Below are 47419 nucleotides of genomic sequence, written 5' to 3'. Positions count from 1 at the left end.
TGGCATGGGCCTGCTGACCATCGGAGCGTTCGCGAAGGCGTCCCGGCTGTCGCCGAAGGCACTGCGGCTCTACGACGAGCTCGGCCTGCTGACCCCCGCTCGCGTCGACCCGGTGACCGGCTACCGCCACTACGCGCCCGAGCAACTGGACCGGGCCCGGCTCGTCGCCTGGCTCCGGCGGCTGGGGATGCCCCTGGCCCGCATCCAGCGGGTCTGCGCACTGGACGCCGGCTCCGCGGCCCGGGAGGTCCGCGCCTTCTGGGCGCAGGTCGAAGCCGACACCGCGGCACGGCGCGATCTGGCCACCTTCCTCATCGACAGCCTCGCCAGGAAGGACCCCGCCATGACTCCGACCACCCGCCCCCTGGAAATCCGCTACGCCGCACTCTCCGATCCGGGACTGGTCCGCGAGGGCAACCAGGACACCGCCTATGCCGGATCCCGGCTGCTGGCCGTCGCCGACGGCTTCGGCGCAGCGGGAGCCCCCGCGAGCTCCGCCGCCGTCGACGCGCTGAAGTACCTGGAGACCGACAGCATCCCGGCCGGGGACCTCCTCAACGCCCTGGAGGACGCCGTCGACCGTGCCCGGCAGGCCGTGTGCGGCACGGCCGGCGCCGGCGCCCGGCCCGACGAGGAGGCGGGCACGACACTCACCGCGATGCTGTGGACCGGCTCGCAACTGGGGCTCGTGCACATCGGCGACTCCCGCGTCCACCTCCTGCGCGGCGGGGAGCTGTTCCAGATCACGCACGACCACACCGTGGTGCAGTCGATGGTCGACGAGGGACGGCTCAGTCCGGAGGAGGCAGCCTCCCACCCGCAACGGTCGCTGCTGCTGCGAGCGCTGGGCCGAGGAGCCGACGACGTCCTTCCCGACCTGCGGCTGCACGACGTCCGGGCGGGAGACCGGTATCTGCTCTGTTCGGACGGGCTGTCAGCCGTCGTTCCGGAAGCGGACGTCGGCCGAGTGCTCGCCCGGAGCCCGCGGCCCGAGGAGGCGGTCCGGGAACTCGTCGCTCTCGCCAACGAGGCCGGCGGCCCCGACAACGTGAGCTGCGTGGTCGCCGACGTCCTGGCACAGCGGCAGCAGTCGTGAGCGGCATGCACGTCGAAGGGCAGCACCGGATCCGCCGGCATGAGCTGCGGCGGGAGGCGGACGCGTACCGACTCGCCCGGCAGGCCCGCCGAACGGCAGCCCCTTCCGCCGTCGCGGGCGAGGCGTTTCGGGTCACGGCTCCGCGGCCCTGCCGCGCCCCGCCTCCGGCCGAACGCGCGGACGGGCACGGCGGCGGCTGGATACGGCTCCTCCGCCCGCTCGGGAGGAACCTTCGAAGTCCCGGCAGAAGCCGCGGGCTGCTGCGCGACTGAGCCTTTGCCCCTCCGGGTGGCGGCACCCTAGAGTCTCTGGGATGCAGCGCGGGACGGGACTGACCCTGGCCGGGACCGCCGTCGCCCTGGCCTGGGGCGAGTGGTTGAACCGGCGCTGGTCCCGCGCTCTCGTGCCCGACGGAGGGGCCGCTGCCGCGACTGTGGTCGTGCTGGGCTACCGGAACCCGCGGGCCGGGGCCAACGTCGTCAACCGCTGGCGGGTGCGTGCGGGGATCCGCTCCCTCGGCGCCGGTCCCGAGAGCGGGACCGGCCTGATCTTCAGCGGGGGTCCGGTCGGCAGCGGCGTGCCGGAGGCCCGGCTGATGGCCGCCTACGCGCGGTCGGTGCTCGGCTTCGAAGGCAGGGTGCTCCTTGAGGAACGGAGCGCCACCACGTGGGAGAACATCGCCAACGTGCTCCCGCTGCTGGAGAACGCCGACCGCATCAGGATCGTCTCCCAGCCCGCACACGCGCTCAAGGCCCGCGCGTATCTGCGGCGGCAGCGCCCCGACCTCGCCGAGCGGCTCGTGCGCGCCGACGATTACCGCCCCGGCGAGTGGCTGGTCGTCAAACCACTGCTCGCGCTGTACGGATTGTGGACCCTCCGCGGGCTCACGGCCGACGAGCGGCGGCAACCGCGTCGGGCCGCTGCCTGACCGGCACTTCCGCCGCGGCGCCGGCCGCGCCCCATTCCGGCCGGCGGGGAGAGGGCCGCGCGGCGGATCCCGACAGCGGCTGCGGCGCACGGGGAGGTGCTGTCGGCCGCCCCTGGCGTCGGCACCCGTGGCGATACCATGCGGGACCGTGGCTATAGGTAACCCTGGAGGAGCAGCGTACGGCGGCCCCCCGCCGCGGAACATCCCGGCGAAGGAGCTGCGGCCCCGCCGCCTCTGGTACGTGGTCGCCGCGGTGCTGGCGCTCGTGCTGGCCGCCAGCGGTACCGCCGTCGTCGTGCTGACGGTGCGGGACACGGTGAACTCGATCGACACCGACCACAGTTTCCCCAGCGGCGGTTCGCGGACCTTCCGGTTCACCGCGGGCGAGACCAAGGCGATCTACGCCTCCGTTTCCGGGCGGGGCCGGGTCGACTGCCGGATTCCGCAGCTGCGGTCCGGGTCCATGGAACAGCCGGACAGCACGTTCCGGATCACCCGCGGGTCCCGCACCTGGGAGCGCGTCTTCGAGGTGAAGCCGGGCAGCAGCGGCGACTACACCCTCACGTGCACCTCGGATCGGCAGACCGAGTTCGCTCTGGGGGACGAGCCCCGCGTGGGAACCGCGGTGGGCTCCGTCCTCGCCGCGATCGGGCTGTTCCTCGCCGCGGTCGCCTCGGCCGTGACCATCAGCGTCGTCACCGCGGTCCGCCGGGGACGCCACCGCCGCCGGCTCACCATGCCGGGCCCGCAGCCGTACCCGGGCCACCCGGGTCCGCCTCCGTTCGACCCGCACCCGGGCCCGCCTCCCCCGCCCGGCCCGCAGTCCTGAGCGGATTCACCCCGCGTCCCGGAGACGTCCGAGGCCCACCAACTCGTCGCCGTACTCGATCCGTTCCGTCCAGGCGTCCGGCCAGGCGTCCGGCCAGGCATCCGCGCCCGGATACGCGCCGGCGAAGGCGCCGGTCAAGCAGGCGAGTGAGTCGGAGTCACCGGAGGTGCAGGCGGCCCGTCGCACGGCGGTGAGCGGTTCCCCGGGGAAGAGCAGGAAGCACAGCGGCCCTGCCCCGCCCTGTCGGCCCGCCCGGCGGACCTCTCAGCCCACCCGGCGGGCGAGCACCGCTCCCGGCCAGTCCCCGTGCAGGAATCGCTCGGCCAAGGTGAATCCGTTGCGTTCGTAGAAGGCGACGAGTTCGCCGCCCCCGCCCGCCCAGCAGTCGACCCGCAGCAACCGCACTCCGGCCCGCAGGGTCTCTCCGGCGGCATGGTCCAGCAGCGCGGCGCCGATGCCCCGGCCGGCGTGCCGTCGGTCGGAGACCAGCAGCCGGACGTACCGCTCTGGTTCTCCGGCCGGTCCGACGGGCAGTTGCGGGCTGGGGCCGGAGTCGAGTACCAGCGCCCCGGCGGGTGCGCCGTCCAACTCGGCGATCCAGGGGCTGTTCCCGCTCAGGTACCCCTCCACCCGCGCCACTCCGCCGGGCTTGCGGGAGTACGGAGTCGTGCCCCACTGCTGGGTGTTGCCGCGGGCGTTCATCCAGGCCACCGCGGCGTCGAGCAGGTCCAGGACAGCCGGGGCGTCGGCCGGGTCTCCGGGCCTGATGCGTATGCCGGGGGCGATGTCGTCCACGGCGGGAGCATAGCCGCTCCGGCCGCAGGGTCCGCCGGGCGCGCTCAGCGCCGGGTCCGTTCCGCGGACCCGCGGGTGATGCCGGCGGAGACGCGGAGGACGGCCGCGCGGGAGTCGCGGGGTGCCCGTTCGTGCAGCGCCGCCCAGCACCGGGCGGCGACGTCCCTGGCCCGGGCGCCGGGCCCGGGCCGCAGTTCGGGCGGCGGCAGAGGGCCGGGCCCCAAGCTCGTGCTCACCGCGCTCCTCGCCCCTCGCCGGCTGTTCGCGGAAGGGGTCCTGGCCGACCAGCGGCGGTTCCCGGCGGCTTCCGGCCCGGCGCGGTCCGGCAGCCCGCGCGGCAGCAGAGGGGCTGAGTCTGCGGTGACGGCCGGGCCCCTGCCGACTCGGCCGATCTCACCCTTCCCCAGACTAAACAGATCTGTATAGTGAGGCGAGTAAACCGATCTGTTTAGTCGAACAGTGGGGTGAGGTGTGAACTTCCTGCTAGCCGTCGCCTTCGTGGTCTGCTGGAGCTCCGGGTTCATCGGGGCGAAGCTGGGGGCGGGCAGCGCGCCCGCGGTGACGATCCTGATGTGGCGGTTCCTGCCGCTCGCGCTCGCCCTTCTGGCCGCCACCGCAGCACGGGCCTCCTGGCGGGGTGTCCCGCCGCGGGTCCTCCTCCGCCAGGCACTGATCGGCACGCTCTCCCAGAGCGGCTATCTGCTCACCGTCTTCTGGGCGATCCAACTGGGCGTCTCCAGTGGCACCACCGCCCTGATCGACGGTGTGCAGCCCCTGGTCGCCGGAGCACTGGCGGGGCCGCTGCTGCGCCAGTACGTCTCCCGCCGGCAGTGGCTGGGGCTGGGGCTGGGACTCGCCGGGGTCGTGATCGTCACCACCGCCGACGCCGCCACGGCCGCCGAGGTGGCCTGGTGGGCCTATCTCATACCGTTCCTCGGCATGCTGTCGCTGGTGGCGGCCACCTTCCTGGAGGGCCGCTCCCGTACGGACATCTCCCCCGAGGTGCCGCTGGCCGTGCACTGCGCCACCAGCGCGGTCATCTTCACCGCCCTGGCCCTGGCAGCGGGCTCGGCGACGCCACCTGCCGAACCCGCCTTCTGGAAGGCGGTCGCCTGGCTGGTCGTGCTCTCCACCTTCGGCGGCTACGGCCTGTACTGGCTCATCCTGCGCCGCTCCGGCGTCACGAAGGTCAACACGCTGATGTTCCTCATGGCCCCGGTCACCGCGGTCTGGGGCGCGATCATGTTCGGCGAGCACTTCGGTGTGCGGACCGCCCTCGGTCTGGCCGTCTGCCTCGCGGCCGTCGTCGTCGTCCACCGCGGCCGACGGGCCGCGCCCCCGGCACCGGTCCGCGCCCGGAGCGACGCTCCGGCGCCGACACCGAACGGGCAACCCACGGCTTCCCTCTGAGACCTCCCCTCCGACGGCAAGGAGAACCCCATGCGCACGGCACTGCACCGACTCCTGCTCCTCGCACGCGACATCGCCACCGGGATCGACACCGGCCACGCGATCCGGCACGGACTGCCGCTTCCCGACCGGGCCGGCCGCGGCGGCCCGGGCCGCACCGGGGACGCCGCCGCGCCGCTCGCCCCACAGCCGGCCCGGCGGACTCCGCCGCACCGGCACGGCGTCCGCTGACCTGCCGTCGGGGACAGCGCACCCCTCCCCCTCGGGGGCGCATGCGGAGCGAGTGCCCCCGAGGACCCGCACTCCTCGGCGGTCCGGACCGCCGACGCACGGCGAGCGGCGAGCGGCGAGCGGCGCCCCGATGTGTCAGGCCGTCGAGGTGACCGCGTCGATGACGGCCGCGACCCCGGGCGAGGGCCTGCCGGGCAGCCGCGCCAGGAGGATCCGGCGGACCTCGGCGGGCGCTCCCTCCACCCGCAGCGGACTCACGCCCTGCGGCAGCAGCGGCGACATGCGGGAGGGCACCGTCGTCACGCCGAAACCGCCGCCGACCAGCTGCAGTTTCGTCAGCCAGTCGCCCGTGGTGTGGACGATACGCGGCCGCCCGGGCAACCCGGGCCAGACGCCGAGCAGGGGCTCCTCGCCCGACGACGGGGTGGCGATCCAGGGAGCGTCGAGCAGCTCGTCCACGTGCACCGCGGTGCGGCCGGCGAACGAGCCGGTCCCCGGCACACCCACGAGCAGTTCGGTCTCCTCGACCGGTTCGATGTGCAGCCTGGGGGACTCGCCGTCCGAGGGCCGGTGCGGCGGGCGCGAGGTCAGCAGGGCGACATCGACCGAGCCCGCCCGCAGAGCCCGGATCAGCCCGGGCGTGGTGCCCTCGCGGGTCGTCACCGCCAGGTGGGATCCGGTCGCCGCGAGCCGCGAGAGCACTTCCGGCAGGATCACCGCCCCGGCCGCGGGGAAGACCCCCAGCCGCACCAGTTCGGTCCGTGCGGCGGGCCCGGCCAGTTCGTGCTCGGCCGCCGCGACGGAATCGAGGATCGTGCGCGCGTGCCGCAGCAGGGTCAACCCGGCGGGTGTGAGCCGCACCCCGTCGGGGCGGCGCTCGAACAACGTGGCGCCCGCGCTCCGTTCGAGGGCGGCGGCCTGCCGGGACACCGCCGACTGGGTGTAGCCGAGCAGGGAGGCAGCCGCGGTGAAGCTCCCGGACTCGGCGACCTGCCGCAGCACCCGGAGGGCCGTACTGGAGATGTCCATGCGTACAACGCATATCACACATGCGACATCGTCGCTTTGCGCATACCTCCTGGCCACCTAGCCTCGGACATCCGATCACCAGACACGTTCCAGGAGGCGGACAGATGCGAGCGGCAACCCTGACGGCGTTCGGTGCCCCGCTCACCGTGCAGGAGGTACCCGACCCCCGGGCGGGCGGCGGCGAGGTGCTGGTCGAGGTGTGCGCAGCCGGTGTCCCGCCCTACGCCGCCGAGGTGTTCAGCGGCGGGCGGAAGTACCCGCTCGAACCCCCGGTCGTCCCGGGCACGGGCGGTGTGGGCCGGGTCGTCACCCTCGGTCCGGACGCGACCCGGCTGCGCGTCGGGGACCTGGTGTGGTGCGACTGCACGGTCCGCTCCCGCGACGACGCGCTGACGCCCGACATCGCGCTGCAGGGGTGGAGTTCCCGCGGCGAGGGCGGCGCCGGACTCGCCCGGTACCTGCACGACGGGGCGTTCGCCGAACGCATGCGGCTCCCCACGGAGAACGTCTTCCCGCTGCCGCCGGAGGCGGAGGAGGATCCGGCACGCTGGGCCTCCCTCGGCATCTACGCCATCCCCTACGGAGGGCTGCGGGCAGGCGGGCTCGAAGCCGGCGAGACCCTGCTCGTCAGCGGAGCCACCGGCAACCTCGGCAGCGCGGCCGCGGCCGCGGCACTCGCCATGGGCGCCGGCCGCGTGATCGCCCCGGGCCGCGACCGGGCAGTGCTCGGCCTGCTCGCCGAGCGGTTCGGTGCGCGGGTCCGCCCGGTCGAGCTGACCGGGGACCGGGCCGCCGACACCGCTGCGCCGTCGGCGGCGGCCGCGGGCCCGATCGACATGGCGATCGACCTGCTCCCGCCCGCCGCACCGGCGGCGGCGACCCGGGCCGCGGCCATGACCGTCCGCGAGTACGGGCGCATCGTCCTCATGGGCGGCGTCGGCATGCTCGGCGGCGCGGATCTCGCCCTCCCCTACCCGTGGCTCATGCGCAACTCGGTCACCGTGCGCGGGCAGTGGATGTACCCGCGCTCGACGCTTCCCGGCCTGATCCGCATCCTCGCCTCCGGCACGCTCGGCCTCGGCGCCGAACGCCTCCGCACCTTCCCCCTCGACGCCGTCAACGAGGCCGTCTCGTACGCCGCCGCGCACGGCGGACCGTTCGACCGCACCGTCCTCACCCCGGCGGCCGGTTGAGCAGCGTGCACCCGTCGGGCCGGCGCCGGCCGACCGCGACGGTGCCCGGCGCACGGCCGGCCGAGGCCGCCGAACGGTCCGCGCGGGACGCGGAAATACATCGGACGGGTGCGCGTCCCATGTATTGCGCAACCTTGACAGCGGCTGATATTTCTCAGGGTGCGCACGGGAAAGGCACGAAACCTTCACGCGATTTCGGCTCGTGAACCGGGGGAACGTTCCATGGCGCACCACGGCAGAGGCTGCTTACTCCACCCTCCCGCACCTTCCGCATCTCCCTCGCCGGATCGGCGCACGCCCACGGCGCGTTGAGCCCGGACACCGCCCGCCCCGGATGGCGGGCGACTGCTCCGGGCGCCGCGGCGGACGGGGACTTCCGCCGCTTCTGGTGGGCCAACACCGCGGACGCGCTCGGCACCCAGACCTCCGGTCTGGCTCTTCCGCTGCTGCTGCTGGCCCTCGGCACCTCACCCGCCGTCGTCGGCACGGTGGCCGGTGTGTCCGCCGGCTGCGGCATCCTCGCGGCGCCGTTCGCCGCCGTCCTCGCCGACCACGGCGCGCGCAAGAGGGTGCTGGTCTCCGCCGCCCTGGTCTCGGCCGGGGCGATGACCTGGGTCGCCGTCGGCGCCCTGGCCGGCGATCCACCGCTGTGGCAGCTCTGCGCCGCGGTGGTCGTGGAGCGGACCGCGACCTCCTGCCAGGAGGCGGCGTCGGCCGGCACGGTGGCGGTTCTCGTGCCGCCCGACCGCTACCCCCGGGCCGTCTCCCGGCTGCAGGCCGGTGAGCAGGCCGGGCTCGTGGTGGGACCGGCCCTCGGCGGCGCCCTCTTCCAGCTCGGCCGCTGGCTGCCGTTCCTCGCCGACGCCCTCTCCTATCTGGCCTCCGCGCTCTGCGTGGCGGCGATGCGCGCCGACCTGCGCCCGCGCCGGGACGGCCCGGCCGAGTCCGGCTCCCCCACCGTGTCCGGGGCCGGGCTCGCCGCGGCCGGCCGGAGCTTCCTGCGGGAACTCGGAGCGGGAGCGGGGTTCGTGCGCCGGGAGCCGTTCCTGCGCTTCGTCGTGCTCTGGTCGACCGCGATGAGCCTGCTGCTGGCAGCCCTCTCCTACGGCACGATCTTCACCCTGCGGGACTCGGGTGCGGGCGGCGGGCCGGTCGGTGCGGTGCTCGCGGTGGCCGGCGCCGCCGGGCTGGCCGGCGCGCTGCTCGCGCCCCGGCTGGCCCGCGCGCTGCCGGGTGCCCGTCTGGTGATCATCGTGTCCTGGCTGATGGTGGCTCCCACCCTCGGACTCGCGCTGACCACCCGGATCTGGGCGTACGCGCTGCTGTTCGGCGCGATCTCGCTGCTGCTCCCGGCCGCGGCCGTCGTCCTGCAGTCCCGCGCGCTCGAGGTGACCCCGCAGCAGCTGCAGTCCCGCACCGGGACGGTGCTCGCGACCGCCACCGGACTGGCGGCCGCCGCGGGGCCACTGGCCGCGGGCGGACTCGCCGGAACCGGGGGCACCGGCCGCACCGCGCTGTGCTGCTGCGCGGCCCTGGTCCTGCTCTCCCTGTGGTGCACGGCGCGTGCCCCCGCGGTACTGCGGAAGGAGACCGTATGACGCGCGGCGGAACGGAAGCCGACGTACCCGGACCCGGCACCCGGTCCGGCGGCACGCGTGCGGCCGGCACCGGGTCCGGCGCGGCGGAGAAGGAACGCGGCTACCGCGTCTACCGCCCCGTCATCCCGGAGGTCTGCCCGGCGGACCCGGACCGGATGGTCCTGACCGCCGACGCCGGGGGACGCTGCGAGGTGTTCGCGCACGACGCCGCCACCGGACGCACCCGCCAGGTCACCGACCGGCCGCACGGGACCCTGCACGGCGCCCTGGACCGGGACGGGGCCGTGTGGTGGTTCGACGAGGACCTGGAGGGACGCGGCGTCTGGCAGGTCCAGGACTTCGACGGTGGCCCGGACACGGCGGGCCTGCCGCCGGCGCCCGCGGGCACCCCGCGCGGGCTGGCGATGAACGCCGCAGGGCAGGTCGCCGCGGGCGTCGGCAGCCCCGCCGGGCTGACCGTGTGGCTCGGACGCCGGGGCGGCCCGGCCCGCGAGGTCCACCGGGCCGCGGGCCCGTGGCGGCTGGCCGGGCTCTCCCCCGACGGCGCACTGCTGGCCGTGGCCGGACCGCCGCACGACGTCGGCGCGGTGACCCTGCTGACCCCCGACGGACGCACCGTCGCCAGGTTCGGGGGCGGCGACCTGCCGCACCTGGCCGCCGGCGGCCGAGGCGCCGCCGCGCCCACGCCCCAGGAGACGGGGACGAAGAAGGAGGCGCGGGCAACAGCCGCGGCCCGGGTCTGGGCGCGCGGCTTCGCGCCGGCGACGGAACCGGCCGAACTCCTGCTGGTCACCGAGCACTCCGACCGGTACCGGCTCGCCACCTGGGACGCCCGGCACGGACTCCGCGAACACGCCTGGTGCGCCTTCGACACCGAGATCGACGCCGTCTGGTACCCCGACGCACGCAAGGTCCTGGTCCGGCAGGACCGGCACGGACGCAGCCTGCTGCACACCGCCGACCTGGACCGGCGCACCCTGCGCACGACGGCCACCCCGCCCGGCAGCATCCCGGACGCCGCCCCGCGCCACGGCGGAGGAATCCACTACGTATGGACGGACAGCGCCACCCCGCCGCGGCTGTGCACCACGGCGGCGGGCCCGGCCCGGGCACATCCGCCGGTGCTCGGCACCCTGCCGGAGCGGGTGCCCGGCGTGCACAGCGAGCTGTGGACACCCGGCCCCGACGGCCCGGTGCACACCCTGCTCAGTCTCCCGGAGCGCAGTGGTCCGGAGCCTCCGCCCCTGGTGTTCCTGCTGCACGGCGGCCCCGCCGACCACGACCGGGACGCCTACGACGGCACCGTGCACTCGCTGGTGGCCTCCGGACTCGGTGCGGCCCGGGTGAACTACCGCGGCTCCACCGGCTACGGGCCGCGCTGGCGGGCCGCCTTCGGCGCCGGGGTCGGTCTCACGCAGGTCGACGACCTGGTGGCGGTACGGGCCGATCTGCTGGCCCGCGGCCTGGCCCGGGAGGGCGCCGTCGGCCTCTGGGGCACCTCGTGGGGCGGAGCGCTGGCACTGCTGGCCCTCGGGGTGCGGCCCGGGCTGTGGCAGGCGGGCGTCGCCGTCAAGCCCATCGCGGATTTCGCCGCGGCGCACCGCACCGGTCTGCCCGCCCTGCGCGCCCTGGACGAGCGGCTGTTCGGCGGCACGCCGCAGGAGGTGCCGGAGCGCTACGCGCGAAGCTCCCCGGTCACTCACGCGGCCCGCGTCACCGCACCCGTCCTGGTGGTCGCCGCCGCCCGGGACGCCAAGTGCCCGCCGCAGCAGATCGCCGACTACCTGGCGGCGCTGCGCGCCGCGGGAGCACCGCACGAGTCGCTGTGGCTGGAGTCCGGCCACGACGGCTACCGCGGCGCCGACCATGTCGCCACGCTGCGCCGTGCCCTGGAGTTCCTGCACCTCCACCTGGGCGCGCGCACGACCTCCGCAGCTCCCCGCTCCGACCGGCGCGGGGCCCAGCAGGCCGGTGCCCCGGACCCCTCCGGCGCCGTCCGCCGACACTCCGAAGGGAGGCGATGACCATGCAGAAGGACGTCATCCACAACAACCCGCTCGAGGACGACGAGGAGAACCGCAAGCCCGGCGTCAGCATCACGATCACGGTTCCGATCCGCAACGCGGAGGAGACCGAGGAGATCTGACCCGGCGTCCCGGTCCGGTGCCCTGGGCGCCGGACCGGGATCCACCCCGGCAGCCGCGGGGCCGGTCCCCGGGCCGCCCTGCCGCCGTTCCCCACCGTCACCGCCCGGTCCCGCCCGACTGCGGCCGTTCCGAGGAGTCCGCCCATGCGCGTGCTGCTGGTCAACATGCCCTGGTCCCCCATCGACGTGCCCTCGCTCGCGCTGGGCATCCTCAAACGCAGCGCGGTCGAGAACCGGCCCGCCACCAGCGCGGAGGTGTACCACGCCAACCTCGAGTACACCGACTGGATCACCGAGCGCACCGAGTTCGGCAAAGGCGACTACGAGTACTACGCGCTCTCCTCCTACTTCCTCGGCTGCGGCGACTGGGTGTTCTCCTCGGCGCTCTACGACGATCCGGAGTGGCGCACCGAGGAGTTCACCGCTGCGCTGCGCGGCAAGCTGTCCGCCTCCCGGATGCGCATGAGCCACGAGCTGCACCGCCTCGCACCGGAGTTCGTGGAGCGCACCGCCCGCGAGATCGTGGCGCGGGAGCCCGACGTGGTGGGATTCTGCTCGACGTTCCAGCAGAACACCGCGGCGCTGGCGGCCGCCAAGTACGTCAAGCGGCTCGCACCGCACATCACGACGGTGCTGGGCGGTGCCAACTGCGACGCCGAACAGGGGCACGCGGCCCACCGCAATTTCCCGTTCGTCGACTACGTGGTGCGCGGCGAGGGGGAGGCCGCCTTCCCACGGCTGCTCGCCGCTCTCGACGATTCGGGGAGCCCCCGTGCGATACCGGGCCTGTGCTGGCGGGACGCCGAGGGCACCTCGGTGGCCAATCCGATGGCCACCTCGCCGCTTCCGCCCGCCGCGATCACCTCGCCGGACTACTCCGGGTACTTCGAGCGGCTCGCCGCCTCCGCGGCCCGGCACTGGGTGGAGCCCAAACTGGTGGTGGAGGGCGCCCGGGGCTGCTGGTGGGGCGAGAAGCACCACTGCACGTTCTGCGGGCTCAACGGCACCTTCATGGAGTTCCGCAGCAAGGCACCGGAGCGGTTCTACGACGAGATCATGGAACTCGCCCGCAAGCACCGGGTGCTGGACATGTACGTCGTCGACAACATCCTGGACATGGGGTACGTGCGCACGGTGCTGCCCCGCATCGTGGACAGCGGATACGATCTGCGGCTGCACATAGAGATCAAGGCGAACATGCGCCGCTCCCAGCTCCAGACGCTCGCCGACGCGGGGATGATCTACGTCCAGCCGGGCATCGAGAGCCTCAACAGCCGGGTGCTGGACCTGATGGACAAGGGGGTGAGCGGCTGCCAGAACGTGCGGATGCTGCGCGACGGCGCCGAGACCGGCCTGGCCGTCTCCTGGAACTACCTGCACGGCTTTCCGCACGAACGCGACGAGGACTACACCCCGGTGATCGAACAGCTCCCGGCGCTGGAGCATCTGATGCCGCCGGTCGACCTCTCGGCCCGTATCGCCATCGAGCGCTTCAGCCCCTACTTCAACCGTCCCGAGCTGGGCTACGAAAAACTGCGCCCGGACGTGCACTACCGCTTCACCTACGACCTGCCGGAGTCCGAACTCTACGATCTTGCCTACGTGTTCGAGGCACCGGAGCGCGGGATCGGCGAGGAGACAGCGGGCCGGCTCAACGACGGCATCAAGGCGTGGCACGAGGCGTACCCGGCCAGCAGGCTCACCCACACCGACCTCGGCGACCGGATCGTGCTGGTCAGCCGCCGCCGGAAGTTCGACTGGCGGGTGCGGGAGCTGACAGCGCCGGTGGAGCTGGCCGCCTTCCGGCTGCTGGACCAGCCGCACCACCCCGCCGCACTCGCACGGAAGGTCGCCGGTCAGCTCGCGTCGGAGGGCGCGGAGGGCCCGCCGCAGGAGGGCGCCGCCGACGAGCCGGCGATACGGGAGCTACTGGAGCGCTGGCTCGAGTGGGGCGTGGTGTTCACCGACGCAGGGCAGTACGTGCAGCTCGCCCCGGCCGCCGTCAACGAGGACCTGCTGCGGCTGGAGTTCATGCGCAGCACTGCGGCCGCCACCGAACCGGCGGCCGCGCAGGATCCGGGAGAGCGCCCCGCCCTCCCGGTCCCCTGACGCGGGCCCGCCCGGCCGCATCCGCACCCTCATCCGCACGCACCCGGTACCGAGGAGCTCCATGGACACCGTCACCGCCTGGCGCGACTACGAACTCGAGGCCGCCGGTCTGACCGGCATGTCACTGGGCGAGGTGGAGGCGGCCGGTCCGCCCTCCGAGGCCGCGGCACGGCTGTGGCGCTCCGGGGCCCGGCGGGTCCGGCTGACCGGCACCACCGACCTGCGCCCCGCCGCGAACTCGGACGCCGCGGACGCGGCCCGCACGGTACGCAGGCTGTGCCTGGTACGGGAGTTGACGGCGCACGCCGTGTACGTCGAATGGGAGCTGCGCCTCGCGTCCGGACCCGACGTGTGGCGGCCGCTCAACCACCTCCAGCCGCCGCTCGTCCTCTCCGGTCCGCCCGACCCGGAACAGACGCTGCGCACCTGGCGCGAGGAGCACTACCTGTGCAAGTGCCTCTGGCGGCAGGGGCCGGGATTCGTGCAGATCAGGGACCGGCGGTGGGGCGAACTCCACCGCTTCACCGTGGACGAACCCGACTACCAGGAGGCCATCGCGCTGCTGGCGGACGGGGCGCCCGCCGCGGCGGTGCCGGCGGCGATCCTCGAGGACTTCAGGTCCGAGCAGCTGGTGGGGGATGTCGGTGAGATGGTCTGGTGGCTGCCCTACCGGGTGCGGCGCTGGATCCAGGAGGCGATGGCCATCTGAACGCTCCCGTGCGGGCGCCCGCCGCACGGCGCCGCCGAGGACATCCGCGGCGGGCTGCCGGGGCGCGTCCGGCGGCGGGGGCCGGATCGGACGCGCTCCGGCGCGGGGCACTGCGGGAGGTCAGCTGCCGAAGGGGATGTCCTGCGGGGTGGCCATCCGGCGGGTGCCGGGGTGCGCGCGCACATAGTCCCTGATGTAGGACAGCGCGGTGCGCACGCCGCTGTCGTCCGTTCCGCAGCCGTCCGGACCGCTGACGCCGTCGGGGTAGCACGACATGCGGTTGCCGTAGATCAGCGCGTCCACCGCGGCACCCGGGCCGGAGGAGTCCAGCAGCGTGGCCGTGCGCTCCCGGTCGCCGGTTCCCACGGTCCAGCCGACGGTGCGGGCGAGTTCACCGCGGTCCCGGGCCGCGCCGCCGGCCCGCAGCTCCTCCTGGATGCTGCCGAAGTCCAGCGCCATGCTGAACAGCCCCTTGTCCATGATGCGCTGGTTGCTCGACACGGCCGCTCCGTGCTCGGCGAAGCCGTCCCGCACCTCGGCGTAGTCGCCGCTGTAGCTGATGGCCTCCTTGGCGTTCAGGTCGCCGACGGCGTCCTGCCAGCCGGCGCCGCCCTCGCTTCCGTAGAACCCGTAGAGCACCCGGATGCCCCGGCTCTCCAGTTTGCTGCGGGCCAGGTCCCGCAGCGCGGCCACGGAGCAGTGGCGCCACTCGGGATCGCCGCTCTCGCACCAGTCGGGGTTCTTGATGTCCAGCCAGACGAACGAGACCTGGCGCCCTGCCCGGTGCTCCTGCGCCACCTGGTCGAACATGGCGGCCATGGAGTCGCCGTAGCTGGTGAGGGTGCCGTCGTGGTCCGCCCACCAGCCGTCCCGCCAGGCGGTGGCGTCGATCTCCAGCGCGTTGGCCCCCTGCCGGAGGGACGCTGTCACCCCGCCCGTGGTGAGGACCCGGTGGGCGATGGCCCAGGTGGGACGCTGCTGTGCAGCGGCGGACGATGTGCCCTGGGAGGCGGGCTCCTGGGCGGGAGCGTTCCCGGCCCCCACGAGGATTGCTCCGGCGGCCAGAGCGAGCGGGAGCAGTATTCCGCGGAGCCGACGCGCGACGGCCATGAAGTCCGGTCCTTCCTTCTGCTGCGGACCGCCCGGGCCGCGGGCGTTTCGGCGCGCTGTCTGCCGGGGCGGACGACGCGGGCCCAGCGCCCGCGCCCGGAAGAGCGTACGCCATATTACCTGCGGGTAACCAATGAGCGCGTTCCGTCGCCGGTGCCGGTGCCCGCCACCCGCGGATGGTCCGACTCAGCGCCCTCCCGGGCACGGATGGGCCGGTACCGGGTGCGGCGCGGGCAGCCCGGGGGCACAACCGCGGGGCGCGGCCGGCTTCTGCGAGACTGGGCGGGTGTGTGTGAGACCCGCACGGAGGACGGACCTCCCCGACCTGTTGAGGCTGGCGGCGGAAGTGGAGCACTGGTTCGGGCCGATGGTCCGGGAGCCCGGCTTCCACCGCGCGCTGGAGGAGCACATCCACCGGTCCACGGCGCTGCTGTCCGTTTCCGCGCAGGCGGACGTCCTCGGCGGCCTGCTGTTCGCCCCGACGCACCCGGAGTACCACGTCGACTGGCTGGTCGTCTCGGAGGCGGCTCGCGGGACGGGCGTGGGCCGCGAGCTGGTGGCGGAGGCCGTGCGCCGGTTCGTGCGGGGCCCGGGCAGCATCGACGTGGTGACGTTCGGTGCCGACCATCCGGGCGCCGTCGCCAGTGGGGCCCGGATCTTCTACGAGCGGCTCGGCTTCACCCCCGCCGAGGTGGCCGAACCCGGGCCGGAGGGCGGTTCGCGGCAGGTCTTCCGACGCGCGGTCGGCTGACGCGCCCCCGGCCGCCGCGCGTGCGGAGCGGTCACGCACAGCGCTTCCGGCCCCCGCGCAGCCCGGCCCGCCCGGCCCCGGTGCCGGGCTCCGCTCAGCGCCCCCGGAAGGGTCCTGACACCTCGTAGGTGATCCCGTCGGACGAACGGCCTCCGACACCGCGCCGGCTGGAGAAGTACCACCGCTTCCCGTCGGGGGAGAACGCCGGACCGGTGATCTCGGACCCGCCCTGGCCCTCGACGCGGAGGAAGGGCGCCGCTGTCCGGCGGGACGGCGGCCCGGGTCGCCGCCCCGCCACTTCCGGCCGGGGCGGGCCGGGTCCGGGAGGGTCCGGGGGTCAGCGTCCGGTCGAGCCGTCGATCAGTTCGCGGAGGATGTCCGCGTGGCCGGCGTGGCGGCCGGTCTCCTCGATCAGATGGGTGAGCGCCCAGCGCAGACTGGGTGCCGGGCTGCCCGGGCGGGGCCGGGGAACCGGAGCGCTCAGGTCGGGGCACTCGTCGAGGACGGCGTTCGCCCGTACCGTCACGGCCCGGTAGCGGGCGACCACGTCTGCCACGCTGTCCTGCGGCGAAGCGCGGAAGGTCGACTGCCAGTCGGCCACCCGGTCGCCGAGAAACGTCGCGCTCTCGACGAGGACGAGGTGGTTGAGCAGGCCGAGCAGATTCGTCCCGGAAGGTACCTGCGCTGTCCGGACCTGAGGTTCGGGCGCGCCCTCGACCTTCGCGGCGACCGCGTCGCGGAGGTGGTCGAGGAATCCGCGCAGCACCTCGGCCTCTGCGGGTCCGGTGCGGGGCGGTGGGGTGTCGCGGCGGCGGGAGCCGGTGGGCATGGGTGATCTCCTTCGTGCGGCGCCGGTTCAGGCGGTGCGGCGGATGAGCAGGAGGTGGTCGGTGACCTGGGCGGTCCGTCCGCCGGGGCCGGTGGCCGTCCGGTGCAGCACTTCGGCCCGCTCCAGTGGCCAGAGCTCCGGATCCAGGCCGATGCCGGCGGCGACCTCGCGCGGGGCCGGGTAGTGCAGGCCGGGGTCCTGGTTCCACGACCACGGAGCGGTGGAGCCGTGGTCGACGATCAGCAGCTGTCCACCGGGGCGCAGCGCGTGCGCTGCCGCGCGCAGGACGGCGTCCCGGTCCAGGCCGAGAGGGGTGTGCAGGTAGTGGGCGCAGATCAGGTCGAACCGGCCGGGTGGGAGGGGGTCGCCCAGATCGTGCCGCTCGGCGGTGATCCGGTCGGCGAGACCCTGCGCGTGGGCGAGACCGGCGAGCCGGCGGACGGCCACAGCCGAGATGTCGAGCGCGGTCACCCGCCACCCCTGGCGGGCGAGCCACAGCGCGTCACCGCCGTCCCCGCAGCCGAGGTCCAGCACGTCGCCGGGCGCCAGGCCGGTGACCGTCTCGGTGAGACGCACGTTCGGGCTGGGGTCGGTGGGGACGGCACGGGCCTCGTAGACGCCGTCCCAGAACTCGACCGCTTGGGTGTTCATGGAGCCTCCTTCTGTCGGTACGCAGGCAAGGTTCGCGCCGCTCAGCGCGATCGGCACGGAAACTTGCCGGTCTGGCAAGATGGCCCCGTGGATCCCGCGCAGGAGGACGTGCTCGACGCCGTGGGGCCGCGGCTGCGCGCGCTGCGCCGGCGGCGCGGCCTGACTCTCGCCGAGCTCGCGGCGGCGACCGGAGTCTCGGAGAGCACGTTGTCGCGACTGGAGAGCGGACGGCGCCGGGCGACCCTGGAGCTGCTGCTTCCGCTGACCCGCGCCTACGACGTACCGCTGGACGATCTGGTCGGCGCGCCTCGCACGGGCGACCCCCGCATCCATCTGAAGCCGGTCCACCGGTTCGGGATGGTCCTCGTACCGCTGTCCAGGCGGCCGGGTGGCACGCACGCGTTCAAGATGATCATTCCCGCCCGGGCTGAGCCCCTCGAGCCCACTCCGCAGACGCACGAGGGTTTCGAGTGGCTGTATGTGCTCGACGGCCGGCTCCGGCTGCTGCTGGGCGAACGCGACCTGACGCTGGCGCCGGGCGAGGCGGCGGAGTTCGACACGGCCCGGCCCCACTGGCTCGGCAGCGCCGACGGCGGCACGGTCGAACTGCTCATTCTGTTCGACCTGCAGGGGCTGCGTGCCCACACACGAGCGGACGCCCCTCGGCCCGCCCGGAGCGAACGCGAGCGGTGAGCCGGGTGGATCGGCCGTGCCGCCGGTTTGCGTCGGCCGTGCCGCCGCCCGCCCGGGCGGTGCGGCGCGACGGGGGCGACGCGGCCTGCTGCCAAGCCGGCCGGGACCGCGGCCGGAGCAGGCCGACCGCCCTGTGTCCGGAATGCCCGGTCGCCCTGGCGGAGCCGGCCGGCCACGGGGACTCCGAGCCGCCCCGAGCGGAAATTGCCTGCCGCGGAGGCGGCAGGTGGCGGAGACTCGCCGTATGACTGACATCGGGGCGTTCCGGGAGGCGGTGACCGCCTGGGCGGCCGGTGGTGCCGGTGACACCGCCCGCGAGCTGGCCGCGCGGCTGTCCGTGCGGACCGCGGTCCTCCTGGAAGGAGCCAGCGACCTGGCGGCGGTCGACGCGCTGGCCGCGGGGCGTGGCCGGGACCTGGCCGCCGAGGGAGTCTGCGTCCTGCCGATGGGCGGTGCGATGAGCGTGGGCCGCTTCACCTCCGTTCTCGGGCCGCCCGGCCTGGGCCTGCGGCTGACCGGGCTGTGCGACGAGGCCGAGCGGCGCCACTACGCGCGCGGGTGGGAGCGCGCGGGTGCGGCACCGCAGGAGTTCTTCGTCTGCGCCGCGGATCTGGAGGACGAGCTCATCCGCGCGCTGGGCACGGCCCGGGTCGCGGAACTCGTCCGGGCAGAGGGCGACGAGCGCGCCCTGCGGACCTTCCTGCGCCAGCCTGCGCAGCAGGGCCGCACTCCGCAGCAGCAGTTGCGGCGCTTCCTCGGCACCAGGAAGGGCCGCAAGATCCATTACGGCCGCGTCCTCGTCGAGGCACTCGCCCCCGACCGGGTGCCGGCTCCGCTCGAGGACCTGCTGGCCGGGCTGTGACCAAGGCTTCGGGCAACGCGGGCACCGGTAGGGTCCCGGCGTATGAACAGCATTGAACTGGGCGATCTCACGGCCGATTTCGCCCACCTGATCAGGCGTGTCGAGCAGAGCGGCGCGCGCGTGGAGGTGACCGAGGGCGGGGCGCCGAGAGGTGTGCTGCTGCCGTCGGCCGAGCTGGCGGAGCTGGAGCACTTCGGGCAGCGGGTCCGCGGTGGACCGCGGCCGTGGTCCGGCACGATCCGCCCGACTCCCGCCGGTCCGCAGCGGCAGGGGCCGTACGTGCGGTACCCGCACAGCGACGCGGTGAGGATGACGTTCGCGCGGGATCACCTGGTGGTGGCCGAGCTGCGCTCCGTGGAGGAGCTCGCGTGGCTGGAGGAGAAGGCACGCACCGGCCGCCAGGGTTCCATGGGCCCGAAGCAGGCCGCGGCTTTCGAGGAGTTCCTCGCCCGCCGGCGCCCGACTGGGGACGGCATCGCATGGATCGCCGGCTCATGGCGGGAGCAGGAGCCCTTCACCGTGCTGGAGTTCCTCGAGGGTCCGACGCCCGAGGCGGTCGCGCTCGGCTACGGGGCCGATGCCCAGGATGTCGCCGACGGGCTGCTGCTGCACCAGGTGCGGGAGCGGAGCGACCGCGAAGGCGGCGACGACTTCCTCGACGTACTGGCCTTCGGCGAGGCGGACGGGTGGACATGGCTGGGCCACCACGACTTCGGCGGGGCCCTCTCCCCCGTTCTCGACCCGCCGGCCTCGCAGCGGATCACGCTGACCGCGACCATGGCGAAGGGCCTCTACCAGTTCGACTACGCCAGGGACGGGGTGCACCAGAATCCGTTCCCGCTGGAGCCCGCCGAGGACGGGCGGCACGACATGTACGAGCTCATCTGGTACACGCCGGGCAGGACGCCCTTCGCACCCGACGCGCCGCTGGGCTTCCTCAACCCGCACATCCGACGGGCCGAGGAGCAGACCGATTACACAGACGGAATGTCCCTGTTCTTCGCCGGGTTGGAGCGGGCCTTCGGCCTCTCCCTCCCCCGGGAGGCCCTCGTGTCCGGACAGGTGCGCTGCGCCCGCCCCGCCCGGGCCCGCGGCTGAGGCCGGGCGGCGGCTCACCGGCCGGCCGTACCGCTCGCGGGCCGGCAGCGAGCGTGTCGCGCCGGCCTCCGCGTACGGCCGGAGCACGCCTCTCGGCACGGAGCGTCGCCGCGCGCGACCGTCGCCGCGCCGTACCGGCGGCCTCCGCGACGCACTCGATCCCGCATCTTGACTTGGTACAGACCAATGCAGTTGAGTTTTCCTCACCCCCTACATGCGAGGAGAGCACAGTGTCGAAGCGACGCGTCATGGCACTGCTGACCGCACTGACGGTCGGATGCGCCTTGTGGTTTGTCATGCCCACGACTTCCCAGGCCGCCCCGGCCCGCAAGAGTGCGGCAGCGGAGTTCGTCGTCAGCGAAGCACAGTTCAACCAGATGTTCCCGAACCGGAACTCCTTCTACACCTACAGCGGCCTCACCGCCGCCCTGGACGCCTACCCGGGGTTCGCCAACACCGGCAGCGACACGGTCAAGCGGCAGGAGGCCGCGGCGTTCCTGGCCAACGTCAGCCACGAGACCGGCGGCCTCGTCCACATCGTCGAGCAGAACGAGAGCAACTACCCCCACTACTGCGACGCGGGGCAGCCGTACGGCTGCCCCGCCGGGCAGGCCGCCTACTACGGCCGCGGCCCCATCCAGCTCAGCTGGAACTTCAACTACAAGGCCGCGGGCGACGCGCTGGGGATCGACCTGCTCAACGACCCCTATCAGGTGGAGCGGGACGCGGCGGTCTCCTGGAAGACCGCTCTGTGGTACTGGAACACCCAGTCCGGTCCCGGGAACATGACACCGCACCGCGCCATGGTCGACGGCGCGGGCTTCGGCGAGACGATCCGGGCGATCAACGGGAGCCTGGAGTGCGACGGCGGGAACCCCGGCCAGGTCCAGAGCCGGATCGACAAGTACCGGCAGTTCACCGGGGTCCTGGGAGTTCCCGCGGGTGACAACCTGAGCTGCTGACTCCCGCGTGCTCCGCCGTCCGGGCGGAGGACGGCAGACACAGCGCGAGGCATGGACGGAGCCCGGGTCGGCCACAGCCGGCCCGGGCTGCTCCGGCGCGGCCCCGGGAACGGCTCGGACACGCCGCCGGCCCCCGGCCTCCGGACGATCTCAGGGCAGCGGACGTCCGCGCGCGCTGATCCACAGCGCGTACCACTCCTCGTGTGTGAGGCGCGGCGTCTGCCCCGCCGCGTCCTTGCACGCACGGATGCGTTCGGGACTGGTGGTTCCCACGACGGGGGCTATCCGGGCCGGGTGGCGTTGCAGCCACCACAGCAGAACCGTCTCGGGAGTCGTCCCCTTGCCAGCCGCCAGGTCCGTCAGCAGCGCAGCGGTGCGGTGCTGCTCCGGTGTCTCCTGCCGCCCGGTGTACCGGCCCTGGGCCAGGGCGCCCCACGCCTGGAGGCGTATGCCGTTGCTGCGGCAGTACTCCACGGTCCCCAGCGGGAATCCGTTTCCCGCGGCCGCCGGGGTGTTGACGAGGACGCCCGCCTCGAGCCAGTCCCGCCGCTCCAGACTCATCTCCAACTGGTCGACCGCCAGCGGCAGCTCCAGGTGCCCCTGCAGCGCGGCGATCTGGCCGGCGCTCATGTTGGACACCCCGAAGCGGCGGACCAGCCCCTCGCGGTGCAGCGCGGTCAACGCCTCGGCCACGTCCGCCGGGTCCGCGAGGGGATCGGGGCGGTGCAGCAGAAGGACGTCGAGAACGTCGGTACGCAGCCGGGTGAGGCTCTCCTCGACCCGGTGGCGGATCTGTGCACCGCGCAGGTCGTAGTGGCCGGGGCGGTCCCCGTCGGGCAGCCGTATGCCGCACTTCGTCTGCAGCACGATGCGCTCGCGCAACCCCGCCGCACGGCCGAGAACTTCGCCGAAGACGGCCTCGGCCCTGCCGCCGCGGTAGATGTCGGCATGGTCGAAAACGGTGATCCCGGCGTCGAGGGCTGCCTCGACAGCGGCTTCGGCGGCCCCGATCTCCGCCACGCCGCCGGCCTCCGCCTCCCCGGTGCCGCCGAGGCCCATACAGCCGTACAGCAGGGCGTGGTCGTCTTCAGCTGTCGTCACCCACGCAACGTACCAGCCGAACTCCCGGCCGAACCGGGCTCGTGTCCGTGCGGAAGCGCACCGAGCAGCAGCCGCTCTCCGGGTTCCGGCACCGACGAGCCGACCGCGCCCGGCACCCGCCGGGTGAAAGCGGTCCCGGTCGGTCGCGCCGCGGCGGGTGCGCAGCGGCGGGACTCCGGGCGCACCGGCACCGACTGCGGCTCCCCCGCGCGCGCGAAGCGGCACGAAGGGGCGGCCGCCCGTCCTCTGCCGAGCCCTGCACCCTCTGCGGCAGCCGCGGTCTACCGAGCGGCGGCACGCGGCGGCCGTGCCGTCGGATCGAGCAGCCCGGTGACCAGGCGGGTGGTGAGACGGTGCCAGAAGCCCGGCCGGCGGAGCATCGCGTGGTCCCCGCCGGGCACCGGAATCATGCGGGCCTCCGCTCCCCCGGCGCGGGCCCGCCGTACGAACTCCTCCGAAGCACGCGGATCCGTCGTCCGGTCGCGGTCGCCGTGCACCAAGGCGACGCGCGAGCCGGCGAGGTGCGCCACCGGCTCCCCCGGGGGGCACCAGGGTGCGAGGCCGACAACGCCCCGCACACTCGGATGTCCTGCCACCCGCAGTGCGGCCCGGCCGCCCATCGAGTGCCCGAGCAGCACGACGGGAACCTCACCCACCCGGTCCGCCAGCTCCGAGAGGGCCTGCCGGGCGTCCCGCGCCGCGTCCTGACGGTCACCGTTCCAGCCCCGGTGGCGATAGCGGACCGTGCCGAGCACCACACCCTGCCCGGCGGTCGCCCGTCCGATCATCCGCACGAAGGGCCGCATCCGGGCGCCGGGCAGGTTCCACGGCGGCGGGGCTTCCAACCCGTCGGCGCGGCCTCCGTGCAGGACCAGGACCGCGGCCTGCGGTACGGCAGCCGGCATGGCCAGCGACACTGCGGAAGCGGGGTCTTGCACCGGGCACTCCTCGAACTGGGCGGGCAGCCAGGTTCGCAGGACGGGCCGATCCGGTCCACCGGCGGCCGGTTCCTGCCGGGCCGGGCACCGCCGCCAACGCGGTTCGCCCGTCTGCGGGCTCGTCTTCCACTTCGGAGCCGGAGCGTCCGCGGATGGGTGGGCCCGCGCGGCCAGGGGCCCGCCGGCCACTGGCGGGTGCTCCGGGACCCCGAAGGCAACGAGTTCTGCGCGGCGTAGGCCGAAGCCGAGCCGCTGCGCCGCCCCGCGACGAGGGCATGTACGGATCTGCCCGCACCGACCCGGTCGGGCCCGGCCGGCGGTCCGCTCGCCCCGCGACCGGGCAACGCCCGGGTCCCGCCGCGGGTCGGGGCCTCCGCGGCCGGCCGGACGGAGCGCCTCCCGCCGCCGGTCTCGGGGCAGGCCTCAGGGCTACGGCAGGGTGACGGCTGCCGGACGCCGGCCGGGGCCGGTCGGGTGTGTGCCCGTCACTCCGGTCACCAGCGAGTACAGCGAGGTCGTGGCGGTGATGAAGAGGCGGTTGCGTTTGGCGCCGCCCCAGGCGATGTTGGCGACCGGCTCCGGTACGTCGAGCCGGCCGATCAGCGTGCCGTCCGGGTCGTAGCAGTGCACACCGTCGTTCATCGCCGCCGCCCACAGCCGGCCGTCGGCGTCGAAGCGGAGGTTGTCGAAACGGGCCTCGGGCCGCTCCGCGGCATCCGCGAACACCGCACCCTCGCCCAGCGTTCCGTCCTCGCGCACCGGGAAGACCCGGATGCATCCGGCGCGGGTGTCGGAGACGAACAACTGCCGTTCGTCCGCCGAGAACACCAGGCCGTTGGGGGCTCCGAATCCGTCCGCCGCCACCGTCACCCGCCCGGTCGCGGGGTCGATCCGGTAGACGTTGTTCGCGCCGATCTCGCTCTCCGCCCGGTGCCCCTCGTAGTCGCTGGTGATGCCGAAGTCCGGGTCGGAGAACCAGATCGCGCCGTCCGAGGTCACCGCTGCGTCGTTGGGGCTGTTGAGCCGCTTGCCCTGCCAGCGGTCGGCCAGCACCGTGCGGGTGCCGTCGTGCTCGGTCCGTGTCACCCGGCGGTTCCCCTGCTCGCAGGTGATCAGGCGGCCCTGCCGGTCGAGGGTGTTGCCGTTGGTGTGGCCGGCCTCGCGGCGGAAGACGCTGACGGCGCCGCTCTCCTCGTCCCAGCGGAGCATCCTGTCGTTCGGGATGTCACTCCAGAGCAGTTGCCGCCAGGCGGGCAGGTACACCGGGCCTTCGGCCCAGCGGCACCCGGTGTGCAGCACCTCCAGTCTCTCGTCACCGACCGTGCAGCGCCCGGAGCGGAAGCGGTCGTCGAAGCACTCGTGGAGCGGGAGCCGTCGTTCGGCAGTCATGGAAACACCCTCTCGCGTCCGAATCTCATTCAATACTCGCCGACATCAGCAGTATGATGTATTGCTAGCACAGGATTTTGTCGAACGGGAGAGTTGTGGATCATATCGACCGCGCCCTGCTGACCCGGCTCCAGCAGGACGCCACGGAGTCCTATGCCGCCCTCGGCGAGGCGGTCGGCCTGTCCCCCGGCGCCACCCACGAACGGGTGCGGAAGCTGCGCGAACGCGGCGTGATCCGGCGGACCACCGTCGAGGTGGATCCGGCCGCGGTGGGTGGAGACGTACTGGCCTACGTCATGCTCGACTCCACGGCCTGGATGGGCGACTCCGCACCCGCTCTTGCCGCGCTGCCCGAGATCCAGGAGGCCCATGTCATCGCCGGCAGCGCCTCGGTGCTGGTGAAGGTGCGCACCTCGACCACCGGGCAACTGCAGGACGTACTGCGGCGGCTGTACGCGATCGAGGGGGTCAGCGGGACCCAGGCCACCGTCGTCCTGGAGACGTTCTTCGAGCGGCCGGTCCCGGTGAAGGACGCGTGAGCCCTCCGCGCGGCGTCTCCGGCTCCCGCGTCCCGACGTGCCGGGGGCCGCGGACGCCGGGCGAGGCGGCGGGGGCCCGTAGTCTGTCGGGGCGTTCGCGGTCCGCGCGGCGCACCTCACCCGCCGCGACAGCGGCGGCATGCCCAGGGGTCGGGAGGTCGGCACCGTGCAGGAGTCCGCATCCAGCCGCCAGGAGACGCACGGGCAGGGCGGTTCGCCGCGGCGCGACGAGCCGGTGCGCGCGGTGCGGAGCGGTCCGGCGGGGCGCACCGGCCATCTCGTCACCGGGTACACCGAGGCCCGGCAGGCGCTCGGCGACCCGCGGCTGTCGAAGGACACCGCCGCCTTCTTCGCGAACGCGCCCGCACGGCGCCGCCTGCACCCCGCCGTGACCCGGAGCATGCTGGCCAGCGATCCCCCGCGGCACAGCCGGCTGCGGAAGCTGGTCACCGGCGCCTTCACCACCGGCGCCGTCGCGGCGCTGCGCCCGTTCGTCGAACAGGTCACCGCGGCGCTGCTGCGGCGGTGGCACTCCCCCGGGCCGGTCGACGCGGTCGAGGAGTTGGCCATGCCGCTGCCCGTCGCGGTCATCTGCGAGCTGCTGGGAGTGCCCGCGAGCGACCGGGCGGACGTGCGGCGCTGGTCCGCCGACCTGTTCGCGGCAGGCCGGCCCGAGGTGATCGACGCGGCCTCGCACACGCTGGCCGACTACATGGCAGGACTCGTCGCCGAGAAGCGGATCCGGAGCGGGGACGGACTCCTGGACCGGCTGATCGCGGCCCGGGACGGCGCGGACCGGCTGAGCGAGGAGGAACTGGTGTCCCTCGGCGTGCTGCTGCTCGTCGCCGGGCACGAGACGACCACCCACTTCATCGGCAGTTCGCTCCTCGCCCTGCTGCAGCACCCCGCCGAACTCGCACTGCTGCGCCGTGCCCCGCACCGGGTACGTGACGTGCTCGACGAACTGCTGCGGCACAGCTCCCCCGTGAGCACGGCCACCTTCCGGTTCACGACACAGCCCAGCACACTCGGCGGCACCGACCTGCCGCCGGGGTGCCCGGTGCAGGTGGCGATCGGTACCGCCAACCGGGACCCCGGCCGCTATCCCTCGCCCGACCGGCTGGACCTCGCCCGGGACGCCTCCGGGCATCTCGCCTTCGGTCACGGAATCCACCGGTGCCTGGGGGCGCCGCTCGCCCGGCTGGAGGGGGAGGTCGCGCTGCGGATGGTGCTGACCCGGTTCCCGGACATCCGGCCGGCCGTGGACCCGGCGGAGCTGGAGTGGCGCCCGACCCGGCTGGTCCGCGGCCTGGCCGCACTGCCGGTCCTGGTGTGACGGCGGCTCACCGGGCGGGCACCGAAGGGCGTGGGCCCGGGCCTCGCGCGGCGCCGGAGGCGGGGCTCAGCCGTTCCAGGTCCAAGAGGTGCACCGGCGCGGCCGGTGCGGCGCGGCGCAGGTCGTAGCAGCGTGCCGGTTCCAGGGTGAACGTAAGCGGGCGCTCGCGGCCGGGCAGCACGCTGACGTCGACCGCGTCGGCGAGGCGCAGCCCTGTTCGCCTTGCCCCGCCAGTATTTCGATGCTCAGAGCGTGCAGATGCGCGTTCGTCGGTCCGAATACGGTCCACTGGACGTCGGCTTCACCCACCGTGCCGCCGAGCGGGACCGCGCGGTGAACAGCACCCGCCAACGCCGCCACAAACTCACCGGCGAGCAGCACCAGGCGCGGGCCGTGCTCGGGTGGACCGGGTCACCGGCTGACATACGCGCCGGACTTCACCGACATCAGCGTGATACTCCACCGGCAGGAGGCAACGACATGAACGGCACGGAGCACGCGCCGAGCGCGAATGCGTACGGACAGGAGTTGGCGCGCATCAGCTGGCACCAGAGCCACCCCAGCACAGCGCGGTGTGCGATCTTCCAGGCCTTGGCCGTCGTCAGCAGCCGGCTGCTGCACATCGCGGACACCACCGCCGCCACCCAACGGGGACAGGCCACAGCCCACGCCGCAGCCCTCGCCCGCTTCCGACGGCCGACCCCACCTCCCTCCCCCACCGAGTAGGCGCCGACGCAGGAAGCGTTCACGCCGCACTGCCGCCGCCGCAGTCCGTCGGCGTGGGCGGTCGTGTCCGCGCTCGCGGACGAGGGAGCGGTGGAGGGCGAAGCAGGCAATGCGCAGAGCTGCGGGACGTCCGGCGGTTCCGCGCGCTTCGGCGGGTCACCGGCGGTGCAGGGCCCGGTGTCACTCGCCGGACGGCGAGTGATCCACGTGAACTCGTCGGGTTTCACCGACCGGGGCGAGAACGTCCCGGATCGATGCCAGGTCCCGGTCGCCGAGCCCTGCGGCTCCGGCCCGGTCGTAGATTTCCTGGATCGTGCTGAGCAACGCGTCGGGCACTCCCACGGACGCCGAGGCGGCGCGGAGGTGCCTCAGGTCCTTGACGGCGGCGCGGACGGGACTCAGAGCCTCCTCGCTCCGTCCGGTCAGCTGAGCGGAGCGGTAGTGCAGGTAGGCACTGTCCGCGTGGGTGCCGGTGACAGCGCGGATGAACAGCGACGGGTCCAGTCCGAAGGCCTCGGCCAGCACCGCCGACTGCGCAGCCATCGCGTTCATCCCGAAGAGCCAGGCGTTGCACACCAGCTTCAGCAGGCTGGCCCTACCGGGGCGGTCGTCGACGTCCACGACGTGGGACGCGAGGGCTTCCAGTACGGGTGTCGCCGCGACCTTGTGCGGTCGCGTACCGGCCACCATCAGCGTGAGTTCCCCGCGTGCGGCCGGCCCCGGGTTGCCGAGGAAGGGGGCGTCGAGAATCGGCACGTCGAGACGAGAGGCCGTTTCGATCACTTCGGTGATCTCGCCCCCCACGGTCGCGCTCTGCACGACGACGGTGTCCGGCTCGAGGGCCGGAGCGATGTGCCGCAGGACGTCGAGTACCGCCTGAGTGTCGAAGACGGTCACCACGACGACTCGGGTGGAGCGCACCGCCTCGGCTGCGGTCGCGCAGATCAGAGCCCCGTCGTCGGCGAGCGGTCGGGCCCGTGACGTGGTCCGGTTCCAGACGCGGACCGGGAAGCCCGTTTGGAGCAGTCGCCTGGCCATGGCCGAGCCCGAGTCGCCGGTCCCGAGGATCGCTACCGGTTGGTTCATCTTCACTCCCGAGTCGAAGTTGTCGTATCAATTTGATGTATCAATTCATCGTGGACGTTTACCGTACGGCACGAGAGCGAAAGGGAAACCATGGGGTCGTTGCAGGGTGCAGATGCAGGGGATACGACGCAGCCGGCGCTGTCCGCGCACGAGAAGGAAGCCTGGAGATCATTCCTGCGCTTCAGCGGAGAGGTGATCTCTGCCGTCGAGCGCGACGTGTACGCTGCCACCGGCTTGTCGGGGGCGGACTTCCAGATCCTCGCCCGTCTTCATGAAGCCGAGGAACATCAGCTCACCCAGAAGGAGCTGGGCGTCCTCATGGGCTGGACTGCGACACGCCTGTCACATCAGATCGCCAGGATGGACAGACGCGACCTGGTCGACCGCGAAGCCGCCGGTCGCGGCCGCCTCATGATGCTCCACCTCACGGACACCGGATGGCGGGCCTATACCTCGGCCCTGCCGGTACACACACGTTCGGTACGCGAGAACTACTTCCGCCGGCGGCAGGAGGGCTCCTGAGCCGGTGAAGGCCCCGGCGTCGGCCCTGCACCTTCCCACCGATCCCGCTGTTCACCCGGGCCGCCGGAGCCTGCTCGCCGGACGCGGACGGAGCGGCGCAGTCCGCCGAGGTGTTCCCGCCGTCGTCGCACCCGGCGAGATCCAGGACCTGTTGCGCACCACCCCTCTCCTGCCGGTCGCCGAGGCCTGGACTCGGGCGTAACGTCATCGGCTGATCCGCCGTGCCGAGGACGAGGAGCTGGAACGGCGCTACACGTGCTGACGGCGCCGGTTCGCTGAGCGAGCGATGCGCGCTATGCGGTTGGAGCGGTGCCCAGGACGCGGACATCGCAATCGCCTTCGGGGCGCTCGGTGGTCACGGCGCACTCGGTCACCTCGGCGGCGCCCGGTCCCTCGGAAGCCCTGCCCACCAAGCGCTGTACGCCATCCGGTGAGCCTTCGAAGACGGCTGCCACGTCGCCGTTGTGAAGGTTGCCGACCCATCCGTTCACGCCCGCTCCGCGGGCCAGTTGGCAGCAGGTGTCGCGGTAGCACACGCTCTGGACGAGGCCGCGGAGGTGGACGTTTCGTCGGATCAGCACGGGGAGCCCTTCGAAGCAGGAACGGTGGTGGGGCAGGCCTGCAGGACGCACCCGGCGAGGCGGACAGGCCGGGTGGGCCGTACGGACCGTTCCTGTTCGGAGGCGGCTGGTCAGCCGGTCGATGGTGCGCGATGCGGGTTCGGTCCTGGCCTCTCGGCAGCCGGTTCCGGCCCAGTCGAGCGAGGAGTTCTCCGCGCTCGAGACCAGTCGCATGGCGATCCCCTTCCTGGCGGGGTGTCGTCGAGTCCCGTCCGCGGCACACCGGCCGGGACGGCCGGGAGGCAGCGGGCGCCTGCCACGGGTACCGAGGCCAGGGATGTGCCCGCGAGTGCGAGCACCGTGCGGGGTTCCTCCGACGCGGTGTACCACCGGACGGTGACATCTGCGGGCTCCACCCGATGCGGGGGGCGGTCGCCCGGGAGGTCACCGGTGGGCCGCTGGGAGAGTTGACCGACGACTCGTTACCACGGCGTGCCCGTATCCGGGACCTTGCTGATCCCCGGCGCCCGCCCTCGCTTCCGCAGCCGGACGAAGCCCACGCTCCCGGAACTCGCGTCCTTCTCAGGCGGGGTAGAAGTGCCAGCCCTGGCGCTGCGAGGGGTGCCCGCCCCACATGCGCTTGAGGTCGATCCAGTTGTCCCCCTCGCCCCGGGCGGTCAGCGCCAGATCCTCGTCACGGTAGGAGACGATGCCGAGATCCGGGTCCTGGGGGTCGGTGCCGTGGACAGGGTCCAGGAGCCACCACTGGTCCTTGTTCCGGGTGGAGCAGGCGCGCAGGTAGACGATGCTGTTCTCGCCGTTCTCGTTGGTGGCGCAGGCTCCCGCAGAGCTCTGCAGTTGGTAGACCGGGCGTCCGTCGGAGGTGGCGACGCGCTCGAATCGCCAGGTGGTCTTCCAGGCGGCCGGGGCGGTGCTGGGGTAGACCTGCAGGTAGGTGCCCGCCTTGCCCACGGTGTCGTCCGGAATCATGTAATTGCCGGTCACCTGGCTGACGGCGGTGAACTCCCCGGCGGGTACGGCCCGGCCCGTCGAGTCGGCGGCGGCGGGACCCGCAGCCAAGGCGGTGCCGGCGAGTGCGGTGACGGCGACGGCGGTCAGAAGGCGGCGAGCGGTACGGCGCAGCATGGCGACTCCAAGGAGCGTTGATCCACATACGGTGCGTTGCCGACCCTAGGAGCGGCGCGCGCCGCGGGACAGCGCACCAGGATTCTTCGTACCGGCCGTTCGAGTCGATCAGGCCAGGGTGTGCACCGTCGACGGTGCGGTTCCGGGCCGGCCCGGAACGCGCCGTGGCGCGGGCTGTGGTGGAACGCGTCGCCGCCGGTGCGGGGTGAGCGGCCCCCCCCCCGGGGGGGGAGCACGGCCTCGCGGCGGGCACGGTGAACCGCGGGCGGGCGGCTAATCCGCCGACGCGCCGCCGCGCTCCCACTGGGTGCGCAGCCGGCCGAGATGGGTGCGCATGCACGCCTGGGCACCGCCAGCGTCGCGGGCCAGTACCAGGTCGAGCAGGACCTCGTGCTCCTCGGCGGATTCGATGAGCTGGCCGCTCTCGGCGAGCCCGGCGAGGCCGTACAGGCGGGAGTGGCTGCGCAGTTGGGCCACGGTCTCCACCAGGCGGCGGTTCCCGGCGAGTTCGAGCAGGGCCAGATGGAAGCGGCGGTCGGCCTCCAGGAAGCCGACGAGGTCGCCGGCCCGGGCCGCCGCGACTATCTCCCGTGCGACAGGGCGCAGTTCCTCCAGCCGGGCGGAGTCGGCGGCGCGCGCCACCTCCCCGACGGTGGGCACCTCGATCAGCTCGCGGATCCCGACGTACTCGGCCAGATCGCGGCGCGACAGCTCGGTCACCCGGAAGCCCTTGTTGCGCACGGGCTCCACCATGCCCTCCCGCGTCAGGTCGAGCATGGCCTCGCGCACGGGTGTGGCCGAGACGCCGAACTGCGCGGCGAGCTGGGGCGCCGAGTACACCGTGCCGGGGCGCAGCCGGCCGGCGATCAGCGCGGCGCGCAGGGCCTGCGCGACGTGGTCGCGGATGCTGAGCCGGTCCGGCACGGCGGGCAGCTTCAGCGGGCGGTCTGCGGTCATGGGTGCGCTGCTCCTCGGCGTGCGGGGACGAGCGTGATCGTGCCGGTGATCGTGTCGAGTGTAGGGCGAGCGCCGCGCCGCCGGTCCGGCTCCGGGAATCCCGTCGCCGCAGGGTCCTTCCCTCATGACATGTGATGTGTGAAATTATACTGAGCCGATTCGACGTGCTCGCGTCAAATCAAGTCCACGCGGCCCCATCGGATCGGACCGGTGAACACCCCCACAGGAGGCCTCAGATGCTCTGGCGAGGACGCAGAACGCGCAACCCGTTACGCAGCCACCTGATACGTGCCGCCGGCGCCGGAACCCTCGCGCTCGCCCTGGCTGCGGGCGCCGGACAGCCCGGCGGCACCCCGGCCCGAGCCGCAGTGCCCGAAGACTCCGTCCAGGAGGCCGCCCCGGCCCGGGACGGCGGCCCCCGAGCGGTGAGCACCGGAGCGGAACCGGAGCACATCCAGGGCAGGCGGCTCGAAGTGGCGGACCGCGCCCCGCTCCCGGCGTCCCATGACGGACTCCGCACGGACTACGACAGCCCCGCACCCCGGTCCCCGCACGAGCGGCCCTCCGCCCGGTTCGCACCGCACAGCGGCCGAGCCGGCGCAGCCTGTTCCCCCGGAGACTTCGCGCGGACCGGGACGGCACTCGTCGAGCAGATCACCTCGGCCTCGACGGACTGCGTCAACTCCCTCTTCGGCCTGACCGGAAGCGACGCACACGGCGCCTTCCGCGAGGCGCAGATGGTGACCGCCGCGGACGCGCTGCGCAGCCGCTCCGCCTCCTATCCGGGGAACGGCAGCACCGGCATGCCGCAACTCGTGCTCTTCCTGCGGGCCGGCTACTACGTGCACTGGTACCACGAGCAGGACGTCGGCACCTACGGACCGGTGCTGAGGTCCGCGCTACGGGGCGGCCTGGACGCCTTCTTCGGCTCGGCGCACTCCCACGACGTCACGGACGCCAACGGCGAGACCCTCTCCGAGGCGGTCACCCTGATCGACAGTGCGGAGGAGAACGCGCACTACCTCCACGTCGTCAAGCGGATGCTGGCCGGCTACGACAGCTCCTACGACGACAAGTACTGGATGGTCAACGCGGTCAACAACGCCTACGGGGTGCTGTGGCGGGGCCACCGGATGCCCGACTTCGTCCGGGCCGTGCAGCTGGATCCGAGTGTCCTGTGGACCCTGCACGCCTTCGCCCTCGACCACCTCGGCCTGCTGAGCGGGGAACGCTATTTCCTCACCTACAACGCGGGGCGCGAACTGGGGCGGTTCCTCCAGCACGCGTCGCTGCGCGGAACCGTGCGCCCGCTGGTGAAGGACCTGCTGGAGGCCGGTGACATCACCGGCGACACCGCCGCGCTGTGGGTGGGTGTCGCGGAGACGGCGGACGCGTACGACAGGGACAGGTGCGCGTACTACGGCGTCTGCGACCTCAAGGGCAAGCTGGCCGAGGCCGTGCTCGAGGACAGGAAACCGTGCAGCGACAGCATCACCGTGGTCGCCCAGGACATGAGCGCCGAGGACTTCCGGGCCACGTGCGACAGCCTCGACGGGCAGGACGCATACTTCCACCGGATCGCCCGGGACAGCGGGCCGGTCGCGGACGACCGGAACAGCAGCATCGAGGTCGTCGTCTTCGACTCCAGCCGCGACTACCGGATCTACGCGGGCGCCCTCTACGGCATCGACACCGACAACGGGGGCATGTACCTGGAGGGCGACCCGTCTGCGGCCGGCAACCTGCCCCGCTTCATCGCCTACGAGGCCGAGTGGCTGCGGCCGGACTTCCGGATCTGGAACCTCAACCACGAGTACACGCACTATCTCGACGGCCGCTTCGACATGTACGGCGACTTCGCGGCCGGGACCGCCACTCCCACGGTCTGGTGGATCGAGGGCTTCGCGGAGTACGTGTCCTACTCCTACCGCCGGCTCCGCTACGACGAGGCGATCGACCGGGCGGGCAGCAAGACCTACCCGCTGAGCACGCTGTTCGACACCACCTATGCGAACACCGACACCGCCCGCACCTACCGCTGGGGGTACCTGGCCGTGCGGTACATGCTGGAGGAACACCCCGGCGCGGTGGACGCCGTGCTGGCCTCCTACCGGACGGGCGCCTGGGACACCGCCCGCAAGTACCTGAAGGAGACCATCGGTTCGCGTCACGACCAGGACTGGTACGTCTGGCTCGACGCCTGCGCGGCCGGCGCCTGCACGACCGGATAGCCGAGCCGCCGCCGGGGGCCCGGCACACTGCGCCGGGCCCCGGCACCGCCGGTCGGGCCGCACGGGCGGCCCGCCGCGGAAGCCGTGGTGGCCCCGCGTCACTTCCGGTCCGCGCTCCCGGTCCGCACCGCGCCCGCGCTGGCGCCGATCACCAGCGCGACGGCCAGACACTGCACGGCCGTCAGTTCCTGGCCCAGCACCAGGAACCCCGCCAGTGCCGCGATCCCGGGAGCCAGGCTCATCAGCACCGCGAAGGTCGCCGCAGGCAGCCGACGCAGCGCCAGCAACTCCAGGGTGTAGGGCACTCCCGAGGACAGCAGCGCCACCGCCAGCCCGAGCGCCAGCACTCCCGGCTCCAGCAGCACCCCGCCGGCCGACCCGATCCCCAGCGGCAGGCTGACGAGCGCGGCCACCGCCATCGCCACGGCCAGTCCGTCCAGCCGGGGGAAGCGGGCCCCGGTCCGGGAGTTGAAGACGATGTAGGCCGCCCACATGGCACCGGCGCCCAGCGCGAAGGCGATGCCGGCCGGGCTCAGCTCATCGAAACCGCTCCGGCCGAGCAGGAAGACGCCCACGAGTGCCAGCCCCGCCCACACCAGGCTCAACGCCCGGCGCGCGGTGACCACGGACAGCGCGAGCGGGCCGAGTACCTCCAAGGTCACCGCCGGACCCAGCGGAATCCGGTCGACCGCCTGGTAGAACAGGGTGTTCATACCGGCGAGCGCCAGCCCGAACGCGACCACCACGGCCCAGTCGGCTCGGCTGTGCCCGCGCAGCCGGGGGCGGCAGACCACCAGCAGCAGTACGGCCGCGAGCGTCACCCGCAGTGCCACCACCCCCAGGGCACCGGCACGCGGGAAGAGCAGAGCCGCGACAGCCGAACCGAACTGCACCGAGAACGCGCCGGCCAGCACCAGCCCGATGCCGCCGAGGCTGCCGACTCCGGCAGGCACGCGGGCGGATCCCGCCCCGCCCGCCGCGGCCGTGCCGGGCGCTGTCGCGGATCCGTCGCCCGCGGTCTCCACCCCGGAACCCGTATGTGTCATGCGGCTCACGCTACGCGCCGACCCCGACGCCGTGAAATGCAGAATGCTCTGCGGTTATGCTTCACAGGCATGACTATGGAGCTGCGCCATCTGCGGGCCTTCCTCGCCATCGCCGAGGAAGGCTGCATCACGCGTGCCGCCGCCAGGCTGCACACCGGACAGCCCGCGCTCTCCCGGACGCTGCGCCGGCTGGAGGACCATCTCGGCGTACGCCTGGTCGACCGCTCGACCCACCACCTCGCCCTCACCGCGGCGGGCCGCGTCTTCCGCGACCGCGCCGCCACCGCGCTGGCCGCGGCGGACGCGGCCTTCGACCCCCGTTCGCTGTCCGCGGCCCGACCGCTGCGCCTCGGACATCCGTGGGCCGCGCTCGGGAGCTGGACCGTCCCCCTGCTGCGCCGCTGGGACCAGGAGCACCCCGAGGTGCCGCTGGAACTGCGCCGGATCGACGACCGCACCGCGGGACTCACCCGGGGCAGGGTCGATGCCGCACTGCTGCGGGGCCGAGTCCCGCTGTCCGGCATGGTCACGGAGCTCCTGCTGGAGGAGGAGCGCGTGGCGGTGGTCCCCGAGGGCAGCGGCCTCGCGGAGCGCGACACGCTCACCCTGGCGGACCTCGCAACCTGGCCGATTGCGCTGAACACCGTCGCGGGCACCACCACCCTGGATCTGTGGCCCGCAGGCGCCCGGCCCGCGCGGACGCTGGAGGTGGCCAACACGGACGAGTGGCTGACCGTGATCGCCGCGGGCCGGGCCGTGGGCATCACGACCTCGGCGACCCCCGGACTGCACTCCCAGCCGGCGCTCGCCTACCGCCCGCTGACCGACGCGCCGCCGGTCCCGCTGGTGCTGGCCTGGCACCGCGACATACCGGCCCACCCGGCGATCCCCGCGCTGGTCGGCCTCGTCCGCGACGTGGTGGCGGGACGCTGACCCGTGCGGCTCCGGGCCGCGGCGTCCCGCGGACCGTGAATCCCCGGCCGGTACGACTGCTGTCCGCCGCGCCACCCGAGGAAGTGGCCGAGCTGTGGGAGCCGGGCGGGCCGCGCGGGGTGGCGGACCGGATCGCGCGGGAGTGGACGGCCCACCGGCCGGTAGGCGCTGCCGCTCCGCTCGGCGTACGAGGAGGCCGTGCACGGAGAGAACCGCACCGGACGGGGAGCGTGGCGCGCCCTCGTCCAGGCTCTGCCCCGGGCCTACGCCGACCTGCCGGCAGGCGACCCGGTCCGGGCCGGAGCCCCGGAGGCCGGGCGGCTGCTGCGCGGGATCCTGGAGCCGCTGCGGGACGCGTCCGGGCGGATACCGGCGGATGTCCTGTGGCGGCACGGCCTCTCCGCGCACCAGGCGGAGTGGCTGCGCGGAGGCGGCTGCGGGCGTGTCATGGAACGGATCACCGGCGGGGCCCTTCCGGAGGAAGGTACGAATCCGACCCGCGGGCATGCGTCCCGGAGCTGGTCGGGCGCGTGGCGCGGCACCTCGGCGTCCAGGAGGCTCCGGCCGCCTACTACCTCCAGGTGCCGGCGCTGGATGCCCCCGCCGACCGCCGGGTGCGCCGCTGGATGGGCTGGAGCCGGCAGGAACTGCGCGCCGCGGGCGCGGTGCTGGCCGAACGCGGCCTGCTCGTCGAGGACAAGCGGCCCCGCGCGGGCCGGACGGTGTTCCTGCCCGGCCCCTGGGCGCACGCGGCGGCTCCGCTGCCCCCGATGGAGCGGTGGAAGGCGCCGCTGCTGGGAGCGCGCCTGTCCGCCGACGGCGATACGGTGCAGGACACTCAGCTGCCCGAGCACACACCGCCGGACCTCTTCGCCCTCGCCTGGCGGCGGGTGACGGGCGGTCAGGCACCGGTCGGCTGATGCCCGCCGTGCCCACCGGGGCCGACCGCGGGCCGCGTGGCCGGTCCGCGACAGCGTGCCCGGGGGTCAGCTCCAGCTCGGCGTCGGCCCGAGCCGCGAGCGGAAGGGAACCGGCCGGCCGGAGTCCGCGTCGAGCAGGACGCGGTCGCCCAGGGGGCGTCGCAGGGTCACCGTCACCTGCTGGCGGACGGCCTGCTTGGTGCACAGGGCACCCGGATCCCGGTCCTCGCGCTCCTTGACGGAGGCGATCAGCACCACGCTGCCGGACGACTCGCGCACCTCCACTCGCGCACCGTCGTCGCAGACGCCGTGCAGGGCGGCCACGGTGACCGACCGCCCGTCGGGGGAGATCCGCACCAGATGCTCGAGGTGGCCGCGGGAGCCGGAGGTGTGCGCGACCGGCGAGCGCGGCAGCGCGGAGGGGACGGCGGCGGCCCGCACCAGCGGAGCGTCGTACCCCTTCAGGGTGAACAGCCAGGCGGGGACGGTCGCCCGTCCCCGGCCGGTGGCCACGCTCAGCTCTCCCGGCTTCGCCCCGGTCACCGTCAGATGGGGCTCGGTGGTGCTGCGCTCCAGCGCCTCGAACGCCTCGTGCGCGGAGATCAGCGGCCGGGTGAGCGACCGGCCGCCGTCCCGCACCACCCGGCCCTTCGTCCGCTCGGCCTCCGGCAGTTCTCCCCGGAGGACGAAGCTGCCGCTGCGGTACGCCTCTTCGTCGGCGCTGCCGTGCAGGCCGCCGCGCGGCGTGCGGACCACCTCGCCCATCGGGTGGTACCCGGCGCGCCACGCGGCGGCGGCGCGGGAGCCGTACCAGGCCGCGGCGACCTGCCGGGCGCGCTCGCCGCGCGCCCGGCCGCCGCCGTCGCCGGGGCCGTCCCCGGCCTGTTGCCGTCCGCAGCCGGCGCCCGCGCCCAGCGCGGCGGTGCTCAGCACCATCGCGGCGAGCAGACCGGCAGAGCGCGGCGAGCGGACCCGCATATGACCTCCCGGAGATGCCGATGGGTCGGACCGCCCCATGACGGCGACGGGTTCCCGGCACCGCTGTGACGGCAGTCGCCCTCCGGCGGTTCCGACGGCCGCCGGGGAGCGGGCTATGCGGCGCGGTTCCGGCGGGCGCGGTGGGTGCGGACGAGGTCGGCGTAGCGGCGGCCGCTGGTCTTGACGGTCCGCCGCTGGGTGGCGTAGTCGACGTGGACGAGGCCGAAGCGCTGCGCGTACCCGTAGGCCCATTCGAAGTTGTCCAGCAGCGACCAGGCGAAGTACCCCCGCAGCGGCACCCCTTGGTGTACGGCGCGGGCGCATGCGGTCAGGTGCTCTTCCAGGTAGCGGGTGCGCTCGGGGTCGTGGACCTGTCCGTCGGGGCCGACGGTGTCCGGATAGGCGGCGCCGTTCTCGGTGACGTAGAGGCAGCGTGCCCCGTAGTCGTCCGCCATCCGGCGCAGGGTGTTCGTGAGTCCCTCGGCGTGCACCTCCCAGCCCATGCCGGTCACCCGGGCCCCGGCGGGCAGTTCGGCGGACCGGGCGCGGGGGAAGGGACCCGCGGGGTCGTCGCGGAGCACGTTGCGGAAGTAGTAGTTGAGTCCGAGCCAGTCCAGCGGCTCGGCGACGGTCTCCGCGTCGCCGGGGCGCTGCGGCGGCTCGGTCCCGTACAGCTCGACCATGTCCTGCGGGTAGCCGCGGCCGTGCAGCGGGTCCATCCACCAGCGGTTGACGTGCCCGTCGGCGCGCCGTGCGGCCTCGGCGTCCGCCGCGCTGCCGGTGGCGGGTTCGCAGTGGGTGAGGTTGTTGACGATGCCCACCCGCGCGCCGGGGACCGCCGCGCGCAGCGCCTGGACGGCGAGTCCGTGTCCCAGGTGGAGGTGGAAGGAGGCCCGCACGGCGTCGGCGATGTCGGTGCGGCCGGGCGCCATCCGGCCTTCGTAGTGGCCGATCCAGGCCGAGCACAGCGGCTCGTTGAGGGTGCACCAGTGCTGGATGCGGTCTCCGAGCCGGTCGGCGACGACGGCCGTGTACTCGGCGAACCGCTCGGCGGTCTCCCGGACCGGCCAGCCGCCCCGGTCCTGGAGCGCCTGGGGCAGATCCCAGTGGTAGAGCGTGGGGAAGGGCGTGATGCCCGCCTCCAGCAGGGTGTCGGTGAGCCGGTCGTAGAAGGCCAGGCCCGGCTCGTTGACGGTGCCGCCGCCGTCCGGCAGGACGCGGGGCCAGGCGATGGAGAACCGGTAGGCGTCCAGGCCCAGTTCGCCCAGCAGGCCGAGGTCCTCGCGCCAGCGGTGGTAGTGGTCGCAGGCCACGTCCCCGGTGTCGCCGCCGTCGACCGTGCCCGGGGTGTGACTGAAGGTGTCCCAGATGGAGGGTTTGCGGCCGTCCTCGTCGACGGCGCCCTCCACCTGGTAGGCGGCGGTGGCGGCGCCCCACAGGAAGTCGTCGGGGAGGGCGTCGAGGTGCGCTGCGGGATGCGTCTCGGGCACAGAGGTCCTTTCAGGGGTGCGCCGGGCCGGGGTGCCGGGGCCGGGCGGTGTGGTCGGTCACTTGACGGCGCCGGCGGTCAGTCCGGCGACGAGGTAGCGCTGCAGGAGGAGGAATCCGGCGACGACGGGCACGCTGACGACCAGCGAGGCGGCCATGACCTGGTTCCAGTAGACCTCGGTCTGGGTGGCGTATCCCTGCAGTCCGATGGAGAGCGTGCGGGTCGCGTCGTTGGTCATCACGGAGGCGAACAGCACCTCTCCCCAGGCGGTCATGAACGAGTAGACGGTGACGGCGATGATGCCGGGCACGGCAGCGGGGATGAGGACGCGGAAGAGCGCTCCCAGCGGCCCGCAGCCGTCCACCAGGGCGGCCTCGTCCAGGTCCCGGGGGATGGAGGCGAAGTAGCCGGCCAGCATCCAGATGGACAGCGGCAGGGTGAAGGTCATGTAGGTGAGGATCAGCGCGCCCCGGGAGCCATACAGGGCCAGCCCGGTGGCGTTGCCGACGTTCACGAACAGCAGGAAGAGCGGGAGCAGGAACAGGATGCCGGGGAACATCTGGGTGGAGAGCACCGTGACGGTGAAGACCTGCCGGCCGCGGAACCGGTAGCGGCTGACGGCGTAGGCAGCGAAGACGGCGACCACCACGGAACAGGCTGTCGCGGCGGCGGAGACGATCAGCGAGTTGAGGAAGTAGCGGGCCAGCGGCACGGTGCGCCAGATGTCCCGGTACGGCTCCAGCGTCAGCTCGGACGGAATCCAGCGGAAGGCGCCGGAGACCTCTTCGAGGGGCTTGAGCGAGCTGCTGACCATGACGTACAGCGGGGTCGCGGTGAAGACCGCCAGCAGGGTCAGCACGATGCGGCGGGTCCACACGAAGGACCTCGGCAGCGCCGTCGGGCTGCGGCGCCGGGCAGCGGCGCCGGGGGCCCGGTGCGCGGTGGCCGTGTCAGACATCGGCGGATCCCCTCCCCCGGTTGGTCAGCAGCAGGTAGCCGGCCGTCACCAGCAGCAGGAACAGCAGGAGCAGCACGGACATCGCCGAGCCGGCGCCGAAGTCCCAGGTGACGAAGGACGACTGGTAGATGTGCAGCGAGACCAGGTCGGCGGACTGCGGAGCGGACTTGCCGAACAGCACGAACGGCACGTTGAAGTCGTTGAACGTCCACAGGAACAGCACCAGCACCAGCACCTGGTTGACGGGCCGCAGCGCGGGCAGGGTGATGTGCCGGATCTGCCGCCACATTCCGGCGCCGTCGAGGGCGGACGCCTCGTACAGGTCGGCGGAGACGTTCTGCAGCGCCGCCGTGAGCAGCAGGAAGGCGAACGGCCAGGTGCGCCAGACCGCCACGAGCAGCAGCGCGACGAAGCTGTTGTCGCCGACCAGCCAGAACGGCTTGCCGTCGGTGAGCCCGAGCTGGTCGTGCAGGACGTGGTTGAGCAGTCCGTTGTCGTGCTGGAGCAGGAAGGACCAGGTGATGACGGCCGCGTACACGGGGAGCGCGTACGGGGTGAGGAAGAGTGCGCGCAGCAGGCCCCGGCCCCGGAAGGTGTCCTGCATCAGGATGGCCGCGGTGACGCCCAGCAGCCAGGAGAGGCCGACGGCCAGGACGGTGAAGCCGCAGGTGACGGCGAAGGAGCGCAGCAGCGCCTCGCCGACCGGCGCGTCGAAGTCCACGGCGACCCGGAAGTTGTCCAGGCCTGCCCAGGGCGCTGCGCTCCAGTCGCTGATGTACTCCTGGGTCAGATCCTTGAAGGCCATCACGATGCCGGTGGCCATCGGCACCAGGTGGATGAGCAGTTCGAGCGCCAGCGCCGGGAGCAGCAGCAGATAGGGCAGTCCCGCGCTGCGGACCCGGTCGCGCAGCGGGGAGCGGGCCGCCGGGCGCGGTGCCCGGGCCGGGGCCGGGTGTCCGGGCTCTGCCCGCGGGTGTCCGGGCTCTGCCGACGGATGCTCCGCAGGCCGGGCCGGAGCCGGGTCCGCGGCCGCCTGGGTGGGGCCGCGGCCGGTGTCGCCCGCGGGCGGCGCCGGGGTGCGGGGAGCGGGATCCGCGCTCACGGCCGGGTCACTTCCCCATCTGCTGCTGGGCCTTGGTGAGGGCCTCGCGCACCGTCTTCTCGGTGACCGGCCGGCCCGCGGCGGCGTCCGCGAAGAGCCGCTTGACCGCCGTGCCCACCAGGGTCTCGAACTTCGACTCGTCCGGGACCTGGGGCAGCGGTGCGGCGCTGGAGGAGAGCACGGAGCGCAGCACGGCCTCGTCCTTGTCCCGCGGCTTCGCCTGCTGGGCCTTGAGCACCGGTGAGACGGAGCCGTAGGCGTCGGTGAGGATGCGCTGCTCCTTCGTGGAGGTCATGAAGGACACGAACTTCATGGCGCCGTCGAGGTTGTCGGTGTGGTTGAAGACGCCGATGTTGATCCCCGCGACCATGGAGTTGACCTTGGTCCTGCCGCCGGAGGCCGTGGCGTCCTGCTTGTTCCGGAAGGGGACCGGTGCGATGCCGTACTCGTCCGGCTTCATCCCGTGCGCCAGCAGCGAGGTGCGGGCCGCCTGCCACAGCAGCATTCCGGCCTTGCCGGTGGCGAAGTCCTTCACCGACTGGTTCTGCGCGTATTCGGCGTTGCCCTTCGCCGCGATGCCGTCCTCGGCCAGGAAGTCCACGTACTGCTTGACGGCTTTGACGTTGCCGGGCTTGTCGAAGGTGGGGCGGCCGCTCTCGTCGAAGAAGTCGGCACCGTGCTGCTTGCCGAAGACGAAGGCGTGGTGGGCGTTCTCCACGGGGTTGCCGCCCTCGACGGCGAGGCCGTGGCGGCCCTCGCCGGTGAGCTTCTTCCCGTCGGCGACGAGTTCGTCCCAGGTGACCGGCGGGCCGTCGATCCCCGCCTGCCGGAACATCTTCTTGTTCCAGTAGAGCGCGTAGGTCAGCGAGTACAGCGGCACCGCGGCGGGGGGCTTGCCCTCGGCGCCCGTCGCGGCCAGTGCCGCCTTGCTGAACCGGTCGGCACCGCCGACATCGGCCATGCGCGCGTCGTCGAACGGGAGCAGTGCCTTGCTCTTCTGCAGCGAGGAGGACCACGTGTTGCCGATGTTGAGGACGTCCGGTCCCTGGCCGGAGGAGGCCGCTGCCAGGATCCGGTCCAGGAGGTTGGCCCAGGGCACGACCTCCAGCTTGACCTTGATTCCGGTCCGCTTCTCGAACTTCTTCAGCTCCGGGGCCAGGACCTTCTTGTCGGCTTCGATGCTCGAACCCTGGTTGGTGGCCCAGTAGGTGAGTTCGCCGGGGTTGTCGTTGCTGCCCCCGCTGTTGGTGGCCGACCCGCCTCCGCAGCCGGAGGCGGCCGCGGTCAGGGCGGTGACGAGCGCGGCTGCTGCCGCGGTACGGGATCTGCGCATGGCGGAGAGTCCTCCGGGAGGTGAGGAGGCGAGCGTTGAACGTCTGAAGGCGGCTCGCGCTTTTCTTGGGTCGTGAGTTAAGTAGTGGAAGAAGGGGTCGTCAAGACGTCGCGCACGGGTAGATTGCGCGGGGAAGGGAGTCACATGCGCCAGGAGAACCGGCGGACGGTACGAGATCTGCGCCGCACCAACCGCTCCAGAACGCTGCGCCATCTGTACTTCGAAGGGCCCCTGAGCCGACAGGAGTTGGTGCCGGTCACCGGCCTGAGCTCCGCGTCGGTCAGCAACGTCACCGCCGAACTGCTCGGCGAGGGACTGCTGGAGGAGGCGGGTTCCGCCGAGTCCGAGGGCGGCCGGCCGCGCACCCTGCTGCGGGTGGCCCCCGGGGCCGGGACGCTGATCGGCGTGGATGTGGGAGAGACCCGGGTACGCGTTGAGCTCTTCGACCTCGCGCTGGACGAACACGCCCGTGCCGAATACCCCTTGCAGGACGGCGGCCACCAGGCCGCGCACGTGGTGCGGCTGATCGCGGCCGGTCTCGCCGCGGTACGGGAGAGCGTCGCGGGCTCGATGCCGCCGCAGCCCCTGGGACCGACCCTCGGCGTGGGTGTCGGCGTGCCCGGCATCGTCGACCGCGGCGCGGCGGGCGGCGCCGTGGTGCACGGGCAGACCGTGGGCTGGGACGCGGTTCCGCTGGAGGAGTTGCTGCGCACCGAGGCGGAACTGCCCGACGAGGTACCGCTGCTGGTGTCGAACGGCGCCAAGACCCTCGGCCAGGCAGAGATGTGGTTCGGCGCCGGGCGGGGCGCGCGGGACGCGGTCGTGGCCCTCCTCGGCTCGGGCGTGGGCGCGGGCGTCATCACCGAGGGCGGCGCCCACGGCCCCGGCTTCCGCGGAGCCGCCGAATGGGGACACACCACGCTCCGCGCGGACGGCCGCGTCTGCCGCTGCGGAGCGGCAGGATGCCTGGAGGCCTATGTGGGAGCGGCCGCCGTGCTGGAGCGCTGGCGCGAGGCCGGGGGCAGCCCGCAGGGCGACCAGGAGGCGGGGCTGGCGCAACTGCTGGCGGCGGGCGACAGCGCGGCCGAGGCGGTGCTGGCCGAGACCGCCGAGCATCTGGGCGCGGGGATCGCCAACCTCGTCAATCTCTTCAGCCCGGAACGCATCGTGCTGGCCGGCTGGGCGGGCCTCCTGCTGGGCGCCCGGCTGCTGCCCGCGGTGCGCGAGGCGGCACGGGCGCGCGCGCTGGCCCACCCAGCGGGGCGCACGGCGATCGAACTGGGCAGGCTGGGACCGGACGCCGTCACGGTGGGGGCGGCGACCCTGCCGCTGGCCCGCTTCCTGGAGACCGGAGGGCGCCCGGCCGGCACCCCCGCGCACCGCTCTCCGCGCCCCGGCTCCGGCGCGGCACGAACCGGCTGAGGTACCGGCCGGGGCACCGCACCCCGGTGGGCGGTGCGGCGCGGGCCCGCGCCCGACCGTCGCGATCCGGGCCCCCGCGGCGGCGGGGACCCGGATCTCTCAGCGCGTCGTCACGCCTTGACCTGCATGCTCTCCCGGGCGGGGTTGCCCTGCTGCGCGGCCTTCGGGTCCTTCTCGTGCCGCTTGGCGTGCACCCCCTCCTCGATGCGGGCGCCGACCCCGGCGTCGATGTTGCGCCAGTACTGGAACGCCCGCCGCAGCACGGGCTCACTGACGCCGTTGAGCAGGTGTCCCACCACGTTGTCCACCAGACGGTCCCGGGCGGCGTCGTCCATGACCTCGCGCACCAGGGTGCCCGCCTGGCCCCAGTCGTCGTCCTCGGGATGCGAGACATACGCCGCCCGGGTGATCTCGCCGTCGGCGTACCAGCCGGGCGGGGTGCCGTACCGGTCGGTGTCGGCCGCCGGCCCGCCCTTGGAGTTGGGCGCGTACACCGGGTCGGTGGTCAGCCGGTAGGCCATCGCCCCGTCCTTGGAGTAGGTGTGCGCGGGGACGACCGGGGCGTTGACGGGAAGCTGCTGGTAGTTGCCGCCGATGCGGTGGCGGTGCGCGTCCGCGTAGGAGAACAGCCGGGCCAGCAGCATGCGGTCCGGGCTCGGGCCGATGCCGGGCACCAGGTTGTTGGGCTGGAAGGCGGCCTGCTCGATCTGGGCGTGGTTGTCGGTCGGGTTGCGGTCCAGCGTCATCCGGCCGACCTCGATCAGCGGGTAGTCGCCGTGCGGCCACACCTTGGTCAGGTCGAAGGGGTTGAACCGGTAGTCCGCGGCGTCCTGGTAGGGCATCACCTGCACGTACATGGTCCAGCTCGGGTACTGACCGTCGCGGATGTGTTCGAACAGGTCGCGGGTGTGGTAGTCGGTGTCGGCTGCGGCCATCTGATCTCCCTCGTGCTGAGTGAAGAACTCGATGCCCTGGTCGGTCTTGAACTGGTACTTGACCCAGAACCGCTCCCCCGAGGCGTTGATCCACATGTAGGTGTGCGAGGTGTAGCCGTTCATGTGGCGCCAGCTGCGGGGGATCCCGCGGTCGCCCATCAGCCAGGTGACCTGGTGGGCGGACTCGGGAGAGAGGGTCCAGAAGTCCCACTGCATGTCGTGGTCGCGCAGATTGTTGTCGGCGCGGCGCTTCTGCGACCGGATGAAGTGCTGAAACTTCATCGGGTCCTTGACGAAGAAGACCGGCGTGTTGTTGCCGACCATGTCGTAGTTGCCCTCGCTGGTGTAGAACTTCACCGCGAAGCCGCGCGGGTCCCGCCAGGTGTCGGGGCTGCCCCGCTCGCCGGCCACGGTCGAGAACCGCGTCACCAGTTCGGTCCTGGCACCGGGCTGGAAGAGGGCCGCCTTGGTGTAGGCGGTGACGTCTCCGGTCACCTCGAAGTGCCCGAACGCGCCGCTGCCCTTGGCGTGCGGCTGGCGCTCGGGGATCCGTTCCCGGTTGAACTGCGCCATCTGCTCGATCAGGTAGGCGTCCTGGAGCAGGACCGGCCCCCCGGGCCCGACGGTGAGGGAATGCTCGTCGCTTTCGACAGGGATGCCGGCATCCGTCGTCGTCGGCATGCGGTCCGCTTCCGCCATCGCTTCTGACTCCTTCTCGTCGCGGGCGCCCGCCGTCGCGCGGGCGCTGGTTTCACCACTGGAACGCAGCGAGGCCACCGGCCCCGGCAGCGGCGCGCCGGTGGACGGTGTTGCCGCGCCCCGGAACCCCGCTCGCGGCGGACCGGCTGCCGGGCCGGTCCGCCGGCCCGGCAGGTCCCCGTCTCCACCGGTGGAGCGGGAGGATGCGCTTCGGCCGGTGCGGCAGCGCTCCGGGGCGAGTCCGGCACCAGGACGGTGCCTCGCCCGCCGCCGGGTGCGGACGGTGCCGGTGCTCCGCCGGGCGCGGCCCGGCGGCCCGCTGTCGTCCGCCGTGCCGCAGCCGGGCCGGGGCGGTGCCCGAGCGGTTCCGTGCGCCGTGCCGTACCGAAGTCATGTCATTTGACTGGGTGGCCCTTTTCGAGCCCGGCAAACGCGGTGCTTCGCCGGATCACCCGGTCAGCAGGGCCCGTGGGCGCGGAATTCGCTCCACCGCCCGAGCGGTGCCTCCGCCTTGTCCGGCGGCGGAGGGCGGCCCGCGGGCGCACCGTCCCCGGAAGGACGGTCCGTGCGGGCGCGGAGAGTCGCGTCGCGGGCTCCGGGCGCCGCCGGCGGTCGGGACATGCTCCCGCGGGGGGCCGGACCGGATTCGGGGTGCGACAAGGATGATCGGGACCATGCTGCTCGAATTGCTGTCCGTCGGCGCCCTGGCCGTGGTGCTGGTGTGCGCCGTCGGCCGCCCCTACGGCCGGTCGGAGGTGACGTTCGCGGCGCCCGCGGCCGTGCTGGTGATCGCCGTCGGCGCGATTCCGCTCGCGGACGTGGCCGAGGAAGCCGCCCGGCTCGGACCGGTGATCGGCTTCCTGGCCGCGGTGCTCGTCCTCGCGAAACTCTGCGACGACGAGGGGCTCTTCCACGCCTGCGGCACCTGGATGGCCCGCTGGGCACGGGGACGGCCGCGCCGGCTGCTGGGGGCCGTCTTCGCGCTGGCCTCGGTGGTGACCGCGGCTCTCAGCCTGGACGCCACCGTAGTGCTGCTGACGCCGGTGGTGTTCGCCACCGCGGCCCGCATGGGGGCCAGGCCACGACCGCACCTGTACGCGAGCGCGCATCTGTCGAACACCGCCTCGCTCCTGCTGCCGGTGTCCAATCTGACGAACCTGCTCGCGTTCACCGCGACGGGCCTGGGCTTCACCCGCTTCGCCCTGCTGATGCTGCTGCCGTGGCTGGCCGCCGTCGCCGTCGAGTACGCCGTCTTCCGCCGCTTCTTCGCCGCGGATCTCGATGCTCCCCCGGGACCCGCCGAGAGCGCCGAGCCACCGGAGCTGCCGTTGTTCGCGCTGCTGACGGTGGCCGCGACGCTGGCCGGGTTCGGCGCGGCCTCCGCGCTCGGTGTCGACCCGGTGTGGGCCGCGACGGCCGGCGCGGCCGTGCTCGCCGTCCGGGCGCTGGCCCGCCGCCGCACCACCCCGGCGGAGATCGCAGGTGCGGCCGCCGTGCCGTTCCTCGCCTTCGTGCTCGCGCTGGGTGTGGTCGTACGGGCCGTGGTCGACAACGGTCTCGGCGACGCGCTCGACACGGTGCTGCCCACCGGTACGGCGCTGCCCGCGCTGCTCGGCACCGCTGCCGTCGCGGCGGTGCTCGCCAACCTGATCAACAATCTGCCCGCCGCGCTCGTCCTCGTCCCGCTGGCGGCGCCCTCCGGTCCCGGTGCGGTGCTGGCCGTCCTGCTGGGCGTCAACATCGGCCCGAACCTGACCTATGCGGGCTCGCTCGCGACGCTGCTGTGGCGGCGGATCGCCCACCAGTACGAACACCGCGTCGAGCTGTCGGTCTTCACCCGCCTCGGACTGCTCACGGTGCCGTCCGCCCTGCTGGCCGCCACGCTGGCCCTGTGGGTCTCGCTCGCCGTCTTCGGCGGCTGAGCCGGACCGGGGCCCGGCGATGTGGTTCGACGCGCCACCTCATCCGCGAGGCGCAGCCGGGGGCGGGCCGGCCGGCACCTCCGGCAGGCCCTCGCGCGGAGGCGCCGGCAGATCCGGGGAGG

At 73.4% G+C, this 47419-nt stretch carries 44 protein-coding genes and 3 pseudogenes; 25 read left to right on the top strand and 22 right to left on the bottom strand.

All coding sequences use genetic code 11. From position 1 onward, the window contains the following. The first annotated feature begins 4 nt into the window (after window positions 1-4). The 3 genes from A949_RS0118665 (at window position 5) to A949_RS38150 (ending at window position 2853) form a co-directional block, all read left to right on the top strand. On the top strand, window positions 5-1096 hold the full coding sequence (locus A949_RS0118665) for a MerR family transcriptional regulator (RefSeq protein ID WP_019357545.1): 1092 nt from the start codon (window positions 5-7) through the stop codon (window positions 1094-1096). Window positions 1097-1409: 313 nt separating this feature from the next. Beyond that, complete coding sequence (locus tag A949_RS0118660; protein WP_019357544.1) at window positions 1410-2024, top strand: YdcF family protein; 615 nt, start codon at window positions 1410-1412, stop codon at window positions 2022-2024. 148 nt (window positions 2025-2172) lie between these two features. Continuing rightward, window positions 2173-2853, top strand: coding sequence for a serine/arginine repetitive matrix protein 2 (locus tag A949_RS38150; protein ID WP_106964663.1), 681 nt, complete (start codon window positions 2173-2175; stop codon window positions 2851-2853). Between the two features lie 6 nt (window positions 2854-2859). Here the strand turns inward: A949_RS38150 and A949_RS0118650 are convergent. The 3 genes and pseudogenes from A949_RS0118650 to A949_RS0118640 all read right to left on the bottom strand — a co-directional run. Continuing rightward, window positions 2860-3084, bottom strand: a pseudogene (locus A949_RS0118650) (ADP-ribosylglycohydrolase family protein); the annotation flags it as partial. A gap of 33 nt (window positions 3085-3117) precedes the next feature. Beyond that, window positions 3118-3648 (bottom strand): GNAT family N-acetyltransferase, encoded by a 531-nt coding sequence (locus A949_RS0118645; RefSeq protein ID WP_019357541.1) that lies wholly within the window; start codon window positions 3646-3648, stop codon window positions 3118-3120. A gap of 44 nt (window positions 3649-3692) precedes the next feature. Further along, window positions 3693-3884, bottom strand: coding sequence for a hypothetical protein (locus A949_RS0118640; protein WP_019357540.1), 192 nt, complete (start codon window positions 3882-3884; stop codon window positions 3693-3695). Window positions 3885-4119: 235 nt separating this feature from the next. Here A949_RS0118640 and A949_RS0118635 point away from each other — a divergent pair, with 235 nt between their 5' ends. Together A949_RS0118635 and A949_RS0118630 are read left to right on the top strand one after the other, a co-directional pair. Next, window positions 4120-5058 (top strand): DMT family transporter, encoded by a 939-nt coding sequence (locus A949_RS0118635; RefSeq protein ID WP_019357539.1) that lies wholly within the window; start codon window positions 4120-4122, stop codon window positions 5056-5058. A 30-nt stretch (window positions 5059-5088) separates the two neighbouring features. Further along, entirely contained in the window at window positions 5089-5289 is a 201-nt protein-coding gene (locus A949_RS0118630; RefSeq protein ID WP_019357538.1) for a hypothetical protein, read from the top strand. A 135-nt stretch (window positions 5290-5424) separates the two neighbouring features. On the opposite strand, the gene A949_RS0118625 is transcribed toward A949_RS0118630, so the two are convergent. Further along, window positions 5425-6318 carry a LysR family transcriptional regulator gene (locus tag A949_RS0118625; RefSeq protein ID WP_019357537.1) on the bottom strand — a complete coding sequence of 298 codons (894 nt, stop codon included), beginning with the start codon at window positions 6316-6318 and terminating at the stop codon, window positions 5425-5427. Between the two features lie 104 nt (window positions 6319-6422). Between A949_RS0118625 and A949_RS0118620 the strand changes: the two genes are divergently transcribed. From A949_RS0118620 to A949_RS0118595, 6 genes are all read left to right on the top strand, one after another. After that, complete coding sequence (locus tag A949_RS0118620) at window positions 6423-7511, top strand: alcohol dehydrogenase catalytic domain-containing protein (RefSeq protein ID WP_019357536.1); 1089 nt, start codon at window positions 6423-6425, stop codon at window positions 7509-7511. Window positions 7512-7819: 308 nt separating this feature from the next. Next, window positions 7820-9109: an MFS transporter gene (locus A949_RS0118615; protein WP_019357535.1), complete on the top strand. Its 1290-nt coding sequence runs from the start codon at window positions 7820-7822 to the stop codon at window positions 9107-9109. Next, window positions 9106-11133, top strand: coding sequence for a S9 family peptidase (locus A949_RS33835; RefSeq protein ID WP_019357534.1), 2028 nt, complete (start codon window positions 9106-9108; stop codon window positions 11131-11133). The genes A949_RS0118615 and A949_RS33835 overlap by 4 nt, the downstream gene beginning before the upstream one ends. Further along, complete coding sequence (locus A949_RS39535; RefSeq protein WP_019357533.1) at window positions 11130-11255, top strand: hypothetical protein; 126 nt, start codon at window positions 11130-11132, stop codon at window positions 11253-11255. Before A949_RS33835 ends, A949_RS39535 begins: the two co-directional genes overlap by 4 nt. Before the next feature lie 144 nt (window positions 11256-11399). Further along, a complete protein-coding gene (locus A949_RS0118600; protein WP_019357532.1) occupies window positions 11400-13364 on the top strand; it encodes a RiPP maturation radical SAM C-methyltransferase in 1965 nt (654 codons plus the stop codon). 61 nt (window positions 13365-13425) lie between these two features. After that, window positions 13426-14073 (top strand): DUF5825 family protein, encoded by a 648-nt coding sequence (locus A949_RS0118595; protein WP_019357531.1) that lies wholly within the window; start codon window positions 13426-13428, stop codon window positions 14071-14073. Between the two features lie 120 nt (window positions 14074-14193). Here the strand turns inward: A949_RS0118595 and A949_RS0118590 are convergent, their stop codons facing one another. Further along, window positions 14194-15183, bottom strand: coding sequence for a hypothetical protein (locus tag A949_RS0118590; protein WP_019357530.1), 990 nt, complete (start codon window positions 15181-15183; stop codon window positions 14194-14196). A 286-nt stretch (window positions 15184-15469) separates the two neighbouring features. On the opposite strand from A949_RS0118590, the gene A949_RS0118585 reads away from it, so the two are divergent. Further along, window positions 15470-15934: a GNAT family N-acetyltransferase gene (locus tag A949_RS0118585; RefSeq protein WP_026004801.1), complete on the top strand. Its 465-nt coding sequence runs from the start codon at window positions 15470-15472 to the stop codon at window positions 15932-15934. A 94-nt stretch (window positions 15935-16028) separates the two neighbouring features. On the opposite strand, the pseudogene A949_RS0118580 reads toward A949_RS0118585, so the two are convergent. The 3 genes and pseudogenes from A949_RS0118580 to A949_RS0118570 all read right to left on the bottom strand — a co-directional run. Further along, window positions 16029-16196 (bottom strand): annotated as a pseudogene (locus tag A949_RS0118580) (translocation protein TolB); the annotation flags it as partial. Window positions 16197-16271: 75 nt separating this feature from the next. Beyond that, a complete protein-coding gene (locus tag A949_RS0118575) occupies window positions 16272-16763 on the bottom strand; it encodes a DinB family protein (protein WP_019357528.1) in 492 nt (163 codons plus the stop codon). Between the two features lie 27 nt (window positions 16764-16790). Continuing rightward, a complete protein-coding gene (locus A949_RS0118570; RefSeq protein ID WP_019357527.1) occupies window positions 16791-17414 on the bottom strand; it encodes an SAM-dependent methyltransferase in 624 nt (207 codons plus the stop codon). Between the two features lie 87 nt (window positions 17415-17501). On the opposite strand from A949_RS0118570, the gene A949_RS0118565 reads away from it, so the two are divergent. From A949_RS0118565 to A949_RS0118550, 4 genes are all read left to right on the top strand, one after another. Then, window positions 17502-18107, top strand: coding sequence for a helix-turn-helix domain-containing protein (locus A949_RS0118565; protein ID WP_019357526.1), 606 nt, complete (start codon window positions 17502-17504; stop codon window positions 18105-18107). A 244-nt stretch (window positions 18108-18351) separates the two neighbouring features. Further along, window positions 18352-18969, top strand: coding sequence for a TOPRIM nucleotidyl transferase/hydrolase domain-containing protein (locus tag A949_RS0118560; protein WP_019357525.1), 618 nt, complete (start codon window positions 18352-18354; stop codon window positions 18967-18969). Between the two features lie 42 nt (window positions 18970-19011). Continuing rightward, a complete protein-coding gene (locus A949_RS0118555) occupies window positions 19012-20067 on the top strand; it encodes a type II toxin-antitoxin system prevent-host-death family antitoxin (RefSeq protein ID WP_019357524.1) in 1056 nt (351 codons plus the stop codon). 296 nt (window positions 20068-20363) lie between these two features. Further along, entirely contained in the window at window positions 20364-21029 is a 666-nt protein-coding gene (locus A949_RS0118550) for a chitinase (RefSeq protein WP_432069326.1), read from the top strand. Window positions 21030-21179: 150 nt separating this feature from the next. Here the strand turns inward: A949_RS0118550 and A949_RS0118545 are convergent, their stop codons facing one another. From A949_RS0118545 to A949_RS0118530, 3 genes are all read right to left on the bottom strand, one after another. After that, on the bottom strand, window positions 21180-22130 hold the full coding sequence (locus tag A949_RS0118545; protein WP_237735853.1) for an aldo/keto reductase: 951 nt from the start codon (window positions 22128-22130) through the stop codon (window positions 21180-21182). A gap of 281 nt (window positions 22131-22411) precedes the next feature. Then, on the bottom strand, window positions 22412-23035 hold the full coding sequence (locus tag A949_RS33830) for an alpha/beta hydrolase (RefSeq protein WP_037706824.1): 624 nt from the start codon (window positions 23033-23035) through the stop codon (window positions 22412-22414). A gap of 462 nt (window positions 23036-23497) precedes the next feature. Continuing rightward, on the bottom strand, window positions 23498-24457 hold the full coding sequence (locus tag A949_RS0118530; RefSeq protein WP_019357520.1) for an SMP-30/gluconolactonase/LRE family protein: 960 nt from the start codon (window positions 24455-24457) through the stop codon (window positions 23498-23500). Window positions 24458-24552: 95 nt separating this feature from the next. Here A949_RS0118530 and A949_RS0118525 point away from each other — a divergent pair, with 95 nt between their 5' ends. The 3 genes from A949_RS0118525 (at window position 24553) to A949_RS0118515 (ending at window position 27058) form a co-directional block, all read left to right on the top strand. Next, complete coding sequence (locus A949_RS0118525; protein ID WP_019357519.1) at window positions 24553-24996, top strand: Lrp/AsnC family transcriptional regulator; 444 nt, start codon at window positions 24553-24555, stop codon at window positions 24994-24996. Window positions 24997-25135: 139 nt separating this feature from the next. Beyond that, window positions 25136-26332, top strand: coding sequence for a cytochrome P450 family protein (locus A949_RS0118520; protein WP_078565466.1), 1197 nt, complete (start codon window positions 25136-25138; stop codon window positions 26330-26332). 480 nt (window positions 26333-26812) lie between these two features. Continuing rightward, window positions 26813-27058 (top strand): hypothetical protein, encoded by a 246-nt coding sequence (locus tag A949_RS0118515; protein ID WP_019357517.1) that lies wholly within the window; start codon window positions 26813-26815, stop codon window positions 27056-27058. Window positions 27059-27238: 180 nt separating this feature from the next. Here A949_RS0118515 and A949_RS33825 read toward each other — a convergent pair whose 3' ends face one another. Further along, a complete protein-coding gene (locus tag A949_RS33825; RefSeq protein ID WP_019357516.1) occupies window positions 27239-28144 on the bottom strand; it encodes an NAD(P)-dependent oxidoreductase in 906 nt (301 codons plus the stop codon). Between the two features lie 90 nt (window positions 28145-28234). Here A949_RS33825 and A949_RS0118505 point away from each other — a divergent pair, with 90 nt between their 5' ends. Then, the gene (locus tag A949_RS0118505) at window positions 28235-28666 is read left to right on the top strand and encodes a MarR family winged helix-turn-helix transcriptional regulator (RefSeq protein WP_019357515.1); all 432 of its coding nucleotides are present in this window, start codon (window positions 28235-28237) and stop codon (window positions 28664-28666) included. 293 nt (window positions 28667-28959) lie between these two features. Here A949_RS0118505 and A949_RS39175 read toward each other — a convergent pair whose 3' ends face one another. The 3 genes from A949_RS39175 to A949_RS0118490 all read right to left on the bottom strand — a co-directional run bounded on the left by A949_RS39175 (window position 28960) and on the right by A949_RS0118490 (window position 31329). Next, window positions 28960-29460 carry an acylphosphatase gene (locus tag A949_RS39175; RefSeq protein ID WP_078565465.1) on the bottom strand — a complete coding sequence of 167 codons (501 nt, stop codon included), beginning with the start codon at window positions 29458-29460 and terminating at the stop codon, window positions 28960-28962. A gap of 348 nt (window positions 29461-29808) precedes the next feature. Continuing rightward, complete coding sequence (locus A949_RS0118495) at window positions 29809-30372, bottom strand: hypothetical protein (RefSeq protein ID WP_019357513.1); 564 nt, start codon at window positions 30370-30372, stop codon at window positions 29809-29811. Window positions 30373-30645: 273 nt separating this feature from the next. Further along, complete coding sequence (locus A949_RS0118490) at window positions 30646-31329, bottom strand: GntR family transcriptional regulator (RefSeq protein WP_019357512.1); 684 nt, start codon at window positions 31327-31329, stop codon at window positions 30646-30648. A 236-nt stretch (window positions 31330-31565) separates the two neighbouring features. Between A949_RS0118490 and A949_RS0118480 the strand changes: the two are divergent. Then, window positions 31566-33557: pseudogene (locus A949_RS0118480) on the top strand (collagenase); the annotation flags it as partial. Window positions 33558-33658: 101 nt separating this feature from the next. Here A949_RS0118480 and A949_RS0118475 read toward each other — a convergent pair. Then, a complete protein-coding gene (locus tag A949_RS0118475; protein WP_051019547.1) occupies window positions 33659-34606 on the bottom strand; it encodes an EamA family transporter in 948 nt (315 codons plus the stop codon). Between the two features lie 69 nt (window positions 34607-34675). Here A949_RS0118475 and A949_RS0118470 point away from each other — a divergent pair, with 69 nt between their 5' ends. Next, a complete protein-coding gene (locus A949_RS0118470; protein WP_026004796.1) occupies window positions 34676-35539 on the top strand; it encodes a LysR family transcriptional regulator in 864 nt (287 codons plus the stop codon). Window positions 35540-36069: 530 nt separating this feature from the next. Next, window positions 36070-36459: a hypothetical protein gene (locus A949_RS0118465; protein ID WP_019357507.1), complete on the top strand. Its 390-nt coding sequence runs from the start codon at window positions 36070-36072 to the stop codon at window positions 36457-36459. 66 nt (window positions 36460-36525) lie between these two features. On the opposite strand, the gene A949_RS38145 is transcribed toward A949_RS0118465, so the two are convergent. The 5 genes from A949_RS38145 to A949_RS0118440 all read right to left on the bottom strand — a co-directional run bounded on the left by A949_RS38145 (window position 36526) and on the right by A949_RS0118440 (window position 42319). Next, window positions 36526-37437, bottom strand: coding sequence for a hypothetical protein (locus A949_RS38145; protein ID WP_019357506.1), 912 nt, complete (start codon window positions 37435-37437; stop codon window positions 36526-36528). 113 nt (window positions 37438-37550) lie between these two features. Next, window positions 37551-38927, bottom strand: coding sequence for a GH1 family beta-glucosidase (locus A949_RS0118455; protein WP_019357505.1), 1377 nt, complete (start codon window positions 38925-38927; stop codon window positions 37551-37553). 57 nt (window positions 38928-38984) lie between these two features. After that, the gene (locus tag A949_RS0118450; RefSeq protein ID WP_019357504.1) at window positions 38985-39884 is read right to left on the bottom strand and encodes a carbohydrate ABC transporter permease; all 900 of its coding nucleotides are present in this window, start codon (window positions 39882-39884) and stop codon (window positions 38985-38987) included. Further along, on the bottom strand, window positions 39877-40986 hold the full coding sequence (locus A949_RS0118445; protein WP_019357503.1) for a carbohydrate ABC transporter permease: 1110 nt from the start codon (window positions 40984-40986) through the stop codon (window positions 39877-39879). Before A949_RS0118445 ends, A949_RS0118450 begins: the two co-directional genes overlap by 8 nt. A gap of 7 nt (window positions 40987-40993) precedes the next feature. Further along, window positions 40994-42319, bottom strand: a complete 1326-nt coding sequence (locus A949_RS0118440) for an ABC transporter substrate-binding protein (protein WP_019357502.1) — start codon at window positions 42317-42319, stop codon at window positions 40994-40996. Window positions 42320-42463: 144 nt separating this feature from the next. Here A949_RS0118440 and A949_RS0118435 point away from each other — a divergent pair, with 144 nt between their 5' ends. Continuing rightward, on the top strand, window positions 42464-43741 hold the full coding sequence (locus A949_RS0118435; RefSeq protein WP_019357501.1) for an ROK family protein: 1278 nt from the start codon (window positions 42464-42466) through the stop codon (window positions 43739-43741). A gap of 110 nt (window positions 43742-43851) precedes the next feature. Here the strand turns inward: A949_RS0118435 and A949_RS0118430 are convergent, their stop codons facing one another. Then, window positions 43852-45375 (bottom strand): catalase, encoded by a 1524-nt coding sequence (locus A949_RS0118430; protein WP_019357500.1) that lies wholly within the window; start codon window positions 45373-45375, stop codon window positions 43852-43854. Window positions 45376-46049: 674 nt separating this feature from the next. Between A949_RS0118430 and A949_RS0118425 the strand changes: the two genes are divergently transcribed. Then, entirely contained in the window at window positions 46050-47297 is a 1248-nt protein-coding gene (locus A949_RS0118425; protein WP_019357499.1) for an SLC13 family permease, read from the top strand. The last annotated feature ends 122 nt before the right edge of the window (window positions 47298-47419 follow it).

This window comes from Streptomyces sp. AA1529 (assembly GCF_000280905.1).
Classification (GTDB): domain Bacteria; phylum Actinomycetota; class Actinomycetes; order Streptomycetales; family Streptomycetaceae; genus Streptomyces.
This window is presented reverse-complemented; position numbering and strand designations above follow the sequence as displayed.

Excerpts from the sequence above, each read along its gene's own strand:
- A949_RS0118665 (WP_019357545.1), top strand. The coding sequence starts at position 5 with ATGGGCCTGCTGACCATCGGAGCGTTCGCGAAGGCGTCCCGGCTGTCG.
- A949_RS0118660 (WP_019357544.1), top strand. The coding sequence starts at position 1,410 with ATGCAGCGCGGGACGGGACTGACCCTGGCCGGGACCGCCGTCGCCCTG.
- A949_RS0118630 (WP_019357538.1), top strand. The coding sequence starts at position 5,089 with ATGCGCACGGCACTGCACCGACTCCTGCTCCTCGCACGCGACATCGCC.
- A949_RS0118625 (WP_019357537.1), bottom strand. The coding sequence starts at position 6,318 with ATGGACATCTCCAGTACGGCCCTCCGGGTGCTGCGGCAGGTCGCCGAG.
- A949_RS0118620 (WP_019357536.1), top strand. The coding sequence starts at position 6,423 with ATGCGAGCGGCAACCCTGACGGCGTTCGGTGCCCCGCTCACCGTGCAG.
- A949_RS33835 (WP_019357534.1), top strand. The coding sequence starts at position 9,106 with ATGACGCGCGGCGGAACGGAAGCCGACGTACCCGGACCCGGCACCCGG.
- A949_RS39535 (WP_019357533.1), top strand. The coding sequence starts at position 11,130 with ATGACCATGCAGAAGGACGTCATCCACAACAACCCGCTCGAGGACGAC.
- A949_RS0118600 (WP_019357532.1), top strand. The coding sequence starts at position 11,400 with ATGCGCGTGCTGCTGGTCAACATGCCCTGGTCCCCCATCGACGTGCCC.
- A949_RS0118595 (WP_019357531.1), top strand. The coding sequence starts at position 13,426 with ATGGACACCGTCACCGCCTGGCGCGACTACGAACTCGAGGCCGCCGGT.
- A949_RS0118590 (WP_019357530.1), bottom strand. The coding sequence starts at position 15,183 with ATGGCCGTCGCGCGTCGGCTCCGCGGAATACTGCTCCCGCTCGCTCTG.
- A949_RS0118575 (WP_019357528.1), bottom strand. The coding sequence starts at position 16,763 with ATGCCCACCGGCTCCCGCCGCCGCGACACCCCACCGCCCCGCACCGGA.
- A949_RS0118570 (WP_019357527.1), bottom strand. The coding sequence starts at position 17,414 with ATGAACACCCAAGCGGTCGAGTTCTGGGACGGCGTCTACGAGGCCCGT.
- A949_RS0118560 (WP_019357525.1), top strand. The coding sequence starts at position 18,352 with ATGACTGACATCGGGGCGTTCCGGGAGGCGGTGACCGCCTGGGCGGCC.
- A949_RS0118555 (WP_019357524.1), top strand. The coding sequence starts at position 19,012 with ATGAACAGCATTGAACTGGGCGATCTCACGGCCGATTTCGCCCACCTG.
- A949_RS0118550 (WP_432069326.1), top strand. The coding sequence starts at position 20,364 with ATGCCCACGACTTCCCAGGCCGCCCCGGCCCGCAAGAGTGCGGCAGCG.
- A949_RS33830 (WP_037706824.1), bottom strand. The coding sequence starts at position 23,035 with ATGCCGGCTGCCGTACCGCAGGCCGCGGTCCTGGTCCTGCACGGAGGC.
- A949_RS0118530 (WP_019357520.1), bottom strand. The coding sequence starts at position 24,457 with ATGACTGCCGAACGACGGCTCCCGCTCCACGAGTGCTTCGACGACCGC.
- A949_RS0118520 (WP_078565466.1), top strand. The coding sequence starts at position 25,136 with ATGCCCAGGGGTCGGGAGGTCGGCACCGTGCAGGAGTCCGCATCCAGC.
- A949_RS0118515 (WP_019357517.1), top strand. The coding sequence starts at position 26,813 with ATGAACGGCACGGAGCACGCGCCGAGCGCGAATGCGTACGGACAGGAG.
- A949_RS33825 (WP_019357516.1), bottom strand. The coding sequence starts at position 28,144 with ATGAACCAACCGGTAGCGATCCTCGGGACCGGCGACTCGGGCTCGGCC.
- A949_RS0118505 (WP_019357515.1), top strand. The coding sequence starts at position 28,235 with ATGGGGTCGTTGCAGGGTGCAGATGCAGGGGATACGACGCAGCCGGCG.
- A949_RS39175 (WP_078565465.1), bottom strand. The coding sequence starts at position 29,460 with ATGCGACTGGTCTCGAGCGCGGAGAACTCCTCGCTCGACTGGGCCGGA.
- A949_RS0118495 (WP_019357513.1), bottom strand. The coding sequence starts at position 30,372 with ATGCTGCGCCGTACCGCTCGCCGCCTTCTGACCGCCGTCGCCGTCACC.
- A949_RS0118490 (WP_019357512.1), bottom strand. The coding sequence starts at position 31,329 with ATGACCGCAGACCGCCCGCTGAAGCTGCCCGCCGTGCCGGACCGGCTC.
- A949_RS0118475 (WP_051019547.1), bottom strand. The coding sequence starts at position 34,606 with ATGACACATACGGGTTCCGGGGTGGAGACCGCGGGCGACGGATCCGCG.
- A949_RS0118470 (WP_026004796.1), top strand. The coding sequence starts at position 34,676 with ATGACTATGGAGCTGCGCCATCTGCGGGCCTTCCTCGCCATCGCCGAG.
- A949_RS38145 (WP_019357506.1), bottom strand. The coding sequence starts at position 37,437 with ATGCGGGTCCGCTCGCCGCGCTCTGCCGGTCTGCTCGCCGCGATGGTG.
- A949_RS0118450 (WP_019357504.1), bottom strand. The coding sequence starts at position 39,884 with ATGTCTGACACGGCCACCGCGCACCGGGCCCCCGGCGCCGCTGCCCGG.
- A949_RS0118440 (WP_019357502.1), bottom strand. The coding sequence starts at position 42,319 with ATGCGCAGATCCCGTACCGCGGCAGCAGCCGCGCTCGTCACCGCCCTG.
- A949_RS0118435 (WP_019357501.1), top strand. The coding sequence starts at position 42,464 with ATGCGCCAGGAGAACCGGCGGACGGTACGAGATCTGCGCCGCACCAAC.
- A949_RS0118430 (WP_019357500.1), bottom strand. The coding sequence starts at position 45,375 with ATGGCGGAAGCGGACCGCATGCCGACGACGACGGATGCCGGCATCCCT.
- A949_RS0118425 (WP_019357499.1), top strand. The coding sequence starts at position 46,050 with ATGCTGCTCGAATTGCTGTCCGTCGGCGCCCTGGCCGTGGTGCTGGTG.